The sequence below is a fragment of the Luteibacter sp. NPDC104163 genome (assembly GCF_055584245.1).
Genome location: NZ_JBVJMK010000026.1, coordinates 1 through 44,833, shown reverse-complemented (window position 1 = coordinate 44,833; position 44,833 = coordinate 1). Strand labels below are relative to the sequence as shown.

Annotated in this window: 33 protein-coding genes and 1 pseudogene; 11 read left to right on the top strand and 23 right to left on the bottom strand. The window is 66.6% G+C overall.

The window, feature by feature from the left end; genetic code table 11:
• Window positions 1-219: 219 nt before the first annotated feature.
• From ACZ6YI_RS20740 to ACZ6YI_RS20730, 3 genes are all read right to left on the bottom strand, one after another.
• Complete coding sequence (locus ACZ6YI_RS20740) at window positions 220-3,231, bottom strand: TonB-dependent receptor (protein WP_465780280.1); 3,012 nt, start codon at window positions 3,229-3,231, stop codon at window positions 220-222.
• A gap of 135 nt (window positions 3,232-3,366) precedes the next feature.
• Complete coding sequence (locus ACZ6YI_RS20735; RefSeq protein ID WP_465780279.1) at window positions 3,367-4,377, bottom strand: helix-turn-helix domain-containing protein; 1,011 nt, start codon at window positions 4,375-4,377, stop codon at window positions 3,367-3,369.
• Window positions 4,378-4,388: 11 nt separating this feature from the next.
• Entirely contained in the window at window positions 4,389-4,712 is a 324-nt protein-coding gene (locus ACZ6YI_RS20730) for a hypothetical protein (RefSeq protein ID WP_465780278.1), read from the bottom strand.
• 147 nt (window positions 4,713-4,859) lie between these two features.
• Here ACZ6YI_RS20730 and ACZ6YI_RS20725 point away from each other — a divergent pair, with 147 nt between their 5' ends.
• The 3 genes and pseudogenes from ACZ6YI_RS20725 (at window position 4,860) to ACZ6YI_RS20715 (ending at window position 8,475) form a co-directional block, all read left to right on the top strand.
• Window positions 4,860-5,573: a response regulator gene (locus ACZ6YI_RS20725; RefSeq protein WP_465780277.1), complete on the top strand. Its 714-nt coding sequence runs from the start codon at window positions 4,860-4,862 to the stop codon at window positions 5,571-5,573.
• Window positions 5,574-6,139: 566 nt separating this feature from the next.
• A pseudogene (locus tag ACZ6YI_RS20720) lies at window positions 6,140-6,964 on the top strand (ATP-binding protein); the annotation flags it as partial.
• Window positions 6,965-7,032: 68 nt separating this feature from the next.
• Entirely contained in the window at window positions 7,033-8,475 is a 1,443-nt protein-coding gene (locus ACZ6YI_RS20715; protein WP_465780276.1) for a M20/M25/M40 family metallo-hydrolase, read from the top strand.
• Between the two features lie 104 nt (window positions 8,476-8,579).
• Here ACZ6YI_RS20715 and ACZ6YI_RS20710 read toward each other — a convergent pair whose 3' ends face one another.
• The 3 genes from ACZ6YI_RS20710 to ACZ6YI_RS20700 form a co-directional block, all read right to left on the bottom strand.
• Window positions 8,580-11,681 carry an efflux RND transporter permease subunit gene (locus ACZ6YI_RS20710; RefSeq protein WP_465780275.1) on the bottom strand — a complete coding sequence of 1,034 codons (3,102 nt, stop codon included), beginning with the start codon at window positions 11,679-11,681 and terminating at the stop codon, window positions 8,580-8,582.
• A 13-nt stretch (window positions 11,682-11,694) separates the two neighbouring features.
• Window positions 11,695-12,834, bottom strand: coding sequence for an efflux RND transporter periplasmic adaptor subunit (locus ACZ6YI_RS20705; protein WP_465780274.1), 1,140 nt, complete (start codon window positions 12,832-12,834; stop codon window positions 11,695-11,697).
• 115 nt (window positions 12,835-12,949) lie between these two features.
• Window positions 12,950-13,411: a MarR family winged helix-turn-helix transcriptional regulator gene (locus ACZ6YI_RS20700; RefSeq protein ID WP_465780273.1), complete on the bottom strand. Its 462-nt coding sequence runs from the start codon at window positions 13,409-13,411 to the stop codon at window positions 12,950-12,952.
• An 84-nt stretch (window positions 13,412-13,495) separates the two neighbouring features.
• On the opposite strand from ACZ6YI_RS20700, the gene ACZ6YI_RS20695 reads away from it, so the two are divergent.
• Window positions 13,496-14,011 carry an O-acetyl-ADP-ribose deacetylase gene (locus tag ACZ6YI_RS20695; protein WP_465780272.1) on the top strand — a complete coding sequence of 172 codons (516 nt, stop codon included), beginning with the start codon at window positions 13,496-13,498 and terminating at the stop codon, window positions 14,009-14,011.
• Here the strand turns inward: ACZ6YI_RS20695 and ACZ6YI_RS20690 are convergent.
• The 11 genes from ACZ6YI_RS20690 to ACZ6YI_RS20640 form a co-directional block, all read right to left on the bottom strand.
• Window positions 14,008-15,702, bottom strand: a complete 1,695-nt coding sequence (locus ACZ6YI_RS20690; RefSeq protein WP_465780271.1) for a BatD family protein — start codon at window positions 15,700-15,702, stop codon at window positions 14,008-14,010. The genes ACZ6YI_RS20695 and ACZ6YI_RS20690 overlap by 4 nt on opposite strands.
• 2 nt (window positions 15,703-15,704) lie before the next feature.
• Window positions 15,705-17,603: a tetratricopeptide repeat protein gene (locus ACZ6YI_RS20685; RefSeq protein ID WP_465780270.1), complete on the bottom strand. Its 1,899-nt coding sequence runs from the start codon at window positions 17,601-17,603 to the stop codon at window positions 15,705-15,707.
• Window positions 17,600-18,586, bottom strand: coding sequence for a VWA domain-containing protein (locus ACZ6YI_RS20680; protein WP_465780269.1), 987 nt, complete (start codon window positions 18,584-18,586; stop codon window positions 17,600-17,602). The genes ACZ6YI_RS20685 and ACZ6YI_RS20680 overlap by 4 nt, the downstream gene beginning before the upstream one ends.
• On the bottom strand, window positions 18,573-19,070 hold the full coding sequence (locus ACZ6YI_RS20675; protein WP_465780268.1) for a DUF4381 domain-containing protein: 498 nt from the start codon (window positions 19,068-19,070) through the stop codon (window positions 18,573-18,575). The genes ACZ6YI_RS20680 and ACZ6YI_RS20675 overlap by 14 nt, the downstream gene beginning before the upstream one ends.
• Complete coding sequence (locus ACZ6YI_RS20670; protein ID WP_465780267.1) at window positions 19,070-19,990, bottom strand: DUF58 domain-containing protein; 921 nt, start codon at window positions 19,988-19,990, stop codon at window positions 19,070-19,072. The genes ACZ6YI_RS20675 and ACZ6YI_RS20670 overlap by 1 nt, the downstream gene beginning before the upstream one ends.
• A complete protein-coding gene (locus ACZ6YI_RS20665) occupies window positions 19,987-20,982 on the bottom strand; it encodes an AAA family ATPase (RefSeq protein WP_465780266.1) in 996 nt (331 codons plus the stop codon). Before ACZ6YI_RS20665 ends, ACZ6YI_RS20670 begins: the two co-directional genes overlap by 4 nt.
• A gap of 136 nt (window positions 20,983-21,118) precedes the next feature.
• The gene (gene pilQ / locus ACZ6YI_RS20660) at window positions 21,119-23,356 is read right to left on the bottom strand and encodes a type IV pilus secretin PilQ (protein ID WP_465780265.1); all 2,238 of its coding nucleotides are present in this window, start codon (window positions 23,354-23,356) and stop codon (window positions 21,119-21,121) included.
• A gap of 19 nt (window positions 23,357-23,375) precedes the next feature.
• Entirely contained in the window at window positions 23,376-23,903 is a 528-nt protein-coding gene (locus ACZ6YI_RS20655; RefSeq protein ID WP_465780264.1) for a pilus assembly protein PilP, read from the bottom strand.
• Window positions 23,900-24,550, bottom strand: a complete 651-nt coding sequence (locus ACZ6YI_RS20650) for a type IV pilus inner membrane component PilO (protein ID WP_465780263.1) — start codon at window positions 24,548-24,550, stop codon at window positions 23,900-23,902. Before ACZ6YI_RS20650 ends, ACZ6YI_RS20655 begins: the two co-directional genes overlap by 4 nt.
• Window positions 24,547-25,296 (bottom strand): PilN domain-containing protein, encoded by a 750-nt coding sequence (locus tag ACZ6YI_RS20645; RefSeq protein WP_465780262.1) that lies wholly within the window; start codon window positions 25,294-25,296, stop codon window positions 24,547-24,549. Before ACZ6YI_RS20645 ends, ACZ6YI_RS20650 begins: the two co-directional genes overlap by 4 nt.
• A complete protein-coding gene (locus ACZ6YI_RS20640; RefSeq protein ID WP_440327422.1) occupies window positions 25,296-26,354 on the bottom strand; it encodes a pilus assembly protein PilM in 1,059 nt (352 codons plus the stop codon). The genes ACZ6YI_RS20645 and ACZ6YI_RS20640 overlap by 1 nt, the downstream gene beginning before the upstream one ends.
• Before the next feature lie 235 nt (window positions 26,355-26,589).
• On the opposite strand from ACZ6YI_RS20640, the gene ACZ6YI_RS20635 reads away from it, so the two are divergent.
• Complete coding sequence (locus tag ACZ6YI_RS20635) at window positions 26,590-29,166, top strand: penicillin-binding protein 1A (RefSeq protein ID WP_465780261.1); 2,577 nt, start codon at window positions 26,590-26,592, stop codon at window positions 29,164-29,166.
• Window positions 29,167-29,230: 64 nt separating this feature from the next.
• Window positions 29,231-29,881 (top strand): hypothetical protein, encoded by a 651-nt coding sequence (locus ACZ6YI_RS20630; RefSeq protein ID WP_465780260.1) that lies wholly within the window; start codon window positions 29,231-29,233, stop codon window positions 29,879-29,881.
• Window positions 29,882-29,916: 35 nt separating this feature from the next.
• Here ACZ6YI_RS20630 and ACZ6YI_RS20625 read toward each other — a convergent pair whose 3' ends face one another.
• The 4 genes from ACZ6YI_RS20625 to glnE form a co-directional block, all read right to left on the bottom strand.
• Window positions 29,917-31,212 carry a citrate synthase gene (locus ACZ6YI_RS20625; protein WP_465780259.1) on the bottom strand — a complete coding sequence of 432 codons (1,296 nt, stop codon included), beginning with the start codon at window positions 31,210-31,212 and terminating at the stop codon, window positions 29,917-29,919.
• A gap of 246 nt (window positions 31,213-31,458) precedes the next feature.
• Window positions 31,459-31,704, bottom strand: a complete 246-nt coding sequence (locus ACZ6YI_RS20620) for a type B 50S ribosomal protein L31 (RefSeq protein ID WP_045827588.1) — start codon at window positions 31,702-31,704, stop codon at window positions 31,459-31,461.
• A gap of 134 nt (window positions 31,705-31,838) precedes the next feature.
• The gene (locus ACZ6YI_RS20615) at window positions 31,839-32,768 is read right to left on the bottom strand and encodes a nucleoside hydrolase (protein WP_465780258.1); all 930 of its coding nucleotides are present in this window, start codon (window positions 32,766-32,768) and stop codon (window positions 31,839-31,841) included.
• Window positions 32,769-32,819: 51 nt separating this feature from the next.
• The gene (gene glnE, locus ACZ6YI_RS20610) at window positions 32,820-35,708 is read right to left on the bottom strand and encodes a bifunctional [glutamate--ammonia ligase]-adenylyl-L-tyrosine phosphorylase/[glutamate--ammonia-ligase] adenylyltransferase (RefSeq protein ID WP_465780257.1); all 2,889 of its coding nucleotides are present in this window, start codon (window positions 35,706-35,708) and stop codon (window positions 32,820-32,822) included.
• Window positions 35,709-35,886: 178 nt separating this feature from the next.
• On the opposite strand from glnE, the gene ACZ6YI_RS20605 reads away from it, so the two are divergent.
• Window positions 35,887-37,779 carry an LTA synthase family protein gene (locus ACZ6YI_RS20605; RefSeq protein WP_465780256.1) on the top strand — a complete coding sequence of 631 codons (1,893 nt, stop codon included), beginning with the start codon at window positions 35,887-35,889 and terminating at the stop codon, window positions 37,777-37,779.
• 170 nt (window positions 37,780-37,949) lie between these two features.
• On the top strand, window positions 37,950-38,957 hold the full coding sequence (locus tag ACZ6YI_RS20600; RefSeq protein ID WP_465780255.1) for a hypothetical protein: 1,008 nt from the start codon (window positions 37,950-37,952) through the stop codon (window positions 38,955-38,957).
• Window positions 38,958-39,056: 99 nt separating this feature from the next.
• Here the strand turns inward: ACZ6YI_RS20600 and groL are convergent, their stop codons facing one another.
• Entirely contained in the window at window positions 39,057-40,700 is a 1,644-nt protein-coding gene (groL, locus tag ACZ6YI_RS20595) for a chaperonin GroEL (protein WP_440327803.1), read from the bottom strand.
• A gap of 59 nt (window positions 40,701-40,759) precedes the next feature.
• Complete coding sequence (gene groES / locus ACZ6YI_RS20590; RefSeq protein WP_440327804.1) at window positions 40,760-41,053, bottom strand: co-chaperone GroES; 294 nt, start codon at window positions 41,051-41,053, stop codon at window positions 40,760-40,762.
• 278 nt (window positions 41,054-41,331) lie between these two features.
• Here groES and ACZ6YI_RS20585 point away from each other — a divergent pair, with 278 nt between their 5' ends.
• From ACZ6YI_RS20585 to ACZ6YI_RS20575, 3 genes are read left to right on the top strand one after another with little or no spacing between them, the layout of a single operon-like run.
• A complete protein-coding gene (locus ACZ6YI_RS20585; RefSeq protein ID WP_465780254.1) occupies window positions 41,332-43,584 on the top strand; it encodes a protein-disulfide reductase DsbD family protein in 2,253 nt (750 codons plus the stop codon).
• Window positions 43,581-44,114 carry a TlpA family protein disulfide reductase gene (locus tag ACZ6YI_RS20580; protein ID WP_465780253.1) on the top strand — a complete coding sequence of 178 codons (534 nt, stop codon included), beginning with the start codon at window positions 43,581-43,583 and terminating at the stop codon, window positions 44,112-44,114. Before ACZ6YI_RS20585 ends, ACZ6YI_RS20580 begins: the two co-directional genes overlap by 4 nt.
• 17 nt (window positions 44,115-44,131) lie before the next feature.
• Entirely contained in the window at window positions 44,132-44,683 is a 552-nt protein-coding gene (locus tag ACZ6YI_RS20575) for a DUF1415 domain-containing protein (protein WP_465780252.1), read from the top strand.
• Window positions 44,684-44,833 lie beyond the last annotated feature (150 nt).

The following is a 44,833-nucleotide window of genomic DNA, read 5'->3' as shown; positions in this document are numbered from 1 at the left end:
AGCTTGAAGCGCTTCGGGTACTTGGCCATGTCGGACATCTCAGGTGGGAGAAGATGTCCAACTTCTGGGGGTCACCTCACAAGCGCGCTCCCACAGAATGCACAAAAAAGGGCCGCTGGTCGGGAAGAGCCAGCGGCCTATCTGGGGAGATCTGGCGCCCGGGAGGTGAGCCTCACGGCTCGGGCGCCTTATTATTGGTATGCGGTTTGAAGCGGCTGCTTAGAAGTCGTACGTGATACCGAAGCGGACGTAACGCGGCGTGCTGTAGTACGTGACGCGGCCGTAGTTCGTGTTCGGTGCCGCGCTCGTGCCATACAACGCGTAGCTCGCCGTCGCCTTCGACTCGTTCAACACGTTGTAGACCATCACGTTGAACGCAAGTTTCTGGGCCGCCCACATCGGTCGATATTCCGCCGACAGGGAGATGATGTGCTGCCACGGCTGGCGCCCGGCGGCACCCGGGGGCGAGGCCTGGCCACCGCAATAGTGGTAGTAGCTGCCATAGCCGACCGGGTTGGTTTCATCCGCGCCGTAGTAACCCAGGCAGGTTTTCGGCGTACCCGACATGATCAGGATGTTGCCCGAGAGCATCCACTCCGGCGCGACCTGCCACGAGCCGTAGGCCTTGATCTGGTGCTTGCGATCGTTGGAGAGCAGGCCGTTGGAATACTCCATGAGCTTGCCGTAATCCCAGTCCACCGTCGCCGAGACGTCGGTCTGGCCGATGTCCGATCGCACCTGGCCCTCGGTGTTGCCGTAGCTCTTCGAGTACAGGTAATCGATCTTGCCGGTCCACGTGCCGTCGAACGGGTGCTCGAGGTAGGTCTCCAGGCCGTAGTAGCTACGCTTGGCGCTCGGCATGCCGAAGTCCGCGGCGGAGACGGTCACGCTGTCGTAGCCGCCGTTCATGTCCGCGATGCGGTACGTATTGCTGCGGCCCGGGTTGGAGAGGTAGCAGCCGTTCATGGACGACGCATCGATGTCGTAACCCATCGAAGCGGCCTTGCCGGCGATCGTGTCGGTATCGCAGATATCGTCCAGGATATTGCGCAGCTTGCGCACCTGGCCCTTCATGCCCCACACCCAGTCGCTGTTGATCTGCTGGTCGAAGCCGAGCTGGTACTCGTCCTGGTACTCGGACTTGATCGAGCTCGACGCCACCGTCTTCGCATCCGGAGACTGGCCGTACTCATTGTTGTTCGATACCGCACCACCGGTCGCCGAGGCGAGCTGGGTCAGCCCGGTCGGGTAGCCGTTCGCATCGATGCCGGTGTACGTGTAGTACTCATTCGTATACACCGAGCCCGCGGCGGCACGCAGCGCGACCGACGCCGGCATCGCGAGGTAGTAGCGGCCTGCATTGGCATAGACCTTCAGCGACGAATCACCGTTCACATCCCACGTAGCGCCGAGGCGGGGGGCCCACTGCGGCTTGGTGAGGCGGAGGAACGCCTCGCCGTTCGGGTTGTAGTTGGTGAACTGGTCGTTGCGCAGGCCGACCTGGACCAGCCAGCGGTCATCGACCTGCCAGCGATCCTCGAGGTACTGCGCACGCTGCTTCACGCGCACCGACGCGGAGGTGCTGTAGATGTACTTCGACACGTAATAGCCCGTCTCGCCACCGGCACCCGTGTTCGGTGCCGCGACGAACGGCGCATCGCTGATGGCGACATCGGGCGTGCCATAGCCATACTGCCAGGCCACGGCGTTCTCGCCGTCATCGACATCGTGGGAATCGAGGTTGTCGATACCGCCGGTGATGGTGTGGTCACCCAGCTTCCACGACAGATCGAGGCGGAGATTGCGCGTGGTCGCCGAATGGTCGGGGTTGGCGATGGTCAGCGCCGACTGGCCATTGTTGATCGTGCTGCCGCCCGTGACCCCGGGATTCTCGAGTTCCGGGTGAAGGATGTACGTCAGCGACGGGTCATAGCCCGGGGTCTCGCTGTAGTACGTCATCTTCTGCTTGCCGTACATCGCCGTGAGCGTGATGTCATCGGTGATATAGCTGGTGTACTTGGCGATGTAGACCCGGGCGTCGTTCTTGGTCGACGTATCCTGGCTGTTCAGCGCACCGGTCTGGCCGGTGTCGTAGTCATAGTCGTAGTAGTTGCCCTTGTACTGGGTCTTGCTACCCGCCCCGGTCAGCTCGAGGATATTGCTGTCATTGATGTTCCAGTCGATCTTCGTGTACCACTTGGGATTGTGGTACTCGTAACGATCGTTCAGCGAGGTGGTCACCGGCTGCACGGAGTTGGATGACTGCTTCTGCTGCTCCACCGCCGCGAAGAAGAACAGCTTGTCCTTGATCAGGGGGCCGCCGACGTAGGCGCTCTCCGTCTCGGACCACGAGTTGTTCTGCGAGTAGCGGCGATAGATCTGCCCTTCCTTCGTGCCCGTCAGGTAGTACGAATTGGGGCTCGTGCCGCGCGCGAACGCAGGCTCCCACAGCAGCTGCGCACCGAAATGCCATTCGTTGCTGCCGCGCTTGCCGCTCTGGCTGATCACGCCGCCATCGGAGCGACCGTAGGCGGCGCCATAACCACCGCTCAGGATTTCCTGCTGGTCGATCGCGCCGTACGGCAGGGTGATGCCGCCGAAGCCACTGAGCGGATCGGTCGTGTTGAAGCCGTTGAGGTAGTAGGCATTCTCGGTGACCGAGGAACCGCCGATGGAGACCAGCGTATTGCCGGTGTTCGTCGTTCCGGTGAAGCCGCTGTAGCCCGGGACTACGCCCGGCGCGAGCAGTGCGATCGCCTCGGCGCTGCGCGCCAGCGGCAGCTTGGCCAGCTGCTGCGCGGTGATCACGGTACGGGAATCGACACTGGATACGTCGACCGGCGGCAGGGCGTTCGCCGAAACAGTGACCGAGCCCAGGCTGGTTGCGTCCGTGGCATTCGCCGCCGAAGCGAACGAGACCTCGGTGCCCGAACCGACGCGAAGGTTCACGTCGTTGCGTGCATCGACGGCCTTGCCGCCCTGCATGAGGCTGACCGTGTAGGAGCCGAGCGGCAATGAGCCGATGGTGTAGCGGCCGTCGGCACCGACGGCTACCTCACGGCTGATGCCATTGGCGCTGCGCGCGACGACGGTTTCGCCCTCGGCGACCGGGGCCTGGCCGAAGATGCTGCCGGTGGTCGACTGGGCGAAGGCGGCACCGACCCCCAGGGCCAGGGCGAGGGCGACACTGATCCGGCTGCGCCGGACCGTGGATGATGGATGCTTGGACACTACGGGACTCTCCCCAGATTGAAGTGATCGGCCTGCCCGGATGCAGCGCCTGGCGTTCACCATCCCCACTGCACCGGGGCGAAGGCCGCGGGTGCCGCGCGTCATGTACGCGGTCACCGCCATTTCAATGTAGTGTTAAATCCGCGTAGCGACGTGGCATGAAACTCCGCCATCGCTCGGACTTTCCTTGGACGGATGGACGTCCATACGCGCGTTCTTGCGCCATGCGCGCGGCGACAGTCCATACGCTTCGCGGAAGCTGCGGCCGAAGTGGGTCATGTCGCCAAAACCCCACGCTTGCGCAATGTGCGCGATGCTGCGGTAGCGTAGGGACGCATCCGCAAGTTCTCGCCGGCAACGCGCAAGCCGTTCCGAGCGCACCCAGCGCATGAGCGTCATGTCTTCGTCGGCGAACAGCTCGAACAGGTAGCTCGTGGACAGGCCCACGCCCTTGCCGATCATTTCCGCGCACAGCGCGGAATCGGCCAGGTGCTCGCGCACATAGCGACGGACCTGCTCCTTGTGGTGCTGGCGAAGCTGCGACGGCGGCGGCGCCGCGTCACCCAGCATGGCTGTCGCCGCCGCGAGCATGTGCGGTATCGCCGCGACGAGTCGGTCAGCGATGGCTTCGGTCATGTCCTCCGCCTGCTCGAACAGGTCCCGAAAAAGACTGCGAAGGAAGGTCGCCGCGGCGATATGGCCATCCAGCGCCGTCGCCGTGATCTGCTCGAGCCGGGGTACCGCATCGCGCAACACGGCCAGCGGGAGATAGGCGGCCTGGATCAGTGAGCGGCCGGTATCCACGCGGAACGGTCGTGAGAGATCGACGAGGGCGAATTGCCCCGGCGAAATCCGCGCGCGGCGCCCGTGTTGTTCCACCTGGCTTTCGCCTTCCAGTTGCAGCACCAGCAACGCCGCCTGGCGATGCTCGCGTGGCAGGTGGTCGCTACTGAACACGTGCGGCGCGTGGCTCAGCGTGGCAAAGCGGAGGCGATGGCCGGCGTAGCCATCGAGCAATACGGTCTGGCCGGGCTGGCGGGCCGCTCCCTGGCCGAATTCATCCCAGAAGCGCTGGGCGGCGGCCAGGTGCGCACGCGGCGCGGGCAGCGGCGGGACGGTGCGCAGGGCGGGCTGCGAAAACGGCATGGTGTACCTCCTCACGGGCCAGCGAACGGACCGCTGAGCGGATCACCGAACAGGTCATCGTCATCGCCGTCACCGAACGGTGCGCCGTGCGGCGGTGGCCGGCGGTGCGGCGGGGGCGGGAAGCCCTTCGAGGCCATGCATTCGGCCATCATGTCCGGCGGGACCGGGTCATCAGGTTCCCCGCCGTAATCCACCCAGCAATCATCCATGGCCGCTTCGAACGCCGGACCGTGCGGCGGGGGGCGCGGAGGGTCACGATCCTGGGCGTAGGCAGCCGCCGCTGCCGTCATGGCAAAGGCGAATAACGTGGTGGACCAGCGGGGAAAAACGAACATCGGGCAGGAGCCTGCGTAGCGACGATAGGTTGCAGGCTACCGGGCGCTCGTCACCCGCCGTTGTCGCCGTGTGTCTGCTTTGTGTCGGCCACGTGCCACGCGAGACACGCGCCATGGCGCGGTTTCTGCTATCAAACGCGCATGGCCATGGACACACACGCCCTTATCCTGGTGGTCGATGATGACCCCGAACTTCGCGACCTGATTGCCGGCTTCCTGGGCGGGCACGGCTATCGCGTGCAGGTTGCCGAGAATGCCGCGCAGATGGATCGTGCCATCGCGGCCGAACGGCCCGACCTGGTCGTGCTGGATGTGATGATGCCCGGCGAGGACGGCCTCTCCGCCGCGCGCCGGCTCACGGCCGAGAAAGGGCCGCCTGTGATCATCCTCAGCGCGCTGGGTGGCGATACCGACCGCATCATCGGCCTCGAGGTCGGTGCCGACGACTACCTGGCTAAGCCATGCAACCCGCGCGAACTGCTGGCGCGGGTACGCGCCGTGCTGCGCCGGGTGAACTCCAGCGAGCCGATCGTGTCCGACGATGCGCGCCCTTACCTCTTCGCGGGCTGGCGCTTCGATGTCACGCGACGCGACCTGCGCGATCCGACCGGCATCTTCATCAACCTTTCGGATGGGGAGTTCGCCCTCTTGCGCGCCTTCGTCGACCACCCCCAGCGCATCCTCACCCGCGACCAGTTGCTGGACCTGGTGCATGGCGGCCGCACCGACGTATACGACCGCGCGATCGATACGCAGATCAGCCGCCTGCGCCGCAAGCTCAACGACCGCGCCGCCATGGAAATGATCCGCACCGTGCGCAACGAGGGTTACATGCTGGTCCCTAAGGTAAGCCGCCCATGATCCGCGCTCCCCGCCTGTCGATCTTCGCGCGCAGCTTCCTCATGCTGGCCTGTGCCTTGCTGGTGACGCCTGCGATCGGCTTCCTCGTATTCACCGTGCGCCCGCCGCAACCCGTGTCGTCGGCCAGCTTCTTCGATCTCATCAATGCACTGCGTCCCGACCAGCAGCCGCCGGATCGTCCCTACTTCGACGGCGGCCGGCCGCACGGCGACATGGGCAGGCCGCCGGGCGATGGCGGCATGCCGGGTGGGTTCGGACCGCCACGCATCACCGATATCGACGTGAGCGTACAGAAGACGCCGCCGCAGGCTACCGACGATTACGACAAGGGCGCCTCGGCACACCTGCTGGAACGGCTCGCCGGGGCGCTCGCCGTACAACGCGACCACCTGCGCGTCTTCGCGACGCAAAGCGGGCTGGGCCCCATGCCGTCGTTCGGCCGCGCGATATCGGGGCCCTCCGTCGTCGGCCTGCAGCTGGACGATGGCTCGTGGCGTGTCGTGACCGTGCCCGCCACGCCGTTCGCGGATACCGCGGGCGCGCGCCTGTTGTGGATGCTGGGCCTCGGTGTGTTGATCATGCTGCCGTTGGCGGCCGTGTTCGCCCGCGCGCTTTCCGCGCCCATCCGTCGCTTTGCGGAAGCAGCGCACCGGCTCGGCAGCGATGCCAGCGCCCCGCCCGTTCCTTCCGAAGGGCCTACCGAAATGCGCCAGGCGGTGGATGCGTTCAACGCCATGCAGGCGCGCATGAACCGCATGATGCAGGAACGCACGCAGATGATCGGCGCGATCGCGCATGACCTGCGCACGCCGCTCACGCGCCTTTCGTTCCGTCTCGATGGCCTGCCGGATCCCCTGGGTGAAAAGGTGGACGCGGATATCCGCGAGATGAAGACGATGATCTCGGCCGCGCTGGACTTCATCCGCGACCGTTCTTCGGGGCCGAACCGGCAGCCGCTCGATTTCCGCCTGCTCGTCGAGAGCGTGGCGGATGACCTGGTGGATATCGGCCACGACGTGTCGGTGCAGGCCGGCCAGGCGCTTACCGTGGATGGCGATCCCGTCGCCCTGCGTCGCGCCGTCGAGAACCTGGTGGACAACGGACTGAAGTACGGCGACCGCGTGCGCATGCGCCTGCGCATCCAGGGCGAGAACTGCGTGCTGGAGGTCGACGACGATGGCCCGGGCATCCCCGAGGCCATGCAACGCCAGGTGTTCGAGCCGTTCTTTCGCCTCGAGGCTTCGCGCAACCGCGATACGGGTGGCATCGGTCTCGGCCTGGCCAGCGTGCGGGCTATCGTCTCGGAACACGGCGGCTCGGTCGATATCCGCAACCGCCGCGAGGGCGGCCTGCGCGCTTCGGTCATCCTGCCCGCCCGGCGCCATGCATGACTTCCTACCTAGGCGCCCGCATGGGCTGCCGGGTCCATAATCGGGGTTTCCGTCCCCAGGGGTCACCCATGCGTCCAGCCATCCGTCTCCACGCGCTCGCCGCGTGCATCGCGCTCGCCTGCTCCGCCCACGCGGCCGACAAGGCCACCACCGTTCCGGCGAAGGCCGTGGCCGCCGCCACCGCGCTGCGCGACAAGGCCATGGCCGACAACACGGGCTACGATTTCGTCAGCGGCCTCACCACCGAAGTGGGCCCGCGCCTCGCCGGCAGCCCGGCGGACAAGCGTGGCGTCGAATGGACCGTGGCGAAGTTCAAGGCCATGGGTTTCGACAAGGTGTACACCGAGAAGGTGAGCTACCCGCTGTGGGAACGCCGCAGCGAGCACGCCGCCATCGTCTCGCCCTACCCGCAGCCGCTGTACGTGACGGCGCTCGGCTATTCGGCAGGCACGCCCGCCGGCGGCCTCACCGCCGAGGTCGTGGGCTTCGATACGCTCGATGCACTGAAGGCGGCGGATCCGGCCAGCGTGAAGGGCAAGATCGTCTACGTCAGCACCCACATGACCCAGCAGAAGGACGGCCACGACTACGGCATGGGCTCAGCCACGCGTACGCGCGGCGCGGTGCTCGCCGCGCAGATGGGCGCTGCGGCCTACCTGCTCCGCTCGGCCGGTACCGACCCGCACAGCCGCACGCCGCACACCGGCGTCACGGGCTTCACGAAGCCCGAGGAAGCGATCCCGGCGGGCGCGCTTTCGCTCCCGGATGCCGACCAGCTCGAGCGCGTGCTGAAGGAAGGCAAGCCGGTCACGCTGAAGCTCGACCTCGATGTCGGTTTCAAGGGCACGTATGAAGGCGAAAACGTCATCGCCGAAGTGACCGGCAAGAAGAAGCCGAACGAGATCGTCGCGATCGGTGGCCACCTGGATTCCTGGGACCTCGGCACGGGCGCGATCGATGACGGCGCCGGCGTGGCCATCGCCGCGGCCGCCGCGAAGCTGATCAAGGACATGCCGGAGCGCCCGGACCGCACCATTCGCGTCATCGCCTTCGCGAACGAAGAGATGGGCCTGTGGGGCGGCCGCGCCTATGCCGAAGCGCACGCGAAGGATGTATCGAAGTTCCAGCTTGGCACCGAATCCGATTTCGGCGCCGGCCGCATCTGGCGCATGAGCGCATCGGTGAAGCCGGAGGCACGTGGCGCGATCGAGCAGATCGCAAAGGTGATCGCACCCATCGGCGTGGCCTACGATCCGGATAAGCCCGGCGGCGGCGGTTCGGATCTGTCGCAGATGCACGCGAAGGGCATGGCCGCGCTGTCGCTGACCCAGGACGGCACCGACTACTTCGACTACCACCACAACGCCAACGACACGCTCGACAAGATCGACCCGAAGGCGCTGGCGCAGAACGTGGCGGTCTACGCGACGTTCGCCTATATGGCCGCCCAGGCGGATGGCAACTTCGGCTCGGCGCCGGGCGCGTTCGCAAAAGACGGCGCGCACGATTGACGCAGGGATGTGGGAGCGCGCTTGCGCGCGATAAGCCGACGAAGCGGTGACGCAGCTGGCTTATCGCGCGCAAGCGCGCTCCCACAGTTGAATGGCCGCACCGATCAATGGTGCGGCAACGGCTCCCCGATCTGCTTCGGCGCCACGCGCTCCTGCAGGCGGTTCATGTAGAGGTAGATCACCGGCGTGAGGTATAGCGTAAGGATCTGCGACACCACGAGGCCGCCGACCACGGCGAGACCAAGCGGCCGGCGGGTTTCGGCACCGGCGCCAATGCCCAGCGCGATCGGCAACGTACCTGCAAAGGCGGCCATCGTCGTCATCATGATCGGGCGGAAACGCACGCGGCACGCTTCGAAGATCGCATCGAACGGCGCCATGCCCTCGTCGCGCTGACGCTCCAGCGCGAAGTCGATCATCATGATCGCGTTCTTCTTCACGATGCCCACGAGCATCACGATGCCGACGAACGCGAACAGGTCCAGCGACGCCTGGAAGATCACCAGCGTAAGCAGCGCGCCCACGGCTGCGGCGGGCAGGCCCGAAAGAATCGTGAGCGGATGGATGAAGCTCTCGTACAGGATGCCCAGCACCAGGTAGATCACGAACACGGCCAGCAGCAACAGCAGGCCCATGCCCTTGATCGAGTCCTGGAACGCCTGTGCCGTACCCTGCACGCTGCCACTCAGTGTCGCGGGTAGTTTCAGTTCCGTGGTGGCGCGATCGATGCTCGCCACGGCATCGCTGAGCGATACGCCAGGCGCGAGGTTGAACGACACGGTCACCGCGGGCAACTGGCCCTGGTGGTTCACCGTCAGCACCTGCGGCTTGCGCTCGAAGCGTGCCACCGTGCTGAGCGGAATTAGCTTGCCTGTATCCGATGTGACGTACAGCCTGGACAGCACGGCAGGATCATCCTGCATGCGCCGTTCCACCTGCAGGATTACCCAGTACTGTGTAGCGGAGCCGTAGATCGTCGAGATCTGGTTCTCGCCGAACGCCGTGCCCAGCGCCGTCTGCACCTGATCCATGGTGAGACCCATCGGCGCCAGCTTGTCGCGATTGACCTGCACCATCATCGAGGGACTGTTGAGGTCCAGGTCGGTGGTGACATCCTGGAAGCCAGGCAGCTTCTGGAACGCGGTGACGAGCTTGCCCGACCACGCATACAACGCCTTCAGGTCGGTCGACTGCACCGTGTACTGGTACTGCGCCTTCGACTGACGGCCGCCCACCTGGATCGCCGGCGGATTCTGGATATACGTGCGGATGCCCGGCACCTGGGCGAACTTGTGCCGCAGCTCCTGGATGATCTCGTCCGGCGTGGTGTGGCCGCGCTCGCCCGCCGGGCGCAGCGTGAGCAGGATCGAGCCGGAGTTGATCGTCGAGCGCGGGCCACCCGCACCGACGCTCGACATGTACCCGCTGATATTCGGATCCTTGCCTGCGATCTCCGCGAGTGCCTGCTGTCGCGCCGACATTGCGGCGAACGAGATATCCGTCGGCCCTTCCGTCGTGACACGCAGCTGGCCGCTGTCGCCGGCCGGGATGAAGTCCTTCGGCACCACGGCGAACAGGAGGCCCGTGGCGGCCAGGCTCAGGGCGAACACACCGATAACGACGCGCGGATGGCGCATGCACCACGCCAGCGTCCGCGTATAGCCCGAGGTCACCGCGCTGAAGCCCGCATCGAACCAGACGACGATGCGGCTGCGCTTGTCGTGGTCGTGCGCCTTGACGAAGCGGCTGCACAGCATCGGCGTCAGCGTGATCGACACGAAACCCGAGATCAGGATGGACACGCTGATCACGACGGCGAATTCGTGGAACAGACGGCCGACGATGCCACCCATGAACATCACGGGGATGAACACGGCGACCAGGGACAACGTCATGGAGAAGATGGTGAAGCCGATTTCGCCCGCGCCCTTCACCGCCGCCTCGAAGGGTTTTTCGCCCATCTCGATGTGGCGCATGATGTTCTCGAGCATCACGATCGCGTCATCGACGACGAAGCCCACCGCGAGCGTCAGCGCCAGCAGGGAAAGGTTATCCAGGCTGTAGCCGAGCGCGAACATGGCGCCGAACGTGCCAAGCACGGAGATGGGCAAGGCCACCGCTGGGATGAGCGTCGCCGACGCGTTGCCGAGGAACAGGTAGATCACGAGCACCACGAGGATGCCGGCGAGCACCAATGTGAACTGCACGTCGTGCACCGAATCGCGGATCGAGACCGAGCGGTCGTACAGCACGTTCAGCTTGACCGATGGCGGCAACGTCGCCTCGAAGCCGGGGATCAGGGCGAAGATGCGATCCACGGTTTCAACGGTGTTCGCACCCGGCTGGCGCTGGATCGCCAGCGTGATCGAGCGCTTGCCATTGAACCAGCTCGCCTTCTGGTCGTCCTGCACGCTGTCGCGCGGCGTGGCGATATCAGAAAGGCGGATGGGTGCGCCATTCCTGTATGCGACCACCACCTGGTTGTAGTCGGCGGCGCGCATCAGCTGGCCATCCGAACGGATGGAAAGAAGCTGGCGGCTGCCATTGAGCGCGCCGGTGGCCTTGTTGACGTTCGCCGCAGCGATCGCACTGGCCATCTGGTCGACGCCGATACCGGTCGCCGCGAGGCGATCCGGATCCACCGCGATACGCACGGCGTACTTCTGCGAACCGTAGACATTGACCTGGGCCACACCCTCCACCATCGACAGCCGCTGTGCAAGCTCGGTCTCGGCGAAGTCATCCACCGTGTACAACGGCAGCGTCGACGACTGCATGGTCAGGAACAGGATGGGTGCGTCAGCCGGGTTCACCTTGCGATAGGTCGGCGGCGTCGGCATATCCTGCGGCAGCTGGCGCTGCGCCGCGGAGATCGCCGCCTGCACGTCCTGCGCCGCGCCATCGATGCTCCGGTCCAGCGCGAAAGTCACGGTGATCTGCGTCGAGCCCAGCGAACTGGATGACGTGAGCGAATCGATGCCCGCGATCGTCGACAGCTGCGCCTCGAGCGGCGTGGCCACCGACGAAGCCATGGTTTCGGGTGAAGCACCCGGCAGGCTCGCGCTGATGTTGATCGTGGGGAAGTCGACGTTGGGCAGCTCGTTGACGGCGAGTTTGGGATACGCGGCAATGCCGAAGATCACCAGCGCCGCCATCAGCAGCGTGGTCATCACCGGGCGGCGGATACACAGTTCAGGCAGGTTCACGCCGCGCCCCTCCTCAGCCCTTGTCGATGCGCACGCGCGCGCCGTCGACCAGCAGCATCTGGCCTTCGGTCACCACGCGTTCGCCTTCGGCGAGGCCCTTGTCGATCACGACCCGCGCCGCCGTGCTGGCGCCGGTGCTGACGCTACGCTGCTCCACCGTCTGGTCGGGCTTCACCACGAACACGAAGGTACCCGCCGTGGAGCTCTGCAAGGCGATGACCGGGATGCTGACGGCGTCGGTCAGGCGCGTCGTCGGCAAGGTCACTTCAGCGAACTGGCCCGGCGTGAGCCGGCCATCGCCATTCCCGAAGCGGCCTTTCAGCACGATCGTGCCGGTGGTTGCATCCACCGCGTTGTCGACGAACTCCAGTTCGCCCTTCAAGGGCTCACCCGTGTCACCGGGAATCTTTGCTTCGACCGGCAACGCGCCGCGCCGCTGGCTGGCACGCACCGCCGCGAGGCTGTCTTCGGGAATCGCGAATGCCACGCGGATCGGATCCACTTCGTTCAACACGACGATATCGGTGGTATCGGCGGTGAGCGTCGCACCGGGATACGCCAGCGGCGCGCCGGTGACGCCATCGAAAGGCGCGCTGATCGTCGTGAAATCGAGCTGCACCTGCGCGGCGCGCGCAGCGGCACGGTCGCTTTCCAGCGCGGCGCGCGCCACACCGAGGTTCGCCTTGTACAGGTCGAAATCGGCGCGACTGACAAAGCCCTTGCCCAGCATGTTCTGGTAACGCGCCAGGTCGGCTTCCGCCTTGGTCAGCTGCGCCTGGTCGCTCGCGACCTTGCCCTGGGCTTCATCCAGCGCGGCCTTCAGCGGGCGGGGATCGACCTGTGCAAGCAAGGCGCCCTTCTTCACGTGGGAGCCCGGCGTGAATGCCAGGGTCTCCAGCTGGCCATTCACGCGTGAGCGGATGTTGACCGTGGAATAGGCCTCGGCACGGCCGATGATCTTGAGCGAGAGATCGATCTCGCCACGCGTCGCGACGGCCGTGGTCACCGGCGTACCGGCGGACGCGCTGGCGCCCTTGGCCGGCTGCTGTGCGTCCTTGCCATCCGCGCCGTGCCGCCACACGCCGACACCAACGGCGGCGACCGCGACAAGACCGGCGATGAGGAGAAATTTCTTCCCTGGGGATCGTTGCATGGGGGCTCCGGCCGAAGCCTTAGCTTCGGTCGCCGCGCCGGGGAGTGCGCGGACATGGGTTTAGTCGGGACATCCGTGTTGGAAACGCAGCTTCGGCAATCGCGTTGACAGCCGTTCAGCTTTCCTCGGACGGTTCGTCCAGCGCCTGGAGGTTCTCCTTGATGCGCTCCAGGACCGCGAGCATCTGCTCAAGGTCGGCGGCGGCGATGCCCTGGGTCGAATCCCGGCGCAGCCCGCGGGAGATATCTTCCATGTCGTCGATGACGCTGCGCGCCTGGTCGGTATCGTGCAGGCGCCAGGCACGGCGATCCTTGGGATCGGGCCGGCGCTCGACGAAACCAGCAGCCTGCAGGCGGTCAATGACCCTGCCGACCGCGATCGGCTCCATGTCCAGCTGTTCGGCAAGCTCGTTCTGGCGCATGCCCGGCCGGCGGTGCAGCCACTTCAGGGCGCGCCACTGGGCACGGGTCAGCCCGAACTTCACCGCGCGACGGTCGAAATGCTTCCGGAAAAGCAACGTCACGTCGTTGAGGAGGTACCCGAACGAGATATCTTCAACTTTGGGCTGGTCGGCCATGGCAGGGTCGCAGGTCGGCTTTTCTTGCGGTGGTGGTGGGCATCGTATCCACCTGTGCCCACCCGTCACAAGCGAGGAAGAAGCATGGCACTGGAAGTGATCGAGGCGGACATCACCGGCCTGGCCGTCGATGCGATCGTGAACGCCGCCAACGAGAGCCTGCTGGGCGGCGGGGGCGTCGACGGGGCGATCCACCGGGCGGCCGGCCCGGCGCTCCTGGCGGCCTGCCGGGCCCTTCCGGAAGTACGCCGGGGCGTGCGCTGCCCGACCGGCGAAGCACGGATCACCCCTGGCTTCGCCCTCCCCGCGCGTTTCGTGATCCACACGGTAGGGCCGGTGTGGCACGGGGGCGGCCATGGTGAGCCCGCGCTGCTTGCCGATTGTTACCAGCGAAGCCTGGCGCTCGCCCGCGAAAACGACGTCGCGTCGATCGCGTTTCCGGCTATCAGCGCCGGTGTTTACGGCTATCCGGCCGGCCTGGCGGCCAGCGTGGCCGTGCGTGCCGTGCGCGACGCTCCATGGGCGCCGGCACGCGTGGTTTTCTGCGCTTTCAGCGCGGGCATGGCGGAGGCGTTCCGCACCGCGCTAGGCGGCGCCTAGCGCGGGTAGAGCGGGGGCAGGCCGCCCCCGTCACCGGGCCCTGCCACGTGGGCCCAATCGAAGCCGCCGGCGAAAGCGTCGCGGAGCATCACGGGGTCGATGCTCCCCTGGCCGAAACGAGCACGCTGGAACAACCCGAGTACGTCGCGCTGACGGCCCGGCTGGAGGGCCAGCGCGAGGTCACCGATGCCGCGGATGTCCGGGCGCGCGGAACGTGCCCACGCGAGGAGCGCGCGCTCCGTCGAAACGAGGTCGTCGCCCGCCGCAGTCTTGAGAAAATGCTCACGAGCGGGCCCCGGTCGTTGCGATTCGGCCGGCGACATACGCGGTGCATCCACCGGCGGCGGCCGCCCATGTCGCCGCGCCCAGAGAAACCACGCGGCAAGCGTGAGCAGCCACAAGAGGACGGCCACCGCGGCAAGCCACGGCCACGGGGATCCCGTGGTGGCGACCTGCGCTGGCGCCTGCGTCGCGGCGGCCGAGGTCGCCGCGGCCGGTGCAGCGGGAGTCGCTGCGATCGCCGGCGGTGTGTTCGTGACACCCGCCGCCCCGGCGGCGACCTCGATATCGCGAGCCGGGATCGTCGCGGTCTGCGCCTTGTCGGTCGCCACGTTCCACCAGTGCAGCGTGGTTTCGGGGATGTGCAGCGTGCCCGGACGCGTAGGCACCACCGCGAAGCCCTGCTGGCGACGGCCGGTGATCCAGGGTCCGCTGGTGCTGCTGCCGGTCACCGCCTTGTCGGGGTAGACATCGGCACCATCGAGCTTCGGCAATGACAACGCCGGCAATGCTTCGAACGGCAGGCCGATCGCATCCATGCGCATGTTCAGGGTGATCGGCTGGCCCACCCGCGCCTTGCCGTCGGCGGGGAAGCCATCGAGCGAGAGCGTGAGGCTGCGCGCGGGCAACCACGCGCCATCCGGTGCGCCAGCCGGTCGCGCGCGCACTTCGACGTGCTCGGGCTCCGCGACCGCGTTCACCGGCTGCCCCGCACCGAAGAAGGAGTTGACGTCGGTGGGATCGACGGCCGTTCCCTGGAAACCGGGCGCCTTGATCTCGAGCGCACCCGGGTGCTGCGGGATGATGGCGTAGTGACGCTCGACGACGTTGAATCGCCGGCCGCCGCGCGTGCTCTGGTAGTTCGCGTCCGAACCGATGCGGCGGATTTCCGCGCCTTCGGCGGAAGGGTCGCCGAGCTGGCCGTCGGCGAGGTTCACCGCGAAGTACAGGCGCAGCGTGTAATCGAACTGCTGGCCGACATAACCCGCGGAAGGTTCGACCTTACCCTCGAGCACGACCGGCCGGTTCGCCGCGTCGGCGGGCGCGCTACCGGCGGCTTCGACGGTAAGCGCGAGCGGCTGGGTGGCCTGGCCGTCGATCGTGAGCGCGGGCACGGTGAGCTGCCCTTCGCGCTTCGGGCGCAGCGCAATGCCGAGGATCGTGTGCGCCTCGCGCCTGCCGTTGGTGATGCTCAGCGTGTGGTTGGTCGATGTACCGAGCACGATGAAATCCGCGCCCAGCGGCGAGAGGTCGGGGTTGCCCAGCTCATCCTCGCCCACTTCGATATTGAGCGTGACCGTTTCACCGCTGCCCACGCGCGCGCGATCGAGCGATGCCACGGGTGCGGCCGCCTGCGCATGCGCAACGGCGACGACCAGTGAAAGCGCAAGGGCCAGCCATGCATGGCGCATCATCATTCCTCCGGGACAGCGCCATGGCGGCGCTGGTATTCGAGCATGAACTTGCTGCGCAGCAGGGCGCCCGGGTCATCCGGTACACGCATCAGCTGGCGGCGGACATCGGCGGGCAGTTTCGACGAGGCCTCGGATTCGGACAACTGGCCGAGGTCGTGCTGTTCGCCCTTGTCCGCTTGCTTCTGGCCCGCGAGCGCCGCATCCATTTTCTGCTTCAGCGCCTGCTGCGCCTGTTCGGCCTCAGCACGATCGGCGGCTGACTTGCCATTCGCATCGCCCTGCGGCGGCTGCGCCTTGCCCGCATCGGTACCCTTGTCCTTGCCCTCGCCCTCGCCCGCCTGGCCCTGCGCGGGCGGCTGCGATGCATCCTGGTCCTGGCCGCCGGAGGATTGCCCGCCCTGCTGGCCCTTCGACGCGTCATCCTGCTGGCCCTGCTGCCCTTGCTGGCCCTGCTGGTTCTGGCCCTGGTTGCCCGGCTTGTTGTCCGGCTTACCCTTGTTCTGGCCCTTCGCGCCGTTGTCGTCCTTCTTCTGCTCTTGCTGCTGCTTCAGGAAGTCCTCGATCGCCTTGCGATTCGCCGCCGCGTCCGCGTTCGCCGGGTTCGCCTTCAGCGCGCGATCGTAGGCGGCGATCGCCTCGTCGTACTGCCGCTGTTTCGCTAGTGCGTTGCCCAGGTTGTATTGGCCGTCGCTGTCGTGCGTGTTGCGCAGCGAGGCCTCCGCGGCGGCGAAGTCGCCTGCGCGAAACGCGGCCGCACCCTTCAGGCCGTTGCTGCTGGCGAGTGCCTGCGCCTCCTTCGCATCGCCCTTTGCCAGCGCGGCGGCGGCCTGCTGGTCGCGCGTGCGGAAAACATCCGTCGGCGATGCCGCGTGCGACGGCGCAACCGGCAGCACCGCGAGGACGAGCACCAGCAGCCAGCCACGCCGGAAACCCAGCGCGACCAGCGGCAACAAGGGCAGGAGGAACCAGGGACCGCGATCTTCCCAACGGGCGGTACTCGCGCCATCTTCCGCCTTGACCTTGCCGGCGTCGCGCAGGGCCGATGCCATCGCAGCGATGTCCGCGCGATCATCCGATGCGACGGCGAAGGTACCGGAGCCCGCCGCGGCAAGCGCGCGCAACGACGCGTCGTCGCGTGGCGCCATCACGATCGCACCCTGCTCGTCCTTCAGGAACTGGCCGTCGCCAGTGGTGATCGGCCCGCCGCGTGGCGTACCGATGCCCAGCACGGATACGCGATCGCCCGCGGCCACGGCGCGCCGCGCGGCAGCCTGTGCGCCCGCGTCCACGCGATCGGCCACCACGACGATCGAGCCGCCGCGTACGTCCGCATGTCGGATGAGGTCCACGGCCTGGTCGATCGCCTTGCCAGCATCATCGCCGCCGACCGGCATCGTATCGGGCGCCAGGGCCGCGAGCAGGTCATCCACGCTGTGCGCGTCGGTGGTCAGCGGGGCCACGGTGAAGGCCTCGCCGGTATAGGCGATGAGGGCGTTCATGCCGTCGCCATTCGCCGCGTAGAGCTCGCGCACCTTGTAGCGTGCACGGCTGAGGCGATCCGGCACGACATCGCGCGCGAGCATGCGTGGCGACATCGAAACGACTACGACCTGCGCGGCGCGCTCGCTGAAGAGTTGCTCGTTGCCGTGGCTCCACGTCGGGCCGGCCAGCGCAAGGATCGCAAGCACGGCCGCCGACACGGCGGCCCACGCAGGCCAGCGTGATGCGCGCGGCGTGCCGTCCAGAAGGTACGGCAACAAGGCCGGGTCGGCCAGGCGCGAGAGCACGCGCACTTCAGGCGAACGCCGCAGCATGGCCCATGCGAGAAGCGGCACGAGCAGCAGCAACCACAACCAGTGCGGCTGGAGGAAATGTAAGGGGCCGAAGAAGGTATTCATGCGACGGCCCTCGCCGGCAACCAGCGCGGGAGCAGCGCGATGACGAGCAGGAGCACGCCGGCAAGGAGCGGCCAGCGGAACAACTCGTCGCGCGGCCTGAGCGATGCGCCCTGGCGCGGCACGGGCTCGAGCTCGTCGATCTGGCGATAGGCCTTCGCCAGCTCCTCGGTGTCCGTCGCGCGGAAGAAACGGCCACCCGTCTGGTTGGCGGTATCGGTCAACATGCCGACATCGAGATCGGCCGACGGGTTCTCGATGCGCGAGCCGAAGAAGTCGGGCACGCGCATGGCGGTCGCGCCGATGCCAATGGTGTACACGCGCACGCCAGCGGCCTTCGCGGCTCGTGCGGCCTCGCGCGGCGCGATGGCCCCGGCGTTGTTGACGCCGTCGGTCAGCAGAACGAGCACGCGGGCTTGTTGCGGCAGGTCGGCGAGGCGCTTGACGGCAACCGCGATCGAATCGCCGATGGCGGTCTCGCGCCCCGGCAGGCCTACCACCGCGTCGTGCAACTGGGCACGCACGGCATCGAGATCGTAGGTGAGCGGCGTGACAAGGTAGGCCTGCGACCCGAACAGGATGAGGCCCAGCTCGTCGCCGGCCCGGCGATCGATGAAGTCGCCCGCGATGGCCTCGACCGCGGCGAAACGCGTGACCTGCCGACCGGCGAGGGTCATGTCATCGAGTGACATGCTTCCGGAAAGATCCACGGCAAGCATCGTCGCGCGCCCACTCCGCTTCTGCGGCTCGGGCGGTCCCAGGTGCTGCGGACGCGCGGCAGCGGTCACCAGGCAGGCCCACGCGAGCAACATGAGCGCGGACACGGCGAACGACGCACGGTTCGCCGATGCCTGCATCAGCGTGATCCCTGGCTGTGGCAGGTTCAATGCCTGCCCTGGGCGCACGGGCCGCAGCACGCGGCGCAGGATCCACGGCAGCGGCAAGGCCAGGAACAGCCACGGCCACGCAAACTCAGGAAGCGACATGTGCCCTCCCCCTTGAATGCCGTGCGCGGCGGGAAAGCACGTCGCGCACCCAGCCCTCGACGTCCTTGTGCACGGCATCCACATCGAGGGCCGCGCGCGGTTGATAAATCACGTCGCCCAGCGCGACGAGACGCGAAACATCCCGGGAGGGTGCCATGCCGGCCAATGCGTCATGCCAGCTGTTCGCGGATGAAGTGACCGTATGCGGATCGCGTGTGCGCGCCACGCGGCGAAGCAGCGCGTGCGCGGTAGCCGCGAACGCCGCGGCATCGCCATCGGAAGCGTGGCGCGCACGCGCGTCACGCAGGTCGACAAGCACGTCTTCGATAAATCGCTGACGCCGGGCGCGGCGACGCCACAGCCATGCGGTGACCAGCAGCGCGATGACCACCAGGCCGGCCAACACCCACCAGCCCGGCGCCAGCGGCCACCACGACACGTGCGGCACGTGGATGTCACGAAGCTGCGGTTCCTGCGGGGGCATCAACGCTTCCTCGCCGCGCCGAGAAGGTCGATGACGGCATCGAGCGGATCGGCCGACGTATCCAGCGTGCGCTGGCGCAGGCCCAGCTGGCTCGCGAGCTGCGCAAGGCGCGCGCGGCCCGAGCCTAACGTGTGCGCGAATTCCGCACGCTGGCGTTCACCATGCAGGGCGATGTCGTAGTGCACGCCGCGGTGCGCGAACGGGTAGCGGCCTGCCGGGGGATCGGCCATTTCGAGCGGGTCGGCCACGGTGATGATGCGGACTTCGGCCTTGTTCACCAGGCCGAGCATGCGGCCGTAAGCCGCCTCGTCCACGGCAAAGCCATCGCTGACGAGCAGCACGCGCGACGCACCGTGCATGAGGCGCCCGGCACGCTGCAGCGCCGCGGAAAGGCTTTCGTCGGCGCCGGCCGGCATCGCGTCCCATGTTGCAAGCGCACCACACACGCCCAGCGCACCACGCGGACCGCCCTGGGGCCGCAGCAGATGCCGCGAGCCGCCAAACGCGAGCACACCCACGCGATCGCCGCCGCGGATCGCGTACCACGCGGCCGTGGCGGCGACCCGTGCGGCCTGTACGGATTTGAAGCGCGTCCGCGTACCGAAACGCATGCTCGCATTGGTATCCAGCAGGACCAGCAGGCGGCCCTCACGCTCTTCCTGGAACAGCTTGGTGTGTGCAACGCCGCTGCGCGCGGTCAGGCGCCAGTCCATGCGGCGGACATCATCGCCGGCCTGGTAGACCCGCGATTCCGCGTAATCCATGCCACGGCCATGCAGCCGACCCGGGCGCTGGCCACTGCGTGGCGCACGCGAAACGATCGGCGGGGGCGCGGCGCGCATGACCCGTGACCGCAGCGCGAGCAGCTCGGGCAGCGCGACGTTTACGCGGGGATCGGCGACGACAGGAACGGCGCTCACGGCAGCGGCACGAGGTCCAGCAGCCGATCGATGACCGTATCGACGCGCACGCCCTCCGCTTCGGCCTCATAGCTGGGCAACACGCGGTGACGGAGAACCTCGTGCGCGATCGCGTGCACGTCCTCTGGCAGCGCATAGTCGCGCCCGGCCAGCCAGGCGTGCGCGCGGGCGCAGCGGTCGAGCGCGATGGTGGCACGCGGGCTGGCCCCCCAGGCGATCCAGCGGGCGAGCTCCGGGCCGTAGCGCCCCGCCTCGCGTGTGGCGACGACCAGTTGCGTGATGTAGAGCTCAAGCGGCGCCGCCATATGGACGGCGAGCACGGCGTCGCGCGCCGCGAACACATCGGCGGGCCGCAGCATGTGTGCGGGCGGCGGTGCGGGGTGCATCGATTCGCGCGCCTGCTCCCGGGCCAGCCGGAGGATGGCGAGCTCGGCGTCCGCATCGGGGTAACCGATGGTGACGTGCATGAGGAAGCGATCGAGCTGGGCTTCCGGCAACGCGAAGGTGCCCTCCTGCTCGATCGGGTTCTGGGTGGCCATGACCATGAACAACTCGGGCAGGGGCCAGGTCCGGCGGCCGATCGTGATCTGGCGCTCCGCCATGGCCTCGAGCAGGGCTGACTGCACCTTGGCCGGCGCGCGATTGATCTCGTCGGCGAGCACGATGTTATGGAACAACGGGCCGCGCTCGAACTCGAACGTGCCGGTCTGTGGACGGAAGATATCCGTGCCGGTCAGGTCGGCGGGCAAGAGGTCGGGGGTGAACTGGACGCGGTGGAAGTCAGCCTCCACGCGGGTCGCGAGCGCCTTGATCGCCGTGGTCTTCGCGAGGCCCGGCGCGCCTTCCACCAGCAGGTGGCCATCGGCCAGCAGGGCGATCAACAGGCATTCCACAAGGTGGGGCTGGCCGATGATGCCGCGGGACAACTCCTCGCGCAGGCGGACGAAGGCCTCCTGGAGGGGTGTCGTGGCGACGGGCTGGGTCTCGGGCATGGTGGTGGCTCGGAAAGCGGACGACAGGCCCGATGAGACCACAGCGACGCCATAAAGTTTAGGGCCGGAAGTCGGGGCCAAAAAAAGGGGCGGCCCGTCGAGGCCGCCCCTGGGTACTGCCGGAAGCGATTTTCCGTTACTGCAGCGTGTTGCTGAGGATGCGCGGCGTCACGAAGATCAGCAGCTCAGCCTTGTCGTTCTGGCGCGAGGTGTTCCGGAAGAGGACGCCGATGCCCGGGATGTCGCCGAGGCCGGGGACCTTCTTCGTGGTGTTGGCCTTGGTGATCTCGTAGATGCCGCCAAGGACCACGGTCTGTCCGTTATCCACGAGCACCGAGGTGTTGATCTCGCGGGTATCGATCGACGGGACGAAGCCACCACCCGGCGACGGCGTGTTGCCGGCGAGAGCGTCCTTCTTCACGTTGATCTTGAGGTACACGCGGCTGTCGGCGGTGATCGTCGGGGTCACGCGCAGCTCGAGCACGGCGTCCTTGAACTGCACCGTGGCGTTCTGCGCGCCACCACCCGAGCTGGACGCCTGGTAGGTGACGTAACCGATCTCGGTACCCTGCTTGATCACGGCTTCCTGCTGGTTGGCCGTGATGACGCGCGGGCTGGAGATCACTTCGCTGCGGCCTTCGGTCTGCGCGGCCGAGAGTTCCAGGTCGACCAGGTAGTTCGAGCCGAGGATCGCGAGGCCGAGGCTGCCAGCCGGGTTCGAGACCGGCAGGTTGACGTTGTAGCCACCCGGATAGGTGATCGTGGTCGGCGTCGGCGTGCCGCTCAGCGGATGGTTCGCGTTCCAGATCTGCGTGGCGAGGCCAGCCGAGCCCTGGTTCGGCGCCGTGCCGCTGCTCAGGTCCGGCGTGGTGCTGATCACCTGGCCGCTCGGGTTGGTACGGCTCGCCTGCACACCCCAGCGCACGCCGAGGTCGCGGGTAAACGTATCCGTGGCCACCACGATGCGCGATTCGATCAGCACCTGCTGCACCGGGCGATCGAGCGTGCCGATCAGATCGCGCAGGTCGCGGATCTTGTCAGGCGTATCGTTGATAAGCAGGGTGTTGGTGCGCTCGTCGAACGAGACGCTGCCGCGCGGGGAGAGGAAACCACGCGTCGCACCCGCGCCGCCGCCACTGCCGCCACCGCCCGTCATGCTGCCCTGGGTCAGCAGCTTGGCAATGTCTTCGGCCTTGCCGTAGCTGATGGGGATGTAGTCGGCGACGAGTTCGGCGTTGTCTTCCGCCTTCTGGCGCGCATCGGCGAGGCTCTGCTCGTAGCTGGCCAGCTCCTGTTGCGGGGCGATCCAGATGACGTTGCCGCTGCGGCGCTTGTCCAGGCCCTTGGCACGCAGGATCACATCGAGTGCCTGGTCCCACGGCGTGTTCACGAGGCGGAGCGTGACGCTGCCACCGACGCTATCCGAAGCCACCAGGTTGAGCTTGGCTTCGTCCGCGATGAGCTGGAGGGCCGAGCGGACCGGGATGTCCTGGAAGTTGAAGGTGAGGCGCGAGCCCGAATACGTCGGTTCCTGACCCTTGGCGGCCTTGCCCGTCAGCGGGGCGGCCTTCTTCGGGGCCACTTCGATGACGTACTCGGTGCCGCTCTGGTAGGCCGAGACCTCGGTATCACCCCGGGTCTTGATCTCCATGCGGGTACCACCCGGTACCGACGACGACTGGATCGACTGCACCGGGGTGGCGAAGTCGAGCACGTCGAGGCGCTGGGCAAGCTTGGCCGGGAGCGTTGCGCCGGTGAAGCTGACGACGACCCGGTCGCTTTCGCGACGCATTTCCGGCGTGGTGTTCTCGTTGCCAAGGGTGACGATGACGCGACCCTGGCCGGTGTCGCCGCGACGGAAATCAATGTTGGAAAGCGGCGTACCCGCACTGGACGGGAGCGCCTTGGTCGGGTCGGACACGATCGCCGTGGTGGTCGTCGCGCCCGTCGGGCCGTTGTTCACGGTGACGATCAGGTTGTTGCCGTCGACACGGGTCTTGTAGGCCGAATCGCGGAACAGCTCAACCGTGACGCGAGTGCGCCCACCGGCCGAGACCACCGAGACACCGGAGGTCGAACCCTTGCCGACATCCAGGTGGCGCGTCGAGAACGCGTTGGTGGTGTCCGGCAGGTCGATCGCGATGCGCGGCGGATTCGTGGTCGTGAAGACCTTCGGCTCCGGCGCGTGGCCCGAGAACGCGAGGGTCAGCTCGACGCGGCCGCCAGGCTGCGCATCGTAGGTGACGTTCTTGAGCGCCGTTTCGGCCGCCGCGCTGCCGGCGAACCCCCAGGCCGCGACCAGCGCGACCGCCAGGGTCCAGCGCCGCGTGCGATGGCGCGCGCTACCCGGCAGATGAGTGGAATTGGTCGTCATGTGCTTCATCCCCGAGTTCTTATTTGTCGCCGACCGCGATGCTTGCCGGACGCTCCATCCAGCCGCCGGTGCCGTTCGACACCAGTTCGACCAGATCGATGCGGTCTTCCCCCACGGCCGTGACGCGGCCGTACGACTGCCCCATGTACTCATTGCGATGCACCCGATGGATCACCCCGCCCGGGTCCTTCACGAGGGCCTCCAGGCTGGGTCCTGCACCGACCGTGCCAACCATCTTCAACGTATCCAGCGAGAACATTTCCAGCGGCTCCTTCGGTCGGTTCTCGTCCGGACGGGGCCCACTACCTGCGCTGTTCTCCATTTCGGCCGTGCTGGGGCTGAACGGATCACGAGCGGTCTGGTCCTGGTACGCAAACGTTTCGAAGGTGCGGATCACCGGCAACGGCGGGATCGGCTCGCCCTTCTTGTGCTTCTCGGCATCGACCCAGTCGCGCAGGTCGGATTGCCCGCGCGTGCAACCGGCCAACGCAACGAGGGCGAGGCTGGCTGCCGCGAGGCGGAGGTGGATGTGACGGGCGCTGGTCACTTGGCACCCCCTGCCTTGGCGTTTTTCTGCTGGGCCGCGGTCTCGTCATCCTCGAGGTAGCGGTAGGTCTTCACGGTGCCCTGCAGGACAAGCTGTCCCGAGTTGCCGCCCTTGCCCGCGTCCTTCGGCTTCAGGGAGACGTCGTGCAGCGTCAGGATGACGACGCGCGGCAGCGAGGCCACGCCGCTGATGAACGTTCCGAACTGATGGTATGTACCCACCATGCGGAGCGTGATCGGCTTCTCTGCGTAGAAATCCTTGGGCGTTTCCGGGCCCGGCTGGAACAGGTCGGATTCCAGGCCGGCGGCCAGTGCCGTCTGCGAGATATCCACCAGCAGTTCGGGCATTTCCGTCCTGCTCGGCAGCTGGCGGAGCAGCTGGCGGAGCATGTCCTGCATTTCAGCGAGCTGTTGTTCCAGTGCCTCGAGGTTCGCGGACTTGGCCTGCTTCTGCGAGAACTCGGTTTTCAGCGATTCTTCTTTTGCCTCGGCACTGGTCAGTTCATCCTGCTGCGAGCTGATTTCGAAATACCAGCCCGCCGCGACCACGATCACGAAGACCAGGCCGGTGAAGAACATCTTGACCGACTTCGGCCAGCCGCCGACGTTGTTGCGATCAAGGTTGCGCAGTTCGTCGAAGAAACTCATGGCTTGGCTCCTGCCGGTGCGGCTGCGGAGGTCGCCGGAGTCGCCGCGGCGGCCGGAGCGGTAGCGTTGTGCGCTGTTGCCGCAGCGGCCGGTGCGCCCGTGACGACCTTGGCAGCCTGGGCCAGCGGTGCGGGAACGGCAGGCGCCGCGCCCGTGCCGACCGGCGGTGTCGCCACCGTCGCCGAGGACGCAGGTGCATCCGCGCTAGGCGTGTTCAGTTTCACGTCCAGGCCGAACGAGTACGGCATGCGCGAGTCGTCGTGGGTGTTTTCGGTCTTGCGGAGGTCCGCATGACCCATCCAGGGCGAGGCCTCGATGTTGCGCATGTACTCGGCCACGCTGGAGTTGGACTGGGCGACGCCATCCAGCGACATCGAATCGCCGGACTGCTTCATGGAACCCAGGCGGGCGCTTGCAGGAATGGTCTTCACGAGCTCGTCGAACAGGTGGACCATCTGCGAACGGTTCGCCTGCAACTGCTCGATGATCTGCTTGCGCTGCAGGAGGCCCGCGCGGACCTTCTCCAGGTCCTTGATCTTGGCGATGCGGTTGTCGAGCTGCTTGATCTCGCCCTGCAGGTACGTGTTGCGCTCGCCCTGGTTATCGATGCGGGCGCCCATCCAGTAGGACCAGCCGATCAGGACGACCAGGGCCGCCGCGAAGGCGACACCCAGCTGCATGTAGAACTCGCGTTCCCGCTGCTTGCGGCGCTCGGCGCGCCAGGGAAGTAGGTTGATCCGTGCCATCAGTCGAAGCTCCGCATGGCCAGGCCGACGGCGATCATCAGCGCGGGGGCATCCTGGGCCAGTGTCTGCGCCTGGACCCGGCTGGACAGGGACATGCGAGCCAGCGGGTTGGCGACCACGCAGGGCACGCCGAGCTGCTGCTCGAGGATCTCCGTGATGCCTTCGATCGCAGCGCAGCCACCGGCCAGGACCACCTGGTCGACGCGGCTGTATTCGCTGCCGGCGAAGAAGAACTGGAGCAGGCGGCTGACCTGCTGGACCAGGGACTCCTTGAACGGCTCCAGGGCCTCCATCTCATAGGATTCCGGCAGGCCACCCTTGCGCTTGGCCCTTCCGGCTTCCTCATAGGAGAGCCCATAGCGGCGCATGATCTCGTCGGTCAGCTGTTTGCCGCCGAAGACCTGCTCGCGCGAGTAGATGGTCCGCTGGTTCTTGAGCACCGCGAGCGTCGTCATGGTGGCGCCGATGTCCACCACCGCCACCAGGGCGTCGCGGGAAACCGCGAGCTGGTCGGCGACCATGGCAAAGGCGTTCTCCATCGCGAAAGCCTCGACGTCGACCACGCGGGCGGTCAGGCCGCCCAGGTCGAGCGCGGCGATGCGCATGTCGACGTTCTCGGTGCGCGACGCGGCCAGGAGGATGTTGTTCATCTCCGGGTTGTCGCGAACAGGGCCCAGTACCTCGAAGTCGAGGCTAACTTCCTCGATCGGGTATGGAATGTACTGGTTGGCCTCGACCTGGATCTGGCCCTCGAGGTCGTCCTCGGAGAGGTCGGCCGACATGGGTATGATCCGGGTAATAACCGCCGACCCCGCGACTGCCGCCGCGGCGTGCTTCACCTTGGCGCCGGAGCGTGCCAGGGCGCGACGGATGGCCTCGCCGACGGCCTCGACCTCGACGATGTTCTTTTCGACGACGGCATTGGGCGGCAACGGCTCAACGGCATAGTGCTCGACGCGATAGCGCCCACCTGCCTCACTGAGCTGCAGCAGCTTTACTGCGGTCGAACTGATGTCGACACCGATCAACGGCGCCGCCTTGGGTGTAAAGAGCCCCACTGTGTCCCCCTTCCCCGCGCCTTGTCGGAATTTGGTCTTCGGCGCGAAGGCATTAGATCTAAAACTTAACGGATAAGCAACGGCCCTCCGCGGCCCTTACCGGCACTAATTCACAAATCCTGACGCTGGGTTAGCGTCCCCCCTTCAGACCGGGTCGAACCCCGCTGACCCCTTCCCGGGGGTAGCTAGGCTCTATACTCCCGCTCGACCCAGATGGCGGTGACCCCTCCCCTTCATGCGAATCCTCAAGCGTCTGCTGCGTATTGCGCTGTATCTCACCCTGGCCGGCATCCTGTTCGTGGCGGGCGCCATTGGCGTCGCCTACTGGCTGCTGGCCCCGCGCCTGCCTTCCGTGGCGGTCTTGCGCGACTACCATATGCAGGTTCCCCTACGCGTGCTGAGCGCTGACGGCAAGCTGATCGCATCCTTCGGCGAGACCCGACGCATCCCCGTGCGGATCGCTGACGTGCCGGCACGCCTCAAGAATGCTGTCTTATCGGCAGAAGATGGCGATTTCTATAGCCACCCCGGCGTCGACTGGCACGGCATCGCCCGCGCCGGCATCCATGTGATCGTTTCCGGCGGAGACAAGGGGCCTGGCGGCTCCACCATTACCCAGCAGGTGGCGCGCAACTTCTTCCTCAGTCCCGAGAAGCTGTATTCGCGGAAACTGACGGAAATGTTCATCGCGCTACGCATGGAGAACGAGCTCAGCAAGGACCAGATCCTCGAGCTCTACCTCAACAAGATGTTCCTTGGCCATCGCGCCTATGGCGTCGCTGCGGCAGCCTCGTATTACTACGGCAAGACCCTCGACCAGCTCACCGTGGCCCAGTGCGCCACCATCGCCTCGACGTTCCAGCTGCCGTCGGTGGTCAACCCGCTCAACAACCCCAAGCGGATGATTGCCCGCCGTGACTGGGTGCTTGGCCAGATGCTGGCCAACCGGTTCATCACGCAGGCCGAGCACGACGAGGCGGTCAAGGAGCCGAACGACGCGTTTCCGCACGAGCAGCAGATCGAGGTCGATGCGCCCTACCTTGCCGAAATGGTGCGCCAGCAGGCGCTCGAGAAGTTGGGCAACGACGCGCTGACCGAAGGTTACGTCGTACGCACCACCGTCCCCAGCGAAAGCCAGGCAGCGGCGAACGATGCACTGCGCGGCCGCCTTTCGGCTTACGACCGCCGTCACGGCTACCGCGGCCCCGAGGGCCACGAGGAACTCCCGGCCGGCGCGGGCCCGGAGGATTTCGACCGCGTTCTCGCCGGCTACACGCCGGTCGCGGGCATGATGCCAGCCATCGTCACGGCGACCGGTGCCAAGGAGGCCACGGTGTACGTCAATGCGAAGGAGTCGGCGACGCTGAGCCTGGAATCGATCACCTGGGCGCGCCCCTACGTCAACGAAGGCCGTGCCGGCGCCGCACCTACCCGCGTCGATGCCGTGCTCAAGCGTGGCGACGTGGTCCGCCTGATCCGCAGCGAGAAGGACGATATCTCCGAGGACGCGAAGGCCTCCGACATGGCGGCCACCACCACCGAGGCCAAGCCGGAATCCAACAAGGGGCTCTGGCGCCTCACGCAGATCCCGGCGGTGCAGGCTGCACTCGTTTCGGTCGACCCTGAAGACGGCGCCGTGCGCGCACTGGTCGGCGGCTTCAGCTTCGCGCGCTCCAAGTTCAACCGCGCCGTCATGGCCGCTCGCCAGCCGGGTTCCAGCTTCAAGCCGTATCTCTACTCGGCGGCGTTCGAACGCGGCTTCACGCCCGCCTCGATCGTGAATGACGCGCCGGTGGCATTCCCGGACCCGAGCCGCCCTGATGGTGTGTGGACCCCGTCGAACGACGACGGCAAGTTCAGCGGGCCGATGCGTCTCCGCGAGGCGCTCGTGCAGTCGAAGAACCTGGTATCGGTGCGCCTGCTCGATGCGATCGGCGTTCGTTACGCGCGCGATTACATGACCCGCTTCGGTTTCACCCCGGATGCGCTGCCGCAGAACCTCTCGCTCGCACTTGGCACGGCCTCGGTCTCGCCCATGAGCATGGCGCGCGGCTACGCGGTGTTCGCCAACGGCGGTTACCTGGTCACGCCTTACTTCATCTCGCGCATCGACGATCGCGATGGCAACCCGGTGTACGTGGCGAACCCGGAACGCGCCTGCGCGGATTGCCAGGAGCGGCTGCTCAACCCGACGCCGCCCGGTCCGCCGAACCAGCCGAGCACCGCATCCATCCCGGCGAAACCGGCGACCTCCGCCACCGCGGGCCTTGCCGCCACCGGCGATGCGGTGCTGCCTGCCGACTCGCACGACAACACGTCACAGGCGCCGAAGCTCGCCCCGCACGTCATCGATGTGCGCAATGACTACCTCGTGACGTCCCTCATGCAGGACGTGGTGAAGCGCGGCACCGGCTCTGCGGCGCGCGCACTCGGTCGCGACGACATCGCGGGCAAGACCGGTTCGACCAACGACCACCGCGATGCATGGTTCGTCGGCTTCAACGGCGACGTTTCGACGGCGGTGTGGGTCGGTTTCGACGACTTCAGTTCGCTGGGCCGCGGCGAGTTCGGCGCCAAGGCCGCCCTGCCGATCTGGATGGACTACATGGGCGCCGTGTTGAAGGACAAGCCTTCGCACGCCATGGCCATGCCCCCGGGCATCGCCACCGTGCAGATCGACCCGGCATCGGGCCTTCCGTCACCCGGCGGCATGAATGAGATCATGAAGGTGGAGGACGTCGATCGCCTCCGCGAACAGGCACAGCAGAAACAGCAGGAGGAGCAGCAGGACCACGCCTACGACATCTTCTGACGCGCGGCACGGCGGCACGCCGTGCGTCCATTGGCAACTCTTTATCACCATACGGGGGTGAGTCATGGCACGAGGCGAACATCACAGGATCCATGCCCAGGACCGGACGCAGCGTAACCGCGTCCTTGTCGCCCAGGAGGCGGCGCGCCTGATGAGCGAGCATGGGATTCGTGACTTCCACCACGCGAAACTGAAAGCCGCCGAGCGGCTCGGTATTGTCGACACCCAGGCCCTGCCGCGTAACCAGGAAATCGAGGACGCGCTGCGCGAACACCAGCGCATCTTCCACGGTGACACCCAGCCGCAGGCATTGCGTGCACGGCGCGAGGCAGCAGTGGAGGCCATGCGCTTCCTCCGAGCCTTCGATTCACGGCTGGTCGGCGCTGTGCTGGAAGGCACCGCCGATGAACACTCCGCCGTGTGCCTGCACATCTACAGCGATGACCCCGAAGCGCCGGGGCTGTTCCTTCAGGAACAGGGCATCCCCCTCGAAACCCAGACCCGCCGCCTGCGCTGGTCGAACAGCGACCAGAGCGAGCACACGGTGCTGCTGTTCGGCGCGGACGGCATCCCTTTCGACATCACGGTGCTACCGCTGGATGCGTTGCGCCAGGCACCACTCGACCGCGTCGACGAACGCCCCATGCGCCGCGCCACGCGAGCCATGGTTCAGGAACTGCTGGCCGAAGAAGACATCGCCACCTTCAACAGCTGAGCAAAAAAAAGCCCGCTTTCGCGGGCTTTCTTCTCTTAGCGCTTGTCGCTCGGGGTGTAATCGCGAACGTCGGCGCCGGTGTAGATCTGGCGCGGACGGCCGATGCGCGACCCCGGGGTTTCGTGCTGCTCGATCCAGTGCGAGATCCAGCCGGAGGTGCGGGCGATCGCGAACATCACGGTGAACATCTCGGTCGGGATGCCCAGCGCCTTGTAGATGATGCCCGAGTAGAAGTCGACGTTGGGGTACAGCTTGCGCTCGACGAAGTAATCGTCCTTCAGCGCAGCCTCTTCGAGCTTCATGGCGACTTCGAGCAGCGGATCGTTCACGCCGAGCTCGTTGAGCACGTTGTGGCAGGCCTCGCGGATGATCTTGGCGCGCGGGTCGAAGTTCTTGTACACGCGGTGGCCGAAGCCCATGAGACGGAACGAATCGTTCTTGTCCTTCGCGCGCTTGACGGCGGTCTCGACCTTGTCGGCCGTGCCGATCTCTTCGAGCTGCAGGAGCACGGCTTCGTTCGCGCCGCCGTGTGCCGGACCCCAGAGCGCGGTGATGCCGGCGGCCACGGACGCGTACGGGTTGGCACCGGTGGAACCCACCAGGCGGACCGTCGACGTCGAGGCGTTCTGCTCGTGGTCGGCGTGCAGGATGAACAGCAGGTCGAGCGCCTTCGCGACGACCGGGTTCACGTGGTACGGCTCGCTCGGCACCTCGAACATGGTGTGCAGGAAGCGGGTGACGTACTCGAGGTTGTTGCGCGGGTAGCGGTTCGGCCAGCCGATCGAGTGGCGATAGATGGCGGACGCAATGGTCGGCATCTTCGCGATGAGGCGGATGGCGGCGAGCTTGCGGTCTTCCGGGTTCTCGACGTTCAGTTCGTCGTGATAGAAGGCCGAAAGCGAGGCGACCGAGGCGGCCAGCATGGCCATCGGGTGCGCGTTGTGGTGGAAGCCCTTCAGGAAGTCCTTCAGGTTCTCATGCATCATCGAGTGATGCGTGATGTCGTTCGAGAACTTCTCGAACTGCGGCTTGGTCGGCAGCTCGCCGTTGAGCAGCAGGTACGAGGTTTCGAGGAAGGTGGACTTCTCGGCCAGCTGCTCGATCGGGTAGCCGCGATACAGCAGGATGCCCTTGTCGCCATCGATGTAGGTGATGGCGCTCTTGGTGCTGGCGGTGGAGCCGTAGCCCGGATCGTACGTGAAGTAACCGGTGTCCTTGTAGAGCGTGCCGATGTCGACGCACTCGGCGCCCAGGGTGCCGCCGATGACCGGCAGTTCACTCACGGGCTTGTTGGATTCATCGACCAATTTGACGGTTTTGGCGTCGGACACGGCGAGCTCCTCTTTAACTTTTGGGTGGCGCTTAGTGGGGTGGAAACAGCGGCCTGGGGAAGCCGCCGTACCGGCCGCGCAGGGCGACCGAAGTTCCCCATTATCGCACATCGCCCGGTCGAACGGCCGTTCGAACCGTGTAAATGCCACGCACGCAAAAAGACACGGGGCAAGCCATGGGCTCGCCCCGTGTCCGTCTATCCTCGCGAAACGCCACCCCGCAGGCGGCGCGCGGAAAGCGCCGGCTTACTTCTTGCCGTAGCGCTGGCGGAACTTGTCGACGCGGCCGCCCACGTCGAGGGTCTTCTGCTTACCCGTGTAGAACGGGTGCGAGTGGCTGGTGATATCCAGCTTGATGACCGGGTATTCGTTACCGTCTTCCCACTTCACGGTTTCCTTCGAGGACATGGTCGAACGCGTCAGGAACGCGAAATCCGACGAGAGGTCCTGGAAAACCACCGGCTGGTACTTCGGATGGATGTTCTCTTTCATGGTCTTGATTCTTGAATGGCGGGGTGAAAAGAGCGGCATTGTAGCCCGGGGCTGGTCACTCCGCAACCAGCCCCCATGCTCTTGTGGGAGCGCGCTTGCGCGCGATCGGCGCGCTCCCACAGGGATGTGGGGCCTCAGGCGCCCAGCGCCCCGGCGATCAGCTCGCCGAACCGGACCTGGTCCACCTCGAGCACGATCCGCGCGTTGGGCTTGCCGCCCAGGCGCTTGTGCCAGTCGACCACGGTGGCGCCGCGGGTCAGCCGGCCGTCCAGCTCGATGGCCACGTGCCGCGTCTCGGCGCGGGTGACCATGCCGGGATCCAGGGCCACGGCCATCGCCAGCGCGTCGGCAGCGATGAAGCCCGTGCGTTCGTGCTCCGCGTTGAACTTGCGGGCCGTACCGAACACGTCATGGAAGAAGGCGGCGCGCTTGTCGCCCTTCGCGACCCAGCCTTCGTAGACGTCATCAGGGAACGCGTGACGCACCGTGGCTTCCCAGTCGACCAGGTCGAACATCTCGAACGCCTCGAAGACCACGTGGGCCGCCTCGGGGTCGAAACCTATGTTGAATTCGGCCGGGACCTTGCCCGTGTTGCCATGGCCGGTGACCGCGCCACCCATGATCACCAGGCGCTTCACGCGCTGCGGGAAGCCAGGATCGAGGCGCACGGCCAGGGCAAGGTTGGTCAGGGGGCCGAGGGCCACAAGGGTCAGCTCACCCGGGCGCTCACGGGTGAGGCGGATAAGGGCCAGCGCGGCGTGCTCGTCCCCTGCCGCGTGCTTCGGCTCGGGGAAGCCCACGTCACCGAAGCCGTCCTCGCCATGCACGAAAGCCGCATCTTCCTCGGGTGCCCGCACCAGCGGCGATGGGCAACCGGCGAAGACCGGCGTCGCGGCACCGACCAGATCAACCAGGGTCCGCGCATTGCGCACCGTATGCTTCAGGCCAACGTTACCGGCGGCCACGGTCAGGGCGGCGACATCGGTATGCGCGTGGGCCATGAGGATGGCGAGCGCGTCATCGACGCCCGGGTCGGTGTCGATCAGGAGCGGCAGTCGTGTCATCTTGCGGTTGCATCCGTTGACGGCCGGACAGCATAGCGCCGCCGCGACCGTTCAGACAGCCTTGGCTTCCGCCGCGGCGCTCTCCCCGAAATCGAACCCCAGCTCGCCGATGACCCGCTGGACCGCGGCGCACAGCTGCTCGAGCTGCGGCGTCCGCGCGGCCACGCGAGGGCGCAGGTCGAGCGTGCAGGTCAGGCCCATCTGCAACAGATCGGCGTGGGCGACGTGCAGCGTGTCGGCCTGGGCTTGCGAGAACAGGCCCGCCGCGCGCATTTCATCGATCAGCACGCTGTTGGCTGTCGTCTCGAGCATGCCCGGGTGCTCGGCGGCGTGGGCGAGCACGAGGCCCTGCAGCACGAACTCGATATCGATCAGAGCACCCCTACCCTGCTTCAGGTCGACATGCGCCGCGTCGGACCGGTCGCGCTCAGCACGCCAGCGCGAGCGCATCGCCCCGACCTCGGCGAACACACGTGCCTTGTCTCGCGGCGCGCCCAGGATCTCCCTGCGCACCGCGTCGAGCATGGCACCCACGGCGGCATCGCCAGCGACGAAACGCGCACGCTGGAGCGCCTGGTGCTCCCAGGTCCACGCGCGGTCGCGCTGGTAGGCCTCGAAGGCATCGACGCTCGCCACCAGCAAGCCCTTCGAGCCATCGGGACGCAGGCGGGTGTCGACGTCGTACAGGCTACCGGCATGCGTCTGCGCACCCAGCCAGTGCATGACGCGCTGGGCGAGGCGCTGATACCAGCGTGTGCCATCCACGGGGCGCGGACCGTCGCTCGTCGCGTTGGCGCGCTTCCCGTCATACACGAAGACCAGGTCGAGGTCGGACGCGAAGCCCAGCTCCTCCCCGCCGAGGCTGCCGTAGCCGAGCACCGCGAAGCCGAGGCCATCGCCGGGCAGGCGTCCGTGCTGCGCGGCCATCTCGCGCGCGGCGAGCGCAAGCACCGCACCGATCACCGCCTCCGCCAGCCCCGCGAGGCGGCGCGCCGTCGCGGGTGCATCCGCACGCCCATCGCTGAAGGCAAGGCCAAGACGGAAGGCGATGCTCGAGCGGAATTCGTTGATGCGTTCGAGTTCGCGTTCCGCGTCACGCTCATCCAGCGTGCCAAGCGAGCGGACGATCTCGGCGGAGATATCCGCACGCTTCAGGGGAATCTGGTCGATGCGCGGATCGAGCACGTCATCGAGCAACAAGGGCTGCGCGATGACGCGTTCGGCAAGGAAGGCGCTCTCCGCGAACACGCTGGCAACGCGTCGGCGCGCACTGGGCTGTTCATCAAGCAAAGCGAGGTACGACGAGCGGCGCGCGACGGCCTGCACCAGGCGCACCATGCGCAGCAGGCTCGGCACCGGCGAAGCACTTGCCCGCGCGGCACCGATCAGCTGCGGCATCAGGCGTTCCAGCCGCTCGGCGGAGCGCGCCGACATGGAACGCACGGAGCCGGCGCGCGGCAGCTTCCCGAGTTCATCCGCCGCCTCGGCGCCGGGGATGAAGCCCGAGGCTTCCATCGTTTCGGCGGTGAGCGATTCATCGCGGGCGGCCTGCCACAACTCGATGTCCGCCGCCGGGGCGGTGGCGGTCTGCCCGGCCTGCGGCACGAGCACCGCCGCAAACTCGGCCGACACGGCCGTGCGGTGTTTCGCGAGCTCAACCGCGAGGGCATCCCACGAGGCATAGTGCAGGCCGAGCGCAAGGCGCTCGCGGGAAAGGGCATCGTCGGGGATATCGTGGGTCTGCGCATCGCGCAGCATCTGCACGCGGTTCTCGAGCCGGCGCAGGAAGATGTACGCATCGCGCAGCAGCTTCGCGCGCGCTTTCGGAATGTAGCCGCGCGATTCGCACGCACGCAGCGCCGGCAGCAGGCCACGCACGCGCAGGGCCGGATCGCGGCCACCGCGGATCATCTGCGTGAGCTGCACGACGAACTCGATCTCGCGGATACCGCCGGGGCCGAGCTTGAGGTTCCCGGCAAGATCCTTGCGAGCGACCTCGGCATCGATCAGCGCCTTCATTTCGCGCAGGCCGGCAAACGCGGTGTAGTCGAGGTACCGCCGGTAGACGAACGGGCGCAGCATGTCCTGCAGTTCACGTCCCGCGGTGCGATCGCCTGCGACAGGGCGCGCCTTGATCCACGCGTAACGCTCCCAGTCGCGGCCTTCGCGCTGGTAATACTGTTCCATCGCGGAGAACGGCAACGCGAGGCGTCCCGCGTTACCGAACGGACGCAGGCGCAGATCGACGCGCGCGCAGATGCCGTCGACCGTAGGCTCGGCGAGCAGGCGCACGAGCTGCCGCCCTTCGCGCACGAAGTATTCGCCATTGTCGAGCGGACGCGTGCCATCGGTATCACCGCCGGACGCGTAAGCGAGCACGAGGTCGATGTCCGACGAGAAATTCAGCTCATTGCCGCCCAGCTTGCCGAAGCCGAGGACAACCATCCGCTGCTCCTTGCCGCCTGGGTCGCGTGGGATGCCGTAGCGCGCATGCATGGCGTTCTCGGACCAGCGCAAGCCAACGGCGAGCAGGGTTTCATACAGCGCGCTGGTCGACGCGAGCGTTTCGTCGATGTCGTCGAGCCCGTTGACGTCGCGAAACACCAGGCGCACGGCTTCGGCGTGGCGGAAGCGGCGCAGCACGGCCATGCAACGCTCTTCGTCGACGGGCAACTCCAGCGTCGCGCCGCGTGTCGAGGCATCCGTGTTGGCCCGAAGTTTCTCCAACCCCGCCGGTGCCAGGAGTTCGGGCTGCCTGCGCAGGATGTCGTAGGCGAAGTCCGAAGCCAGCAGCGTTCGCCGGACACGTTCGGCCACGCCAGCGTCGTCGTGCAGGGGAATGCGTGCGGCGCGGCATGCCGCCATCACGTCCGCGTAACGCTGGTCGATCAGGGCACGGAGTTCGGCGCTTTCGCGCGGGGCGGCTGAAGATTCATTCATGAGGCAGTCATTGTGCCTGACTTGGCAGGAAGGGCGCTGTAGCGCCGTTTGCACACGTTTCCGGCGCAAACATACGAAAAATCGTAGCGAAAAGTCGCTATTTGCCTGACAACCGGTTCATGTCAGCCTCGTTACAGTTCATGTCCCCCTGCGACAGGGGCGTGACACGAGGGATTTTATGAAAGGTAATTCAACAGGTTGGCGCGCCACCCTGGGCCGGGTCCTCCTTCCGGTGAGCCTGGCGCTGGTGTTCGTGTTCTACACGGGCTTCCTTGACGGCAACCCGGGCGTCGCGACGTCCGCCTGGGCGACACAGCCGCTGCATCTGTTCGCGAACGCGCTGCCCGGCCTGCTGTGTGCCACCTTGCTGCTCGTGCTGACACGCCGGGCGGTGCTCTCCTTCGCCCTGGCCTTCGTCGCCCAGGGCCTGGTGCTCTCGATCAGCGCCATCAAGATGCAGAACCTGGGGTCGCCGCTGCTGCCCGCCGACTTCCGTATGGTCGGGCAGCTAAAGAATGGCGGCCTCCATCTCCTCGGCGGCTACCTGCCCGCCAGCCCCTTGCCTTACCTCGCCATTGCCGCCGCCATCGCCCTGGTCGTGGCGCTCGCGAAGTACGAGCCGCCGCTTTTCGCCCGGCGGACGCACGGCCTGCGCCTGACAAGCGGCGTGGCGCTCGTCGCCCTGGTCGGCACGCTGTTTGCGGGCCAGCCCGCGTGGTCGCGCATGTACAACAACGGCACGCTGAGCATCCAACCGTGGTCCGCGTCGGACAATGCCCGCGACAACGGCGTGGTGACGACCCTCGTGCAGTTCCGCCTGCAGAATGCCGGCAAGAAGACCAAGGCCGACCCAGTCGAGGCGGGCCAGTTCATCGCCGCCAGCGACAGTTCGTTGCGCCAGCACATGGCCAATGCGGCCACCAACCAGCGCCAGACGCCCGATATCGTCGTAGTGCAGAGCGAGTCGTTCTTCGACCCGTCCGTGATCAACGGCCTGCAGGACGAAAACTTCGCCCCCAACCTGCACCGCCTTGCCCAGCACGCCAGCTCCGGTCAGTTACACGTGCCGACCTACGGTGGCGGCACCATCCGCACTGAGTTCGAAGTGCTGACGGGCCTGTCGCTGCGCTATTTCCCCACGATGCAGTTCCCCTACCTCGAGATGCACAGCGGCGTCATGCCGGGCATGGTTCGCGCGCTACGCTCGCATGGCTACGAGACCATCGCAGTGCATGGCAACGATCCGGGTTTCTGGAACCGCACGTCGGCGTTCAAATCGCTCGGCTTCGACCGCTTCGTTTCGCAGGCGGCGTTCCCCGCCGAAGCGAGGAAGCACGGCGAGCTGATGCCGGATAGCGCGATGACCGACCAGATCATGGCGCAGCTGAAGAGCGATGGCCCGCCGCGCTTCGTCTTCGCGATCAGCATGGAAGCCCACGGCCCGTACGATAAGACCTACATCGACGATACCGCGGAGCGGGATGCTATCCGTGTACCGGAAGGCATCAGCGATGACGACAAGCTCAAGCTCCGCAACTACATCTATCACATGCGCCATGCCGACGCGGAGCTCGGCCGCCTGGCCGACCTGCTCAAGCAGCGCGAGCGCCCCACCCTGCTGCTGTTCTACGGTGACCACCTCCCGGCGCTGACCGATACGTACGCCAAGGTCGGCTTCACCAGTGGCAAGGACATGCTGGCGCAGACCGTGCCGTACATCCTCATCGATGTGCACGGTGATGGTCCGGCACCGCGGAACGGTGACCTTGCCGCATGGATGCTCCCCGGTCGCCTGATGGAAGACGCGGGCGTGCACGACGATGCCTATTTCGCGCTGACCCAGGTGGTCGCGCCGCAACTGGCCGCGCTGACCCACGCGCCCGATGCGCCGGAATCGAAGGAAAACAGCCAGCTCAAATACACGGATGTGTCGATGGGCAATGTCGCCATGCTGCGCATGAAGCGCAAACTGGATCCGCTCGTTGCGCAGTTCGCAACGCCCGATGCGACGATGATCGCGCGCCAGCAAGGCCAGCCTGAAGAAGACGCGGCGGCAGGCGCAGGGCAATAACGCACACGCGGCAAAATCGCCGCTAACGCCACGCAGGTCACAGTTCTTGCCTGCCACCCTCACTAGCCTTCGTTCTTCCACTCGCATCGCGGGTGGCGGAACGGGGGCGTGTGCCAGCCGTGGCCGGCTGGTGCTTCATGGACTCTATCCCACAGGCAGGAGTCATACGCATGAAGAGTTTCGCTTCACTCGGCAAGAGCGTGGCGTGCGCGGGCATCATCGCGTCCATGTTCTTCTTCGCTCTGGCAGCTAACGCCGCTGACGCATCCACCCAACCCACCGCTCCCACGTTGCAGCTGACGCGTGTCGGCGCGCTGCCCCCACAGGCGAAGCCCGCCGGCGTCCCCGACGATTACGTGGTCACTCCCAACGGTTACTTCTCACCCGATTGCGTCGCCACGGTTCACCAGGGTGACGAACTGCAAGCCAACGGCATGATCCGTCGCGCTTCGGGCGTTACGGAAAAAGCACAGACCTGCGGCAAGGCGAACTTCTCCCTGCAGGGCGAGCGCGTCGAACCCAACGGGCACCGCTCGCTGACGAACACGCCCCCGCCTGAGCAGAGCGGATGGGTGCAGGCCGCGAACTACAGCAGCAGCACGCCCATAGGTCGCATCGTCGCCAGCTGGACGGTACCGTCCGCACCGTCGGCGAAGAACGACCAGGTCATCTACTTCTTCCCCGGCCTCGAGCAGTTGCCTACCGTGCAGTCGATCCTGCAGCCCGTGCTTGGTTGGAACGGCTACGGTGACAAAGCCTGGACACTCGCGAGCTGGAACTGCTGCGTTGACGGCACCACGTTCCACAGCGACCCGATCGCCGCGAAGGCCGGCGACAAGGTGGTCGGCGACACCTACTCCACCTGTACCGCTGGCCAGGCCTGCTCGACGTGGAAGATCGATTCGAAGAACACGACCACGGGCCAGACCAGCACGCTGACCACCAACCCGTATGCTGACCTCACCTGGGTTTTTGGCGGCGTCCTCGAGGTGTACAGCGTCGCGTCATGCAACCAGTACCCCGGCGGCCCGATCACCTTCAGCAACATCCAGGTGTATGACCGCAACAACCGGCGCGTATCGAACCCGCCGTGGCAGGGTAGCGATACGTCCGGCATCGATCCGCAGTGTAATTATGGGCTGAGTACTACGGCTACTTCGGCGACGATTTCGTACTGAGGCATCGCGCGCAAGCGCGCTCCCACGAGAGCGACCCCAAAAAAAAGGGCCCCGCGATGCGGGGCCCTTCTCATGCAGCGGTAACGCGGGAAGCAGGACTTAGAAGTCCATGCCACCCATGCCGCCCATGCCACCCGGGGCACCGTGGCCAGCGCCGTCGTCCTTCTTCGGCACTTCGGTCACGGCGGCTTCGGTGGTGATGATCGAACCGGCGACCGAGGCAGCGTACTGCAGGGCCGAACGGGTGACCTTGGTCGGATCCAGGATGCCGAAGGCAATCATGTCGCCGAACTCACCGGTGGCAGCGTTGTAACCGAAGTTACCGCTGTTTTCCTTCACCTTGTTCACGATGACCGACGCTTCTTCGCCGGCGTTCGTGACGATGGCGCGCAGCGGGGCTTCCAGCGTGCGGCGGGTGATGGCGATGCCGAGGTCCTGGTCCTGGTTGGCACCCTTCAGGCCTTCCAGCGCCTTGAGCGCACGGATCAGGGCGACGCCGCCGCCCGGGACCACGCCTTCTTCGACGGCTGCGCGCGTGGCGTGCAGGGCGTCTTCGACGCGGGCCTTCTTTTCCTTCATCTCGACTTCGGTAGCCGCGCCAACCTTGATGACGGCAACGCCGCCAGCCAGCTTGGCCACGCGCTCCTGCAGCTTCTCGCGGTCGTAGTCCGAAGAGGTCTCTTCGATCTGCGCCTTGATCTGGCCGATGCGCGACTGGATCTTCTCGGCTTCACCGGCACCATCGATGATGGTGGTGTTTTCCTTGGTGATGACGACGCGCTTGGCGCGGCCGAGATCGTTGATCGTGGCCTTGTCGAGCTGCAGGCCGACTTCTTCCGAGATGACCACGCCGTTGGTGAGGATGGCGATGTCTTCCAGGATGGCCTTGCGGCGATCGCCGAAGCCCGGCGCCTTGACGGCGGCGACCTTCACGATGCCACGGATGGTGTTGACGACGAGGGTGGCGAGGGCTTCGCCTTCCACTTCTTCAGCCACGATCAGCAGCGGCTTGCCGGCCTTCGCGACGGCTTCGAGCGCCGGGAGCAGCTCGCGGACGTTCGAGATCTTCTTGTCGTGGATGAGGATGAACGGGTCGTCCAGTTCAACCTGCTGCGACTGCTGGTTGTTGATGAAGTACGGCGAGAGGTAGCCGCGATCGAACTGCATGCCTTCGACGACGTCGAGCTCGTTCTCGAGACCCGAACCTTCTTCAACCGTGATCACGCCTTCCTTGCCGACCTTCTTCATCGCGTTGGCGATGATGTCGCCGATGTTGGCATCGGAGTTGGCCGAGATGGTGCCGACCTGGGCAATGGCCTTGTCGTCAGCGGTGGGCTTCGAGAGCGACTTCAGCTCGCCGACGGCGGCCACGACCGCCTGGTCGATACCGCGCTTGAGGTCCATCGGGTTGATGCCGGCGGCCACGGCCTTGAGGCCTTCCTGGATGAACGCCTGGGCGAGGACCGTCGCGGTCGTGGTGCCGTCACCGGCCACGTCGGAGGTCTTCGAAGCGGCTTCCTTCACGATCTGGGCGCCGATGTTCTCGTACTTGTCGGCGAGTTCGATTTCCTTCGCGACCGAGACACCGTCCTTCGTGACGGTCGGGGTGCCGAAGCTCTTCTCGAGCACGACGTTGCGGCCCTTCGGGCCCAGGGTGACCTTGACGGCATTGGCGAGGGTGTTGACACCCTTCAGCATGCGGGCGCGGACGTCTTCGCCGAAGCGGACTTCTTTAGCTGCCATGGGATAAATCCTTGGAAATTAGGTAAGAAAGGGGAAACGCGAGGTCAGGCGAGCGAGGCTCAGCCTTCGATGACCGCCACGATGTCGTCTTCCTTCAGGAAGACCAGCTCTTCGCCGTCGATCTTGATTTCCTGGCCGGCGTACTTGCCGAACAGGACGGTGTCACCTTCCTTCACCGACATCGGACGGACGCTGCCGTTCTCGAGGATGCGGCCGTTACCGGCGGCGATGACCTTGCCGCGGGTGGGCTTCTCGGTGGCGCTGTCCGGGATAACGATACCGCCGGCGGAGACGCGCTCCTCTTCCAGGCGCTTGACGATGACGCGATCGTGCAGCGGGCGCAGCTTGCTCATGAGTGACTCCAAAGCAGGTGGTTGTTATGTAAGAGAAAATGGCCACCCCGTTAGCACTTGGCCGGGGTGAGTGCCAGAATTCTAGCCAAAGCACGCCCGTGATCGGAAGAGCTTTGGATGGCCGAGACATGGCGTCGCTACGAAACGGTTCAAGGTCTCCCGGTACAAAAAGTCGCGATTGGGCCCGCGGCAACGGGGATGCAAGCTAATCCGCACTCACCCGGTCATAATCATCGACGCCCTTGCGGTTCGTCGCCGCACCGATCCATGGAGCCACCATGCCGTCGTTCGCCCGCCTCATGCGGAACCTGGCCATCCTGGTCAGCCTGAGCCTCTTCGCCCTGCCCGCCCTGGCGCAGGACGATGACAACCTGCTGCCGGTCACCCAGGCGTTCCACCTGACCTCGGATGCCAGCCAGCCGGGCATGGTGAAGCTGCACTGGCGGATCGCCCCGGACTATTACCTGTACCGCGGCCGGATCAAGATCAAGGCGGTGGACGCCGCCGCAGTGAAGCTGGGCGAGCCCACGCTCCCCGATGGCCTGAAAAAGCACGACGAATACCTGGGCGACGTGGAGATCTACCACGGCGACATCGAGGCGACGGTGCCCTACACGCTGGCTGACGCCGCGACGAAGGTGCTGGCGCTGGACGTGCAGTACCAGGGCTGCCACGAGGTGGAGCCGAAGATCTGCTACCCGCCGAACACCGAGCACCTGAAGCTCACCATCGGTGCGCCGTCTACCATCCCTGCCGGCGATGCCCCGGCCGCCCCGGCGGCGAAGGGCAACGGCGCCGCACTGCTCGGCGCGCCCGCGGCGACCCCCGGCACGGATGCCCAGGCCCTGCCGGCCAACCAGGCGTTCCGCTTCGAAGCCCTCGCGAAGGACGGTAAGAGCCTGCTCCTGCGCTGGACGATGCCGAAGGACTACTACCTTTACCGCGACAAGACCGAGATCAAGGTGCTCTCGCCCGCGGGCGTATCGGCGGGTGAGCCGGACTGGCCCAGCGGCATCGCACACCACGACGAACATTTCGGCGACACCATCGTCTATTTCGACCAGGTGGAAGTGCCGGTGCCGCTCAACGGCGCCGATGCCTCGAAGAAGGTGGAACTGGAGGTCGCCTACCAGGGCTGCCTCGAGAACGGCATCTGCTACCCGGTGATGACCCGCCACCTCAGCGCCGACCTCGCCTCGGGCGCGGTCACCGTGGGTGATGCGGCGAGTGCCGCGTCGTCGGCCGCCCCTGCCCCGGCTGCCGCGCCGGGCGAGGTCGCCCCGACCCCGCCACCCGCGAACCTGATGCCCGGTGGCGCCGAGAAGGTCGGCTTCATCGCCGCCATCGGCCTCGCCCTGCTGGGCGGCCTGATCCTCAACCTCATGCCGTGCGTCCTGCCGGTGCTGTCGCTCAAGGCCATCACCGTGCTGGAAAGCGGGGAGAGCCCGGCCGCCGCGCGCAGGCACGCGCTCTGGTACACCGCGGGCGTCATGCTGTCGTTCGCCCTGCTCGGCCTCATCGTGGTCGGTATCCGCGCGGCCGGCCATGGCCTGCAGTGGGGTGCGCAGTTCCAGCAGCCGGCGATCGTGGGCGTGCTGGTCTACGTGATGCTGGCCATCGGCCTCTCGATGTCGGGCGTGTTCGAAGTGGGCGGCTCCCTGGGTAACGTGGGCAGTGGCCTCGCCTCGCGCTCCGGCCCCACCGGTGATTTCTTCACCGGCGTACTGGCCGTCGTGGTCGCCAGCCCGTGCACCGCGCCGTTCATGGGCTCCGCCATCGCCTTCGCGTTCGCCGCGCCGCTGTACGTCGCCTTCCTGATCTTCGTGGCGCTGGGCCTCGGCCTGGCCCTGCCCTTCCTGCTGATGGGTTTCGTGCCTGCGGTGGCGCGCATGCTCCCGCGCCCCGGCCGCTGGATGGAGACGCTGAAGCAGGCGCTCGCCTTCCCGATGTACCTGACCGCCGTGTGGCTCCTGTGGGTGCTCACCAAGCAGCGTGGCGCCGATGCGGCCGCGCTGGTGCTGGCTGGCGGCGTGCTGCTGGCCATGGCGCTGTGGTGGTACGGCCGTAGCCGTGGCAGCCGGCTGTCGTGGGTGTTCACCGCCGTGCTCGGCATCGGTGCGGTGGCAGCCCTGTGGACGGTCCACGGGCTGCCGGCCCCGACGACGACCCAGACGGCCTCGGACGGCTCCGTGCCGTATTCGCCTGAGAAGCTCGCCGAACTGCGCGCGGCAGGCACCCCGGTGCTCGTCGACATGACCGCCGACTGGTGCATCACCTGCAAGGCCAACGAGCGTGCGGTGCTCGATACCGATGCGTTCCGCGACCTGCTCAAGCGCACCGGCACCGTTTATATGAAGGGCGACTGGACCGACGTGAACACCACGATCGCCGCCTTCCTGGAACAGTGGCACTCGGTGGGCGTACCGCTCTATGTCGTCTACCCGAAGGGCGGCGGTGAAGGCCACAAGCTGTCCACCGTGCTTACGCAGGACACGGTGAAGCAGGCCCTGGACACCGCGTCGGGCCAATGAAGCGCGGCCCGACCTTCTGGTTCGTCGCGCTCGCCATTGCCGCGGCCGCGCTCGGCCTCTGGCTCGAGCATCGGCGGGAGCACCCCTCCGAGATCAACGGCGTGACGATCGCGGACGTAGGCGACATGGCGCCGGAGACCGCCTGGCTCAGTACGGAAGGGAAGCCGCGCACCCTGGCCGACTGGCGCGGCCGCCGGGTGCTGATCAACTTCTGGGCCACGTGGTGCGCCCCTTGCCGCCAGGAGATGCCGCTGCTGAGCGCGGCGGCGCAGGATGCGGCGCGCCAGGGCACGGTGATCCTCGGGGTCGCCGAGGATACGGCGCCGGCCGTGCGGGTCCATCTCGCCAGCCACCCGGTGAACTACCCCGTGGTCATCGGCGCCACGGATGCGCCCGGCGGCTCGCTGTCGTTCGGAAATACCCGACAGGTGCTGCCCTACAGCGTCCTGGTGGGCGAGGATGGGCGTATCCTGCGCCGCAAGATGGGCACGTTCAGCGAGCAGGAGCTCGCCGAATGGCTCAAGCCCTGAGCCTTTAGGAAAACCGCATGGACACCCTGCCCTCGCACGACGAGGCCATCGACGCGACCCGTACGTGGCTCGAACGCGCCGTCATCGGCCTGAACCTCTGCCCGTTCGCCAAGGCGGTCCACAAGAAGGGCCAGGTGCGCTACGTGGTGAGTGACGCCACCCAGCCCCTGCAACTGCATGAGGACCTGGTGCGCGAGCTCGAACTGCTGCGGGATACGCATCCCGAGCAGGTCGATACGACCCTGTTGATCCACCCGGGGGTGCTGGGCGATTTCATGGATTTCAACGAGTTCCTGGAGGTCGCGGACGATACCGTCGCCGACCTGGATCTGGAAGGCGAGATCCAGGTGGCCAGCTTCCACCCCGATTTCCAGTTCGAAGGCACGGCGCCGGACGACATCACCAACTACACCAACCGCTCGCCGTTCCCCACGCTGCACCTGTTGCGCGAGGCCAGCATCGACAAGGCGGTAGCGGCGTTCCCGGATGCTTCGAAGATCTTCGAGGCGAACATGGAAACGCTGGACAAGCTGGGCGTCGAAGGCTGGAACAAGCTCTTCTCCGCGTAGGAGCAAACCCTGTGGGAGCGGGGGGGGGGGCGGGGGGGGGGGGGGCCCCGCCCCACCCCCCCCCCCCCCCCCCCCCCCGGGGGGGGGGGGGGGGGGGGGGGCGCCGGGGTGGGGGGCGCCGCCCCCCACACTTACAGGTTTTTTAACGGG

Bases quoted from the DNA above. Each gene is read 5' to 3' on its own strand.
- ACZ6YI_RS20585 (WP_465780254.1), top strand. From the start codon at position 41,332: ATGCCGTCGTTCGCCCGCCTCATGCGGAACCTGGCCATCCTGGTCAGC.
- groES (WP_440327804.1), bottom strand. From the start codon at position 41,053: ATGAGCAAGCTGCGCCCGCTGCACGATCGCGTCATCGTCAAGCGCCTG.
- ACZ6YI_RS20705 (WP_465780274.1), bottom strand. From the start codon at position 12,834: ATGCAACGATCCCCAGGGAAGAAATTTCTCCTCATCGCCGGTCTTGTC.
- ACZ6YI_RS20580 (WP_465780253.1), top strand. From the start codon at position 43,581: ATGAAGCGCGGCCCGACCTTCTGGTTCGTCGCGCTCGCCATTGCCGCG.
- ACZ6YI_RS20650 (WP_465780263.1), bottom strand. From the start codon at position 24,550: ATGAGTTTCTTCGACGAACTGCGCAACCTTGATCGCAACAACGTCGGC.
- ACZ6YI_RS20680 (WP_465780269.1), bottom strand. From the start codon at position 18,586: ATGTCGCTTCCTGAGTTTGCGTGGCCGTGGCTGTTCCTGGCCTTGCCG.
- ACZ6YI_RS20665 (WP_465780266.1), bottom strand. From the start codon at position 20,982: ATGCCCGAGACCCAGCCCGTCGCCACGACACCCCTCCAGGAGGCCTTC.
- ACZ6YI_RS20715 (WP_465780276.1), top strand. From the start codon at position 7,033: ATGCGTCCAGCCATCCGTCTCCACGCGCTCGCCGCGTGCATCGCGCTC.
- ACZ6YI_RS20700 (WP_465780273.1), bottom strand. From the start codon at position 13,411: ATGGCCGACCAGCCCAAAGTTGAAGATATCTCGTTCGGGTACCTCCTC.
- ACZ6YI_RS20685 (WP_465780270.1), bottom strand. From the start codon at position 17,603: ATGAATACCTTCTTCGGCCCCTTACATTTCCTCCAGCCGCACTGGTTG.
- ACZ6YI_RS20600 (WP_465780255.1), top strand. From the start codon at position 37,950: ATGAAGAGTTTCGCTTCACTCGGCAAGAGCGTGGCGTGCGCGGGCATC.
- ACZ6YI_RS20615 (WP_465780258.1), bottom strand. From the start codon at position 32,768: ATGACACGACTGCCGCTCCTGATCGACACCGACCCGGGCGTCGATGAC.
- ACZ6YI_RS20635 (WP_465780261.1), top strand. From the start codon at position 26,590: ATGCGAATCCTCAAGCGTCTGCTGCGTATTGCGCTGTATCTCACCCTG.
- ACZ6YI_RS20695 (WP_465780272.1), top strand. From the start codon at position 13,496: ATGGCACTGGAAGTGATCGAGGCGGACATCACCGGCCTGGCCGTCGAT.
- glnE (WP_465780257.1), bottom strand. From the start codon at position 35,708: ATGAATGAATCTTCAGCCGCCCCGCGCGAAAGCGCCGAACTCCGTGCC.
- ACZ6YI_RS20630 (WP_465780260.1), top strand. From the start codon at position 29,231: ATGGCACGAGGCGAACATCACAGGATCCATGCCCAGGACCGGACGCAG.
- ACZ6YI_RS20605 (WP_465780256.1), top strand. From the start codon at position 35,887: ATGAAAGGTAATTCAACAGGTTGGCGCGCCACCCTGGGCCGGGTCCTC.
- ACZ6YI_RS20575 (WP_465780252.1), top strand. From the start codon at position 44,132: ATGGACACCCTGCCCTCGCACGACGAGGCCATCGACGCGACCCGTACG.
- ACZ6YI_RS20645 (WP_465780262.1), bottom strand. From the start codon at position 25,296: ATGGCACGGATCAACCTACTTCCCTGGCGCGCCGAGCGCCGCAAGCAG.
- ACZ6YI_RS20735 (WP_465780279.1), bottom strand. From the start codon at position 4,377: ATGCCGTTTTCGCAGCCCGCCCTGCGCACCGTCCCGCCGCTGCCCGCG.
- pilQ (WP_465780265.1), bottom strand. From the start codon at position 23,356: ATGACGACCAATTCCACTCATCTGCCGGGTAGCGCGCGCCATCGCACG.
- ACZ6YI_RS20690 (WP_465780271.1), bottom strand. From the start codon at position 15,702: ATGCGCCATGCATGGCTGGCCCTTGCGCTTTCACTGGTCGTCGCCGTT.
- ACZ6YI_RS20675 (WP_465780268.1), bottom strand. From the start codon at position 19,070: ATGCCCCCGCAGGAACCGCAGCTTCGTGACATCCACGTGCCGCACGTG.
- groL (WP_440327803.1), bottom strand. From the start codon at position 40,700: ATGGCAGCTAAAGAAGTCCGCTTCGGCGAAGACGTCCGCGCCCGCATG.
- ACZ6YI_RS20730 (WP_465780278.1), bottom strand. From the start codon at position 4,712: ATGTTCGTTTTTCCCCGCTGGTCCACCACGTTATTCGCCTTTGCCATG.
- ACZ6YI_RS20725 (WP_465780277.1), top strand. From the start codon at position 4,860: ATGGACACACACGCCCTTATCCTGGTGGTCGATGATGACCCCGAACTT.
- ACZ6YI_RS20620 (WP_045827588.1), bottom strand. From the start codon at position 31,704: ATGAAAGAGAACATCCATCCGAAGTACCAGCCGGTGGTTTTCCAGGAC.